General features: G+C 46.7%; 48 protein-coding genes and 2 other annotated features (1 of these 50 running past the window's edge). Of the genes, 40 read left to right on the forward strand and 8 right to left on the reverse strand.

Annotated features, from left to right (window positions below; all coding sequences use genetic code 11):
* Window positions 1-425, forward strand: a 425-nt coding sequence (locus AAA939_RS08985; protein WP_338225954.1) for a transposase, incomplete at its 5' end; no start/stop codon positions are given.
* A 146-nt stretch (window positions 426-571) separates the two neighbouring features.
* Here AAA939_RS08985 and AAA939_RS08990 read toward each other — a convergent pair.
* Window positions 572-1,054, reverse strand: a complete 483-nt coding sequence (locus AAA939_RS08990) for a universal stress protein (RefSeq protein WP_057707690.1) — start codon at window positions 1,052-1,054, stop codon at window positions 572-574.
* 66 nt (window positions 1,055-1,120) lie between these two features.
* A complete protein-coding gene (locus tag AAA939_RS08995) occupies window positions 1,121-1,405 on the reverse strand; it encodes a hypothetical protein (RefSeq protein ID WP_338230853.1) in 285 nt (94 codons plus the stop codon).
* Between the two features lie 159 nt (window positions 1,406-1,564).
* On the opposite strand from AAA939_RS08995, the gene AAA939_RS09000 reads away from it, so the two are divergent.
* Window positions 1,565-1,720, forward strand: a complete 156-nt coding sequence (locus AAA939_RS09000; protein WP_338209997.1) for a hypothetical protein — start codon at window positions 1,565-1,567, stop codon at window positions 1,718-1,720.
* 1,045 nt (window positions 1,721-2,765) lie between these two features.
* Here AAA939_RS09000 and AAA939_RS09005 read toward each other — a convergent pair.
* Entirely contained in the window at window positions 2,766-4,046 is a 1,281-nt protein-coding gene (locus tag AAA939_RS09005; protein ID WP_338209996.1) for a replication-associated recombination protein A, read from the reverse strand.
* Between the two features lie 122 nt (window positions 4,047-4,168).
* On the opposite strand from AAA939_RS09005, the gene gshAB reads away from it, so the two are divergent.
* The 3 genes from gshAB (at window position 4,169) to AAA939_RS09020 (ending at window position 7,479) form a co-directional block, all read left to right on the forward strand.
* On the forward strand, window positions 4,169-6,418 hold the full coding sequence (gene gshAB / locus AAA939_RS09010) for a bifunctional glutamate--cysteine ligase GshA/glutathione synthetase GshB (RefSeq protein ID WP_338209994.1): 2,250 nt from the start codon (window positions 4,169-4,171) through the stop codon (window positions 6,416-6,418).
* A gap of 162 nt (window positions 6,419-6,580) precedes the next feature.
* Complete coding sequence (locus tag AAA939_RS09015; RefSeq protein ID WP_338209992.1) at window positions 6,581-6,859, forward strand: autorepressor SdpR family transcription factor; 279 nt, start codon at window positions 6,581-6,583, stop codon at window positions 6,857-6,859.
* Window positions 6,856-7,479 carry a DUF1648 domain-containing protein gene (locus tag AAA939_RS09020; RefSeq protein WP_338209990.1) on the forward strand — a complete coding sequence of 208 codons (624 nt, stop codon included), beginning with the start codon at window positions 6,856-6,858 and terminating at the stop codon, window positions 7,477-7,479. Before AAA939_RS09015 ends, AAA939_RS09020 begins: the two co-directional genes overlap by 4 nt.
* A gap of 226 nt (window positions 7,480-7,705) precedes the next feature.
* Here AAA939_RS09020 and AAA939_RS09025 read toward each other — a convergent pair whose 3' ends face one another.
* Complete coding sequence (locus AAA939_RS09025; RefSeq protein ID WP_338209989.1) at window positions 7,706-8,164, reverse strand: YueI family protein; 459 nt, start codon at window positions 8,162-8,164, stop codon at window positions 7,706-7,708.
* A 150-nt stretch (window positions 8,165-8,314) separates the two neighbouring features.
* Here AAA939_RS09025 and AAA939_RS09030 point away from each other — a divergent pair, with 150 nt between their 5' ends.
* A complete protein-coding gene (locus tag AAA939_RS09030) occupies window positions 8,315-8,932 on the forward strand; it encodes a DUF1054 family protein (RefSeq protein ID WP_338209987.1) in 618 nt (205 codons plus the stop codon).
* A gap of 187 nt (window positions 8,933-9,119) precedes the next feature.
* Here the strand turns inward: AAA939_RS09030 and rpsD are convergent, their stop codons facing one another.
* Both rpsD and AAA939_RS09040 read right to left on the reverse strand, forming a co-directional pair.
* Window positions 9,120-9,728 carry a 30S ribosomal protein S4 gene (rpsD, locus tag AAA939_RS09035; protein ID WP_057707677.1) on the reverse strand — a complete coding sequence of 203 codons (609 nt, stop codon included), beginning with the start codon at window positions 9,726-9,728 and terminating at the stop codon, window positions 9,120-9,122.
* A 197-nt stretch (window positions 9,729-9,925) separates the two neighbouring features.
* Window positions 9,926-10,387, reverse strand: a complete 462-nt coding sequence (locus AAA939_RS09040; RefSeq protein WP_338209983.1) for a GAF domain-containing protein — start codon at window positions 10,385-10,387, stop codon at window positions 9,926-9,928.
* Window positions 10,388-10,557: 170 nt separating this feature from the next.
* Between AAA939_RS09040 and ezrA the strand changes: the two genes are divergently transcribed.
* The 15 genes from ezrA (at window position 10,558) to AAA939_RS09115 (ending at window position 28,885) form a co-directional block, all read left to right on the forward strand.
* Window positions 10,558-12,279, forward strand: a complete 1,722-nt coding sequence (ezrA, locus tag AAA939_RS09045; RefSeq protein WP_338209982.1) for a septation ring formation regulator EzrA — start codon at window positions 10,558-10,560, stop codon at window positions 12,277-12,279.
* Window positions 12,280-12,454: 175 nt separating this feature from the next.
* Entirely contained in the window at window positions 12,455-13,609 is a 1,155-nt protein-coding gene (locus AAA939_RS09050) for a cysteine desulfurase family protein (RefSeq protein WP_338209980.1), read from the forward strand.
* Between the two features lie 74 nt (window positions 13,610-13,683).
* Window positions 13,684-14,901: a tRNA uracil 4-sulfurtransferase ThiI gene (gene thiI, locus AAA939_RS09055; protein ID WP_338209978.1), complete on the forward strand. Its 1,218-nt coding sequence runs from the start codon at window positions 13,684-13,686 to the stop codon at window positions 14,899-14,901.
* Between the two features lie 1,126 nt (window positions 14,902-16,027).
* Entirely contained in the window at window positions 16,028-16,522 is a 495-nt protein-coding gene (locus AAA939_RS09060; protein WP_338209976.1) for a peroxiredoxin, read from the forward strand.
* A gap of 37 nt (window positions 16,523-16,559) precedes the next feature.
* Window positions 16,560-16,788, forward strand: a binding site (T-box leader).
* Between the two features lie 49 nt (window positions 16,789-16,837).
* Window positions 16,838-19,507 carry a valine--tRNA ligase gene (locus AAA939_RS09065; protein WP_338209974.1) on the forward strand — a complete coding sequence of 890 codons (2,670 nt, stop codon included), beginning with the start codon at window positions 16,838-16,840 and terminating at the stop codon, window positions 19,505-19,507.
* Window positions 19,508-19,612: 105 nt separating this feature from the next.
* On the forward strand, window positions 19,613-20,935 hold the full coding sequence (locus AAA939_RS09070) for a bifunctional folylpolyglutamate synthase/dihydrofolate synthase (RefSeq protein WP_338209972.1): 1,323 nt from the start codon (window positions 19,613-19,615) through the stop codon (window positions 20,933-20,935).
* A 554-nt stretch (window positions 20,936-21,489) separates the two neighbouring features.
* Entirely contained in the window at window positions 21,490-22,128 is a 639-nt protein-coding gene (locus AAA939_RS09075) for a JAB domain-containing protein (protein WP_338209970.1), read from the forward strand.
* 217 nt (window positions 22,129-22,345) lie between these two features.
* Window positions 22,346-23,350, forward strand: a complete 1,005-nt coding sequence (locus tag AAA939_RS09080; RefSeq protein WP_057707660.1) for a rod shape-determining protein — start codon at window positions 22,346-22,348, stop codon at window positions 23,348-23,350.
* Between the two features lie 70 nt (window positions 23,351-23,420).
* Window positions 23,421-24,266, forward strand: coding sequence for a rod shape-determining protein MreC (mreC, locus tag AAA939_RS09085; RefSeq protein ID WP_057707658.1), 846 nt, complete (start codon window positions 23,421-23,423; stop codon window positions 24,264-24,266).
* 13 nt (window positions 24,267-24,279) lie between these two features.
* Window positions 24,280-24,798 carry a rod shape-determining protein MreD gene (gene mreD, locus AAA939_RS09090; protein ID WP_057707656.1) on the forward strand — a complete coding sequence of 173 codons (519 nt, stop codon included), beginning with the start codon at window positions 24,280-24,282 and terminating at the stop codon, window positions 24,796-24,798.
* Between the two features lie 21 nt (window positions 24,799-24,819).
* The gene (locus AAA939_RS09095; RefSeq protein ID WP_338209967.1) at window positions 24,820-25,488 is read left to right on the forward strand and encodes a septum site-determining protein MinC; all 669 of its coding nucleotides are present in this window, start codon (window positions 24,820-24,822) and stop codon (window positions 25,486-25,488) included.
* On the forward strand, window positions 25,488-26,294 hold the full coding sequence (minD, locus tag AAA939_RS09100) for a septum site-determining protein MinD (RefSeq protein WP_338209965.1): 807 nt from the start codon (window positions 25,488-25,490) through the stop codon (window positions 26,292-26,294). The genes AAA939_RS09095 and minD overlap by 1 nt, the downstream gene beginning before the upstream one ends.
* 48 nt (window positions 26,295-26,342) lie before the next feature.
* Window positions 26,343-26,573: a binding site (T-box leader), on the forward strand.
* Between the two features lie 161 nt (window positions 26,574-26,734).
* Window positions 26,735-27,376 (forward strand): amino acid ABC transporter permease, encoded by a 642-nt coding sequence (locus AAA939_RS09105; RefSeq protein WP_338209964.1) that lies wholly within the window; start codon window positions 26,735-26,737, stop codon window positions 27,374-27,376.
* A gap of 12 nt (window positions 27,377-27,388) precedes the next feature.
* A complete protein-coding gene (locus tag AAA939_RS09110) occupies window positions 27,389-28,027 on the forward strand; it encodes an amino acid ABC transporter ATP-binding protein (protein ID WP_338209962.1) in 639 nt (212 codons plus the stop codon).
* A 57-nt stretch (window positions 28,028-28,084) separates the two neighbouring features.
* Window positions 28,085-28,885, forward strand: a complete 801-nt coding sequence (locus AAA939_RS09115) for an amino acid ABC transporter substrate-binding protein (RefSeq protein ID WP_338210003.1) — start codon at window positions 28,085-28,087, stop codon at window positions 28,883-28,885.
* A 640-nt stretch (window positions 28,886-29,525) separates the two neighbouring features.
* Here the strand turns inward: AAA939_RS09115 and AAA939_RS09120 are convergent.
* Window positions 29,526-30,881: an aspartate kinase gene (locus tag AAA939_RS09120; protein WP_338209960.1), complete on the reverse strand. Its 1,356-nt coding sequence runs from the start codon at window positions 30,879-30,881 to the stop codon at window positions 29,526-29,528.
* A gap of 203 nt (window positions 30,882-31,084) precedes the next feature.
* On the opposite strand from AAA939_RS09120, the gene yfmF reads away from it, so the two are divergent.
* The 12 genes from yfmF (at window position 31,085) to AAA939_RS09180 (ending at window position 50,643) form a co-directional block, all read left to right on the forward strand.
* A complete protein-coding gene (gene yfmF, locus AAA939_RS09125) occupies window positions 31,085-32,353 on the forward strand; it encodes an EF-P 5-aminopentanol modification-associated protein YfmF (protein ID WP_338209958.1) in 1,269 nt (422 codons plus the stop codon).
* Window positions 32,344-33,663 (forward strand): EF-P 5-aminopentanol modification-associated protein YfmH, encoded by a 1,320-nt coding sequence (yfmH, locus tag AAA939_RS09130; RefSeq protein ID WP_338209956.1) that lies wholly within the window; start codon window positions 32,344-32,346, stop codon window positions 33,661-33,663. Before yfmF ends, yfmH begins: the two co-directional genes overlap by 10 nt.
* Before the next feature lie 86 nt (window positions 33,664-33,749).
* Entirely contained in the window at window positions 33,750-34,634 is an 885-nt protein-coding gene (locus AAA939_RS09135) for a helix-turn-helix domain-containing protein (RefSeq protein ID WP_338209955.1), read from the forward strand.
* 22 nt (window positions 34,635-34,656) lie between these two features.
* Window positions 34,657-35,241: a CDP-diacylglycerol--glycerol-3-phosphate 3-phosphatidyltransferase gene (pgsA, locus tag AAA939_RS09140; RefSeq protein ID WP_338209953.1), complete on the forward strand. Its 585-nt coding sequence runs from the start codon at window positions 34,657-34,659 to the stop codon at window positions 35,239-35,241.
* Window positions 35,242-36,138: 897 nt separating this feature from the next.
* On the forward strand, window positions 36,139-37,395 hold the full coding sequence (locus tag AAA939_RS09145) for a competence/damage-inducible protein A (protein WP_338209951.1): 1,257 nt from the start codon (window positions 36,139-36,141) through the stop codon (window positions 37,393-37,395).
* 96 nt (window positions 37,396-37,491) lie between these two features.
* Window positions 37,492-38,565 (forward strand): recombinase RecA, encoded by a 1,074-nt coding sequence (gene recA, locus AAA939_RS09150; protein ID WP_338209949.1) that lies wholly within the window; start codon window positions 37,492-37,494, stop codon window positions 38,563-38,565.
* A 213-nt stretch (window positions 38,566-38,778) separates the two neighbouring features.
* Window positions 38,779-40,338 (forward strand): ribonuclease Y, encoded by a 1,560-nt coding sequence (gene rny, locus AAA939_RS09155; protein WP_338209947.1) that lies wholly within the window; start codon window positions 38,779-38,781, stop codon window positions 40,336-40,338.
* A gap of 226 nt (window positions 40,339-40,564) precedes the next feature.
* Window positions 40,565-41,167: a helix-turn-helix domain-containing protein gene (locus AAA939_RS09160; RefSeq protein WP_338209945.1), complete on the forward strand. Its 603-nt coding sequence runs from the start codon at window positions 40,565-40,567 to the stop codon at window positions 41,165-41,167.
* Window positions 41,168-41,323: 156 nt separating this feature from the next.
* A complete protein-coding gene (locus tag AAA939_RS09165; protein ID WP_057707635.1) occupies window positions 41,324-42,130 on the forward strand; it encodes a TIGR00282 family metallophosphoesterase in 807 nt (268 codons plus the stop codon).
* A gap of 28 nt (window positions 42,131-42,158) precedes the next feature.
* Window positions 42,159-44,819, forward strand: coding sequence for a DNA mismatch repair protein MutS (mutS, locus tag AAA939_RS09170; protein ID WP_338209943.1), 2,661 nt, complete (start codon window positions 42,159-42,161; stop codon window positions 44,817-44,819).
* Between the two features lie 24 nt (window positions 44,820-44,843).
* Complete coding sequence (gene mutL / locus AAA939_RS09175) at window positions 44,844-46,883, forward strand: DNA mismatch repair endonuclease MutL (protein ID WP_338209941.1); 2,040 nt, start codon at window positions 44,844-44,846, stop codon at window positions 46,881-46,883.
* 673 nt (window positions 46,884-47,556) lie between these two features.
* On the forward strand, window positions 47,557-50,643 hold the full coding sequence (locus AAA939_RS09180) for a YfhO family protein (RefSeq protein WP_338209939.1): 3,087 nt from the start codon (window positions 47,557-47,559) through the stop codon (window positions 50,641-50,643).
* 145 nt (window positions 50,644-50,788) lie between these two features.
* Here the strand turns inward: AAA939_RS09180 and AAA939_RS09185 are convergent, their stop codons facing one another.
* On the reverse strand, window positions 50,789-51,304 hold the full coding sequence (locus AAA939_RS09185; RefSeq protein ID WP_338209937.1) for a DUF1015 family protein: 516 nt from the start codon (window positions 51,302-51,304) through the stop codon (window positions 50,789-50,791).
* A 163-nt stretch (window positions 51,305-51,467) separates the two neighbouring features.
* On the opposite strand from AAA939_RS09185, the gene ruvA reads away from it, so the two are divergent.
* From ruvA to AAA939_RS09220, 7 genes are all read left to right on the forward strand, one after another.
* Complete coding sequence (ruvA, locus tag AAA939_RS09190) at window positions 51,468-52,076, forward strand: Holliday junction branch migration protein RuvA (protein ID WP_338209935.1); 609 nt, start codon at window positions 51,468-51,470, stop codon at window positions 52,074-52,076.
* Between the two features lie 15 nt (window positions 52,077-52,091).
* The gene (gene ruvB / locus AAA939_RS09195) at window positions 52,092-53,102 is read left to right on the forward strand and encodes a Holliday junction branch migration DNA helicase RuvB (protein WP_338209933.1); all 1,011 of its coding nucleotides are present in this window, start codon (window positions 52,092-52,094) and stop codon (window positions 53,100-53,102) included.
* Window positions 53,103-53,119: 17 nt separating this feature from the next.
* Window positions 53,120-54,154 carry a tRNA preQ1(34) S-adenosylmethionine ribosyltransferase-isomerase QueA gene (queA, locus tag AAA939_RS09200; RefSeq protein WP_338209931.1) on the forward strand — a complete coding sequence of 345 codons (1,035 nt, stop codon included), beginning with the start codon at window positions 53,120-53,122 and terminating at the stop codon, window positions 54,152-54,154.
* 145 nt (window positions 54,155-54,299) lie between these two features.
* Complete coding sequence (tgt, locus tag AAA939_RS09205) at window positions 54,300-55,442, forward strand: tRNA guanosine(34) transglycosylase Tgt (RefSeq protein WP_057707628.1); 1,143 nt, start codon at window positions 54,300-54,302, stop codon at window positions 55,440-55,442.
* A 75-nt stretch (window positions 55,443-55,517) separates the two neighbouring features.
* Window positions 55,518-55,913 (forward strand): preprotein translocase subunit YajC, encoded by a 396-nt coding sequence (gene yajC / locus AAA939_RS09210; RefSeq protein ID WP_338209928.1) that lies wholly within the window; start codon window positions 55,518-55,520, stop codon window positions 55,911-55,913.
* Window positions 55,914-56,181: 268 nt separating this feature from the next.
* Entirely contained in the window at window positions 56,182-57,315 is a 1,134-nt protein-coding gene (gene dinB / locus AAA939_RS09215) for a DNA polymerase IV (RefSeq protein WP_338230854.1), read from the forward strand.
* Window positions 57,316-57,405: 90 nt separating this feature from the next.
* A protein-coding gene (locus tag AAA939_RS09220; RefSeq protein ID WP_338209924.1) for a DHH family phosphoesterase crosses the window boundary here: on the forward strand, window positions 57,406-57,671 show its beginning. The gene runs 691 nt beyond the window's last position; the window shows 266 of its 957 coding nt (coding positions 1-266); the start codon lies at window positions 57,406-57,408; the stop codon falls past the right edge of the window.

Below are 57,671 nucleotides of genomic sequence, written 5' to 3' on the forward strand. Positions count from 1 at the left end.
ATTCAAATCTAGAAACACGTAAACCACAATGGTTTACGCATCTAAAAGACTGGTTTACTCAAGAACAGTTAATCTTAAAGGGCTTAGAACTGGATCCAATTTTTCAACATACTTACTTTACAGCGCACGCTTTAGTGGATGCGTTAAGAACCAGAGATTACCAACGTTTCATCGAAGCTTTAAGTAGAACTGACAAAGTCAGTTCACAGCTTGAAACAACCATTAAAACCTATCGTAAACATCTGTCTCTAATTAAAAACATGATGGCAAGTACCTACTCCAATGGCCCTTTAGAGGGCGTTAATCGCAAAATAAAGCAAATCAAACGGACGGCGTACGGGTACAAAAATTGGTCGCGTTTTTACACACGAATTCGGATTGAATTTACAATTCAGAACAAAAAAAGGAAACCAATTCGAAAATGAATTGGTTTCCTCATAAAGTTCCTCATCAACAGCCGTTGACAAAGAGCCTAAATTATCCGCTCCGTCGGGGAGCCCTGGTGTGCTGTGGGGGATGGTCCCAACCAAAAAAAGGCCACCATTATGGTGACCTTTTTTAGTGGGACTAATTATTTTTTCTTAGGTTTAGGTGCGGGCTTGTTTTCCAAATCTGTCCGGACAACGAGCACGTCGCATACCGCCATACGGGTGACGTATTCGGTTACGGATCCAATCAATAAGCGTTCTACCGCGTTAAGCCCGGTAGCACCAATCATGATTAAATCAATGTCCAAATCCTTAGGAACGTCGCGTGCGATGATTGTCTTGGGTGCGCCGTATTCGATCGAATAGTCGACGTTTTCCAAGCCATCCGCCTTGGCTTCGGCAACGTATTTATCCAAAGTCTTTTGGGCGGTATCCGTCACTTGTTCAACCATCGTGGTGTCAAAACTCGAAATGTTTTGGAATGCTCGGGTATCCACGACATGCACCATGTGCACGGACGCTTTAGGACCGTTACGCTTGGCTACAGCGACTGCTTTCTTAAATGCTAACTCCGCTTCATAAGAACCGTCAACGGGAACTAAAATGTGTTGGTATTGTTGTAACATGATTCTCACCCCTCAATACTTTATACCTATATTGTAAAGGTTTTCGTAATAAATAAAAAGCGTTTTCTACTGGAATTGCATAAAACTGACTAAAAGCAAGCCAACGGCCATCATGATCAAACAACCACTAGCGAGGACGATCGCAATCCAGACGGTACTTTGAAAGAAAACGGTGACGGCACTACCAACGGCGACCAGTAGCATTAAGCTACCGCCGTACCGCGCAACGTGCTTGACCGTTGGCGTTTGATTAGGATCAAATGTGAGAAAGGGGCGGGACTGGTGGCTGACAAGGTAGTAGCCAATCCAACCAGCAATCAGGGTGTAAATAATGAGCATTAGGGTGATCAAGGTGATATCGTCCTTTCGTAACTTATATTTTGATATTTAATTAACGCTTTTCAAATGGTAACACACTTGATGTGTGCGCAGGGTTTGATTTTATAATTAAAGTTCTGAAGGTTGAAAGTTCCATAATAGTTCCAATTGTTGTCATATCAACAGTTAACAATGACAAAGTATGATCATTCATCGCTTCGCCGGACAGCAGTCGTGGGCTGTGGGGGCGGCTACAGCCCAGAAGCGGTCTTTCGCCTCGCTTGGAAGCCTAAAACCCAAGTCTTCCAAGTCGCCCCGCCACGTAACCTGGCACAAAACGCCAGCTAACGTGGCCGTCACTGCCCACAACCGCTGTCCGGCTACACTAAGACTAGTTAAAAACAGCCTAAATCAATTTTTTAGATCCTTTTACTTAGCTGAAGGCCGACCATGATATACCTGCCATGGGGGTGGCAAATTTCCAGTTTACGCCACCGACGCCTTGCGAGACGCGGGCCAAGATGTTCCTTAGGCTTGGACCGGTCGCCATGGCCGATGTAATCATAGGTGGCTGGAAACGACAAGCTGAACTAATTTTGTTGCCATTAACGTTGTTATAGCACCATCTATTAAACTGCGCCTGCAGAAGCAGTGGGCCATGGGATTGGCTACAAAAGAACGGTTTTCCGCCTCGCCCGAAACGATTGAAAAAGTCGCAATTGTCCCGGACCGTCCGTGGTGTAAAGACCGGCAACAATCAATACCACCTTCACGACCGATATCATCGGTGACAACCTCCGATTATCCGATAGTAAGACTGTTTTTAGCGCAGTCGGGTAGCCTTGGTGTGCTGTGTCGGCAAGATTGGCGGGCGAATTTTACGCCAATCTTGCGGGGCGATTCAAAGACGTGGGTTATCGGCTTTGAATTGAGGGAGCAGACCGTACTTTGGCTGGGAGCGTCCCCCATAGCACACCGAGGCTACCCGACGGAGCGGATAATTTAGGAGTGACTATCGCTACTATTACGGTGTTAATATCGATTTTAGACATTTCAACCTTTAGCTTTTAGTTTTATAAAAGTAATTTTGAATTGCAACAAAAAAGGCCAGAACCGGAGTCCTGACCAACGGAAGTAAACTTCCGGAAAAACTAGTGGTGCCGTTAACCGCCCTTCAGTATTGACCCGCTTCAACGCAGGTGGGATGAGCTGACTAATCCTCTAACTACCAAAGGATAAGGCATGTTATGATAACTAGCTAACACTCTTCCCAAAGTTAAATTACTTGTTCGGCAACACTTTGTTTAGGGCAATGCGCACACCTTAGTAATTTCGACTTATAGTCTAGCATATAAAAATAAAAGTTGCAATGATTCGCAATAGGACAATGTTGTTAGCGGTTTCTAGCATTAGCCTTTAATAATTTTTGATATTGTTCGGCGAGGGCGGTTTCGTACCGACCGTTCGTCTTGGGTTGATAATATTCGGCCCGTTTAATGGCGTCTGGTAAATATTGTTGTGCGACCCAGTCACCGGGGTGATCATGTGGGAAGTCGTAACCGACGCCATGACCTAGTTTGGCGGCCCCTTGGTAATGTGCATCCTTTAGATCGGCGGGGATGTCCCCGTAATGGTCCTTTCTGACCGTAGTCAAAGCGGCGTCCATAGCGTTGATCCCCGAATTTGATTTGGGTGACAGGGCAAGTTCAATCACTGCGTCCGCTAACGGAATGCGGGCTTCAGGAAAACCAAGTTGGTCGGCCGCTTGCACCGCCATGACCGTGTGGGCGCAGGCGGGTGGATTCGCCATCCCGATGTCTTCGTACGCAATCACCATTAAGCGCCGCATAATGCTCTTCAGGTCACCGGCTTCGACTAAGCGGGCGAGGTAGTGCAACGCCGCGTTGACGTCGGAACCCCGAATTGATTTTTGAAACGCGGAGATGACGTCGTAGTGGGCGTCACCATCCTTATCAGCGGAAAGGGCCTTTTTTTGCAAACACTCTTCGATAATGGCTTGTGTGACGTGGATGATGCCTTGGTCGTCTGGTGTTGAAGACAAGACAGCTAGTTCCAGTCCGTTGAGTGCGCTACGTAAATCACCGTTCGTTGCGGTACACAGGTGGTGCATGGCACCGTCCGCTAAGTCAACGTCGTAGTCGCCAAGCCCGTTGGTTTTATCTTTTAAGGCCCGCTCAATGGCCGTTTGAATGTCAGTCGCCGTTAGTGGGAAGACTTGAAAGATTTGAGTCCGACTCCGAATCGCTGGATTAATACTAATATAGGGATTTTCAGTCGTGGCTCCAATCAAAATAATGCGGCCGCTCTCTAAGTGTGGTAATAAGAAATCTTGTTTGGTTTTATCCAAACGGTGGATTTCATCTAGCAAGAGAATGACGGTCCCGCTCATTTTGGCTTCTTCAGCGACGATTTGTAATTGTTTTTTACTATCAGTTGCGGCGTTCAGCATGCGAAAGGCGTACTTGGTTGAACCAGCGATTGCGCTGGCAATGCTAGTTTTACCAGTACCCGGGGGACCGTATAAAATCATTGAGGACAGGCGTTTAGCCGTGACCATTCGGGCAATGATCTTACCGGGACCGACGAGTTGTTGTTGACCAACGACGTCTTCGATGGTTTTAGGCCGCATCCGATAAGCTAATGGCTGTTGCATCCTTTAAAATCTCCCTTGCAAAAGTAGTCCTAATTATTATAGCATTTAGGAAGACGGACACCGAACGATTGGTTCAGGACCCAGTACGGTATAATAACTTAAAAATGATAGGATTGATTTAGATGGAATTAGATGCCATTGGTAAAGCAATCACGGAGTACCACTTGATTCCGCTCGTAAGCCATTCAAATATGGGCTTAGAAGTCACGATGCAGCGGGTGGACGGTAGCGGTAAATTATCAACGCAACCGATGCCCGATGCGTTAGCAAAGACGCGTCAGAATCATCAAATCCATAATGATTTTGCGCAGACGCAGTTGAAGTTGGTGACGCCAGCGACGGCTGATGTTGATGCGTTAATGGCTTACTTGTCCGGCTTAAATACCACGGCCCGGCGAGCGTTGGCGGAAGACGACTATCTATGGCCGTTATCGAGTAACCCCGTTTTACCAGAAAAGTTAACGGAGATTCCGCTAGCCGACAATGATACGGTTGGGTTTAAACGCCGCCAAGCGTTAGCTAAAAAATATGACGTGCGTCGCTTAATGACGACCGGGACGCACGTTAATTTAAGTTTTGATGAACAGTTATTTACGCGTTTATATTCGGAAACGTTTCATCAGCAGTTTGATAGCTACGTTGATTTTCGGAATGCGGTCTATCTGAAGGCAGCCCAAGGGTTTGTGCGCATGAACTGGCTAATTCAGTACCTCTTCGGGGCAACCCCAACGTTCGACGTCACTGATAAAGTCACTAAGCGGCAACGAAGCAGTGTGCATCACTCGGCGAACCGGTACAGTCAGGTCAAAGGTGATTACACGTCGATTGACCGGTACGTGGCTAAATTACAAGCTGACGTCCGTAAAAAAGAGCTGTTATCAGTCAGTGATTTTGACGGGCCCGTGCGTTTTCGGAGCACCGGCCAGTTAAGCACGCTAGCACGCCAAGGGGTCTATTACTTGGAATTTCGTGGCTTAGACCTCGATCCAACCAGTCCGATTGGTGTGGATCAAAATGCGGTTGAATTCTTACGGCTGTTGGCCAGCTACTTTGTCATGATGCCGGCGTTACCGACTGCCATGGTGGCTCAAGTGAATGAACAGGCGGATCAGTTGGTCGACCAAGTGACGGGTGAGAATCCGACAACGGCCAGTGCCCAAGCCGTACCGGCAACCCAAGTCTTAGATGCTTTGCGTCATTTTGTGACTAAGAACGGGTTACCTAATAGTGACGCCGTGTTATTAGATCACTTGAAGGAACGGGTCGCCAATCCTAAACTCACGCTAAGTGCCCAGGTTGCTGTTCAAAAAGATCCGTTAGCGTGGGCAAACCAGCGCGCACGGGATTATCAAGCAGCCGCAACCGACCGTCCGTTTGAACTCCCCGGATTTACGGACTTAGATCTGTCGAGTCAATTATTGACGGAACAGGCGTTAGCACGGGGCATCCAGGTCAGCGTGATCGATAAAAAAGCCAATATTTTACGGTTGACTCAGCAAGAACGCGCACAGTTAGTCGTGAGTGGGAGTGGAACGGATTTAAATCCTCAAGCACTAACGACGGTTTTGACGCATAAAGTGGCTGCTAAGCAGATTATGGCCGAGCACGGGGTGCAGGTACCGGCCTCGCAGACCTATCATTCAGCTAATCAGCTAATTGACGACTATGATCGGTTTGTGAGTGAAGGTGGCATTGTCCTGAAGGCCACGGATCAGGATCATAAGGTCGTTGCTTTTCGGATCATGCCCAAACGTGAGTTGTTTGAACAAGTAGTTCGGCAACTCTTTGAGCAAACCCAGACGGTGATGGCTGAAGAATTAGTTGTTGCGTCCAGCTACCGGTTCCTCGTCATTGGCGGTCAGGTCAAGGCCATTGTTGAGCGGATCCCCGCTAACATTGTGGGGGATGGGCGTTCAACCGTTCAGACCTTGCTAGACCGTAAAAATGCGCGACCGCTACGGGGTACGGCGTTTGCTTACCCACAGTCGGCCGTTAAGTTGGGGACGGTTGAACGGTACCGCTTAGATTCGTACCATCTCGATTTAGATTCAGTTGTCGGGCGGGGCACACAGATTCTGTTGCGAGAAGACGCCACTTTCGGGAACGGCTCTGACGTCTTGGATGCCACCACTGATATGCACGCCTCGTACGTTCAAGCGGTTGAAAAGTTGGTTGCCGACCTACACTTAAACGTCGCGGGCGTCGACGTGATGATTCCCAATTTGTATGCGGAACTGACGCCGGAACACCCTGAAATGGCCGTTTACTTAGGCATTCACGCGGCACCGTTTCTATATCCACACCTATTCCCAATGTTTGGGGATCGCCAGCCAGTTGCTGGTCAACTATTAGACGAACTATTTAAAGATTAAGATTAAAAACGCCAGTGCGACGGGATTTATTTTCCCGTCATGCCGGCGTTTTCTTATGGTTACAATCTATTTTGAATATTTTCTAAATAGATGTTGTGAATTGGCTGAAACTTGCTATAATCTATTTAGAGATATCTCTAAATAACTTTGAAGGTGAATGGCATGGCACTTAATCAGACGTTTAAAGCAATTGCAGATCCAGTTCGGCGGCAAATTTTAGAAGGGTTACGGGCCCACCGCCAATCAGCTGGTGAAATTGCGGCGGCGTTTAATCTCAGTCAGGCAACGGTTTCTTACCACTTGAAATTACTGCGTCAGGCCGGGTTAGTCAGTGTGACCAAAGAAAAGAATTTTATTTACTATGAACTGAACGCGAGTGTGTTTGAGGAAATGCTAACGTGGTTATACGGAATGCGTAAGGGCGAGGGGGAATCAAAATGAAAATCAAAGGACAAACGTGGCTAAGTTACTTGGTCATTATTTTACCAATCAGTTATGGCTTGCTGAATTATGGGGCGCTGCCGGCCACTATGGCGACACATTTTAGCGGCGCGAACGCGCGCCCGGATGGGTATATGTCCAAGCCGTGGATGGTCTTTGGCATGCCTTTATTGATGGTGGCGGTACAATTCTTTTGTTTGACTGTGACCCGGTTGAATAGTCAGCATAAGGGGGCTGCCCCACGCTTCGAACGGGTAGTGACGTGGATTATTCCGTTAGTGACGGTCGTGGCCTACGTCGCAACGATTGCGTACAACTTAGGGCATGCGGTTGATATTTGGCGCATTGCGATTAGTTTAGTGGCCGTGATTTTTATTGCGATGGGGAACTACCTGCCGACCATTAGCGCTAGCCAGTACCAACAAATGCACCGCGGGTTTAAGCCCCAGTCAGCTGCCTGGCAACGGTTAAAGTACTGGTATGGTTACTTGCTTGTGGGGAGTGGAATCTTGCTACTGCTGAGTTTGTTCACGGTTCCACTGGTTGCTGGTGTCATTATTGGGGTGACCGTGGTCACCATGTTAGTAATGTCGGTTTATGGGATGCGGCGGCGTGCGTAACGACAATTGATTTTTGAGCGGTATTAAAAAAGCAGCCGTCAATTAAAAATAGCGGTTCAGAAATCATTAAACAGATTTCTGAACCGCTATTTTTCTAGTTGAAACGTGGCACAAAAGGCAGCTTGTTCCGCTTAACCCGGAATTAAGGCCTATTCCAAACCCAGGAATAGACCTTGATTCCACGTTAATGCTCACAACCTGGTCGCCTTTTGTGCCACTCTTTGTTTTAGAATAGTCGTTTTAATTTTCCAAGTAGCCCGTGTGGTTCAGCCGTTTTGGTATCACACGCTGCGGGTTGGTAACGTTTTTGCACATCGATAACGTCCTGATTGATTGCCGTACTGGCAGTGAATACGAGGGCGTAATCATCGTCACCGGTACGGTAAATGTCATCAGTCTTGATCGTAAATTGAATATTGGCCTGACTGGCCGCCTTAATGTACGGTCCGATGAAGTCCTGGTCAAGGTTCCCGTTAATGTACAATTTATAATCAGGATGGGCAGTGAAAGCCTGCGTCATCTCATCAACGTAGTGGGCCCGTTTTAATTGGTAAACCGTCACGGCAACATCGACGCGTTCACGGAAAGTCCCGAGGTACTTACGCTGTTCGTCGGGATGCAGCTTTGGCGTCCCGTGCATAGCGGTCTGAATGCGATCAACCGGTTCTTTTTCTATATCAGCCATTGTCTAACATCCTTTCTTAGATTATCTATTAATTGTAGCATGTTCCCAAATGAATAGCGATGAATATCCGTGAACTCGGGTGGTGGTGGGCTTTTGCGGTCGTATGCAAAATAAGGTATGGTTAAGGCAACGTACAAGGAGGTCATATTAATGTTTACCCGCAAAGATTTTGAGATTTTTGACGACCCGACTCTAACTGGTCGAATGAACTTGATTAAAACAGTGATTGATCCTAAGTTTGAAGCGCTAGCGCCCGCAATCATGGCGGCGTTACCCGTACCGGCCGAGCAACCATTCTACGCCCACGTTGCAAAACACTTGCGCCGTTTTAAAAATCCACCGGTTGATACGTGGGTGGCGTTTAGCCAGAACAAGCGGAGCTATAAAGCGTTACCTCATTTTGAGTTAGGCTTATGGCCGGATTCCCTGTTTATTTACTTTGATGTTTTGGACGAGGGGAAGGCGCAGGTTCAAAAAAGTTTGAAGGCCAAAGAATTGGCCCAGATTTTTATGGACGTTCCCACGGATTTTGTCATCAGCAATAACCACGGGGCGGCGCCGACGCAACCAGCAACGGCGGAAAATGTGACTAAAATGTTAAATAAGTTTGCGCAATACAAGCACAGCGAACTAGTCGTGGGGCGTCAAATTCTAGTGGACGATCCGCTGTTTGATCAGCCTGAAGCATTGACGGCAACCATTATTGAAACGTTTAAGCAATTGATGGGGTATTACCAGCCAATTATGGCGGCGGTGACACGTTCATAATATTTTAAAGAGTGGACTAAACGGGATAAAGGGTCTTTTGTCCCACGTTTCGAGCCATAATAATAGGAAAAACCAGTCAGAAGTATTCGATACTTCTGACTGGTTTTTGAATTTTGTCCAAAACTAATTTTTGATGGTACAAAAAAAGCACCACCGTAGCAGTGCTTTCGCTTCCGTAAACCGGAAATTAAAGTTTGTTGTAGTATTCAACGATTAATGATTCGTCGATATCTGCTTCAAGTTCTTCACGTTCTGGTAAACGAGTTAATGAACCTTCAAGCTTGTCAGCGTCGAATTGTACGAAGTTAGGACGTGCAACAACGGCTTCAACAGCGCCGGTGATGACAGTTAACTTCTTAGACTTTTCGCGAACAGAAACCACTTGGCCAACACTTACTTCGTATGAAGGAATGTCAACGCGTTTGCCATCAACAGTGATGTGACCATGGTTTACTAATTGACGAGCTTGACGACGAGTCGTAGCCAAACCTAAACGGTAAACCATGTTATCCAAACGACGTTCGAGTAAGATCATGAAGTTAACACCATGCTTACCTTCGCGGATCTTGCCGGCTTTAAGGAATAAGTTAGAGAATTGACGTTCAGTTAAACCGTACATCATCCGTAACTTTTGCTTTTCACGTAATTGGGTACCGTATTCTGACATCTTACCGCGACGACCTTGGCCATGATCACCAGGTGCGTAAGGGCGACGTGCTAATTCTTTACCAGTACCTGAAAGGGACATTCCCAAACGACGGGAAATCTTCCAACTTGGACCTGTATAACGAGACATAAATTGTTTCCTCCAATAATTTTAGTTGGAGTAAAATAAGCCGATGTGAGTTCGATATTCGTTCAGACCGGACTGCAGGTTTCACCATTGCAGCCGCAGGTTACTAACTGACCATCAAGGCACCAGTCTGTTGACGAGCTTACCACTCACTGCTGCGTTATTTTACACAAAGAGTAGCATAGCATGTTTAACCCAAGTTAGTCAATGTGTTGCACTAGAATATTGACGAATTCGGTCAGTTCAGCTTCGTTTTCCGCGGTAAAACGGTCAAGCGATGGGGAATCAACATCTAAAACGCCGATTTGATGGCCATCCTTCGTAATTGGGACAACGATTTCCGAGTTGCTGGCGCTGTCACAAGCGATGTGGCCTGGGAATTCATGAACGTCTTTGATCCGTTGGTTCGTTTGGGTCTTAAAAGCGGTCCCGACGACACCGGCGCCAACTTTAATGTGCATGCAGGCGACTTTCCCTTGGAATGGGCCTAAATCGAGTTCACCCGTTGTTTGGTTGAATAAGTAAAAGCCGGCCCAGTTCAGATCATCGTAAGTACTATTTAGTAACGCGCTGGCATTTGCCAAGTTGGCCACCAAGTTCGTTTCTTGAAAAAGAAGTGCGTCTAACTGTTGATTCATAAGTGATGTTTCGGTGGTAGACATGTAAAAATCCCTCCTGAAAGTTCATAAATTCATACTGTTTGACAGTTATGACTATGTTATAATTTAAGGTAGATTTTAATTGGATTTTCAGAAAAAAGCAAGGTTACGGTTCAACAGGGTGAGGCGCAACTGCAATTAAAACGGAATAAATTTATGTGAGGGGTATTCATATGCAAGTAGCAATCGGCATTGTCGTTGTCGCGATTGTGATCTACGCTGCGGTCAAGGGCTTCCAAGTATACATAGATAAACAAGTCCAACAATTGACCGTTCGACAACGGGCGTTGGTCGAGCAAGCGCAGACAACGGATTTCGAAAAAATTGAGCAGTTAGGTTTGACGGGTGGCTCGTTAGCCAAACTGGAAGCATTGCAAAGTGAAGGTCAAAAAGTAGTCGATGACCAATTACCCGCCGTAAGCGAACAGTTGACAAAAATCACCGAACTCGCACGCAGTGTTAAGTTTTTAGAAGCAAAGCAGAGCATCAAAGCCGTGAATGAACAGCTTGATGCCATTGAAAAGCAAGGCTCTGAAATTCGCAAGGGGTTGCAAGCGCTCGATGACGCTGACGAGGCGCACCGCGAAGCTGTTGCTAGCCTTGAAAAGAAGTACCAGGGCTTACGCAAGACGTTATTGTCGCAAAACTTTTCGTTTGGGCCGAGCATTGACAAGTTAGAAGATCGCTTATCCAACTTGGAAGGCGACTTTGACCGGTTTTCCGAATTAGCAAAGTCCGGTGACCACGAAGCAGCGGAAAAGGTGTTAGACCAGTTGCGTCATGACACAAGTGCTTTGGAAATGGACATTGACCGGATTCCACCAATTTACAAAGATTTGGTAAGTGGCTTTCCTGATCAGTTAGCTGAACTTGCAACGGGTTACCACCAACTGGTCGATCAACACTTTCACTTTGAAGTGGCTACGATTGAACCAGAATTGAACTCGTTGAAACAAGCGATTGACGACAATACCGCGTTACTAGGCGACTTGAAAGTTTCTGATGCTGAAAACGGCAACCATGCCATCGAGAAACGTATTGATCACTTATACGATGTGATGCAGGTCGAAATTGATGCGAAGGAAGTTGTTGATAAGCAACAGGGTGAAATCAGCAAGTTCTTGACGCACGCAATGAATCAAAATCACCGGCTACAAATTGAGTTGGACCGACTCGCACAAAGTTATACCTTGAATAATCACGAAGTTGAACGGACCCGCGAACTGAACGAACAGCTCAAAGGGATTGAATCGATTTATCAAGCTGATATGACGGCGCTAACTAGTAAACAGGCGGTTTATAGCCAAATTGCTGCGCATTATGAAGAGCAAGATAAACAGCTGAAGGGGATCGAAGAAGAACAGGTTGCCATCAATGATGGGGTTGCCAATTTAACAGCTGAGGAATCTAAAGCGCACGAAACCTTACAACGCTTTGATTTTGAGATTCACGCGGTTAAGCGGCAAGTCGAAAACGTCAATCTTCCTGGCTTGCCAAAAGATTACCTCGACTACTTCCAAGTGGTTTCACAAGAAATTGAACGACTTGATCATGATATCAATAAGTTAGTCATTAATATGGATGACATTACGAAACAGTTAATCGTCATCCAAGCGGATATGGCAACTTTAAAGGAAAAGACGAGCGACTTAATGGACGCTGCCATGATGGCGGAACAATTATTACAGTACGCCAACCGTTATAAGACTAACCATGACGAAGTGCAGGCGGCTAGTGAAGAGTCACAACGCTTATTCAATGAAGAATACGACTACGCACGGAGCTTGGAAATCATTGCGACGGCGGTCGATAAAGTTGATCCGGGAGCTTACAAACGGATTGAAGACAGTTACTATGGTCAAAAACAGGCTGACCGGACCGAAACTGAAGGCTAGGTTGCGGCCAATCACGGCGATTCGAATCACGTTGATTCGAATCGTTTTTTAGTGGTTACGACTAGCTTGACGGACAAAAGGACTTGTTTCAACGCAATTATTTGGTATAATTGCAAAGAATTCTTATCGAAAGTAAGTGCGTGGCACTGCTTTATTAGAAAGTGAAGGCTCAAACATGATTTATTTTGATAATAGTGCGACGACTCAGGCGGCACCAGCCGTACTAGATACTTATACGAAGGTTTCCCAACAGATTTGGGGCAATCCTTCTAGTTTGCACCGGTTTGGCGAAAATGCATTCCACTTATTGGAACAATCACGGCAACAAATTGCCACGTTGATTGGGGCAAAGCCCAATGAAATTTTCTTCACGTCCGGTGGAACTGAAGGCGATAATTGGGTCGTTAAAGGAACAGCGATGGAGAAGCGGACGTTTGGTAAACACTTGATTACCACGGCGGTTGAACATCCAGCAATTCATAACTCGATGGAACAGTTGGAAGAATTAGGCTTTGACGTGACCTACCTGCCCGTTGATGCGGAAGGCCGAATTAGTGCAGCGGACTTAAAGGCTGCGATTCGCCCGGACACGATTTTAGTTTCGACGATGGCCGTGAACAACGAAATCGGGACGATTCAACCCTTATTAGAAGTGGCGGACGTCTTGAAAGCTTACCCCAAGATTCACTTCCACATTGATGCGGTGCAAGGCATTGGTAAGGGCATCCAGGACATGATCATGAATGACCGGGTAGACTTTGTGACGTTTTCTGGTCATAAATTCCACGCGCCACGGGGCATCGGTTTCATCTATGCGCGTCAAGGTCGGAAACTCGCGCCACTCATGACTGGTGGTGGGCAGGAAAGTAACTGGCGTTCAGGAACTGAAAACTTGCCCGCCATTGCCGGAATGGCTAAAGCGTTACGGCTATTATTGACCGATGAAGATGAAAAAGTGGCCCGTGAGCGTGCCATCAAGCAACGGATCTATGACCACATCAAGACGTTCCCTAAAGTGACGATCTTTAGTCAGCCAACTGATGGGTTTGCGCCGCACATCCTGTGCTTTACGATTAACGGGGTTCGTGGTGAAACCATCGTGCACGCGTTTGAAGATCAGGATATTTTTATTTCAACAACGAGTGCTTGCTCGTCCAAGAAGCACTTGGCATCCAGTACGTTGATGGCGATGCATGTTCAAGAAAATGTCGCTACGAGTGCCGTACGGATCAGCTTAGACGAAAACAACACGTTGGCTGAAGCGGATGAGTTTATCAAAGTCTTCGACAAGTTATATCAAAAGTTTTCTAAGATTAATGCGGATGCCTAAATCGTGTTAATCATGGTTGCCACTAACAAGGGTTAAACCTGTTATTACTCAAAGGAAAGAAGGACTCTTATTTCATGCAATACACTGAAATTATGGTGCGTTACGGAGAATTGTCGACCAAAGGCAAAAACCGCCGGAACTTTATTGACAGTTTAGGTCGTAACGTGCGCAAAGCTTTGCACGATTTTCCAGAGTTAAACGTGCACGCAAACCGTGATCGAATGCACATCATGTTAAATGGTGAAGATTCGACCAAGGTCATGGCGCGTTTAAAGCTGGTATTTGGTATTCAAAACTTCTCACCAAGTATTCGCGTTGAACAGGACATGGACGCCGTATATAAGACGGCCATTGAAATGATCAAAGCGCAATATCAACCTGGGATGACGTTTAAGATCAACACCCGTCGGTCTGATCATCAATTTGAATACGATACGAATGCAATTAATGATATGTTGGGTGGTCAGATTTTAGACCACGTTGACGGAATTCAAGTTAAAATGAAGCAACCAGACATCGTTTTACGAGTAGAAGTTCGTTTGAACGGAATCTTCTTGTCTTCAGAAACGATTCAAGGTGCCGGTGGTCTCCCCGTTGGGACTGCTGGTAAAGGGATGTTAATGCTGTCTGGTGGGATTGACTCACCAGTTGCCGGGTACCTTGGTATGAAGCGTGGCGTTAACATGGAAATGGTCCACTTCTTTAGTCCGCCATACACGAGTGAACAAGCGTTAGCGAAAGCAAAACAGTTAGCTTCGACGTTGGCCAGTTATTCTGGGAGCGTTAAGTTCATTCAAATTCCATTCACCGAGATTCAAGAAGAGATTAAGGAAAAGGTCCCAGAAGGCTATCTGATGACGGTTCAACGTCGACTGATGATGCGCTTAATGGATGCCATTACGCGTAAGCGGAACGGTAAGGCCATTTTCAACGGTGAGTCTTTAGGTCAGGTTGCTTCACAAACGATGGACAGTATGATTGCCATTAACGACGTGACAACGTTGCCAGTCTTACGGCCAGTGATTTCGATGGATAAGACCGAAATCATTAAGGTTGCTGAAGACATCGACACCTATAACTTGTCGATCATGCCATTTGAAGATTGCTGTACGATTTTTGCGCCACCAGCACCGAAGACCCATCCAAAGTTAGACCGTTCACGGTCTTATGAAGAACGGATCGACGTTGAAGGCTTGATGCAACGTGCACTTGATGGCATCGTTATCAGTGAAATCAAACCGGGCGAAAACTACATGAACGCGCAAGAAGACGTTTTTGCAGAGTTACTCTAAAGTAGAGTGAGGCAAAAGGCGAATAGCTTGTGAGCATTAACGTGGCATCGGAAGTTATTCCTGGGTTTGGAATAGGTCCCGATGCCGGGTTAAGCGGAGCAAGTTGCCTTTTGACGCACGTTTCGGTTAGAAAAATAAGAAAAAAGATTCGGAAATTATTTAATTTTCGAATCTTTTTTTGATAGGAATAAAGGCTGAAGTATCTATATGATCCGCTTCAGCGGTCAGCGTTGGTGTGCTGTGGGGGACGGTCCCAGCCATAGTGCGGTCTGGCACCTCAATTCAAAGCCGAAAAATCACGTCTTTGAATTGCCCCGCAATATTAGACGGCTAGGAAACACCGCCTAATATTGCCGACACAGCACACCAACGCTGACCGCCTGCGCTAAAATGAACTTGATTCAATCACTCATTGTATTATCGTTGATGGCACTAAGCGTATTTTTTACCAACCTTACATCACACGAAGTACTAATAAAATTATTACGCTTCTCACTTCCGGTCGCCCATGATTTCATCTGTCGTGGCGACCGGTTCATGCCAAGAAAGCGGTCATGAACCTCACTTGAGAGCCGAAAAAGCGCGTCTCTCAAGGTGTCGGTGGCGTAAAATCGGGAAATCACCGATTAACGCCACATTCACGGCAGATTCGTCATGGACGACCTCCAGCTATGTTGAGGGTACTATCAGGAACGACTAGTTTGGTTTAAAACAAACTTAGCGTAGCCGGCAGAATCAGTGGGCCATGTCGGCACTGTTAGCTGGCGTTGTTTGCCAGGTACAGTGCGGGGCGACTTGAAAGACTCGTCCTTTGAGGCTTTCAAGCGAGGCGGAAGACCGTTCTTTGTCTGAAGCCGACCCCACGGCCCACTGATTCTGCCGGCGAAGCGCCGAAAAATGCTGAGTTTCTAACGATAAGCAGTGCGGTGGCAATAGTTAAACTAGTTTTATCACTTTCAACTTTTAGTGGATTAAAAAATTAAAGACCGGTATTCAGCTATTTACCCACGAAACCCGTAAAACTTTAAGGCTAACATTTGCGAGTTAGGTCAGTTTGCGGTAAGTTTAAAGCATACTAGTTTGAATAGTTTGTTTGCGACATTAAGATTTCGAAGGGGTGTTTGCTGTGCAAGTATTATTTCATGATCAAAAGTTAGATTTAGTTGGGGAACCGCTTAAAGATGGCGACGAGTTACCCAAGTTCAAAGTTTTTACAACGCATGATGAAAAACTAAAGACCAAGGACTTACTAGGTAAGCCCGTTCTGATCAGTGTAATGCCCGATATTGACACCCGGGTCTGCTCAATTCAAACCCGCAAGTTTAACCAACAAGCGGATCAGTATCCACACGTTCAGTTTTTGGCCGTTTCTAACAACTCGATTGCGGATCAAGCTGGCTGGTGTGCTAAGGAAGGCGTCAAGAACTTGACGGTCGTTTCCGATGAAGAACTGTCCTTTGGCTACGCGACGAACTTGTACTTGCCAAATAACGGGACGTTAACGCGTGCCATTTACGTGGCCGATGCAGCTGGTAAGATTGTTTATCATGAAATTGTACCGGATGTTGGTCATGAGCCAAATTACGTGGCAGCGTTAGACGCCTTGAAACAATTCGAATAAAGATTGACGTACTTGCATAAATTCATTACAATAGTGTCATTCAGCAATGAGCAAGAGAGTAGCTTAGATCACTGTCTACAGGAAGAAAACGGGACTGGAAGTTTTCGGCAGGTTTAGGTGAAGGTAGCTTGCGAGCTGTTGCCCTGAAAGTAGTAAGGGCAACCGGACGGGATACACCGTTCGTTAACAATTATGTTTAAGTTGTAAAGCCGGTTTTAACCGTGCTTTAAAATTAGGTGGTACCGCGAAATCCATTCGTCCTAGTCTATAGGATGAATGGATTTTTTTAGTGCCAAGGGAAAGGATGTGCCCCATATGTCAGAAGAACCAACGACTGATATGCCAACCAAATATGATCCGACCGCTGTTGAAGAAGGCCGGTACCAAACTTGGTTAGACGAAGATTTATTTAAGCCTTCGGGCGACCAAAAAGCTAAACCGTATTCCATCGTGATTCCACCGCCTAACGTTACGGGTAAGTTACACTTAGGTCACGCTTGGGACACCACGTTACAAGATATTATTATCCGTCAGAAGCGGATGCAGGGGTTTGATACACTCTGGTTACCAGGGATGGACCATGCCGGAATTGCAACGCAGGCGAAAGTTGAAGCCAAGTTACGTGAACAAGGCATTAGCCGTTACGACTTGGGACGCGAAAAGTTCATTCAACAAGTTTGGGATTGGAAAGACGAGTATGCGGCCATTATCAAGCAACAATGGGCCAAAATGGGCTTGTCATTAGACTACTCCCGTGAACGCTTTACGATGGATGAAGGGTTATCCGACGCCGTTAAAAAGGTGTTTGTCGACCTATACAACAAGGGCCTCATTTACCGTGGCGAATACATTATCAACTGGGATCCCCAAGCCCGGACCGCGTTATCCGATATTGAAGTGATTCATAAGGATGACAAGGGTGCGTTCTACCACGTGAAGTACCCATTCGCAGATAAAAACTACACCTTTAATGGTAAAAATTACATTGAAATTGCAACGACGCGTCCAGAAACGATGATGGGTGATACGGCCGTTGCCGTTAACCCGAGTGACGAACGTTACAAGGAATTAGTTGGTCAAAAGGTGATCTTACCATTGGCTGACCGTGAGATTCCAATTATCGCGGACCAATACGTTGACCCTGAATTTGGAACTGGGATGGTAAAAATTACGCCAGCCCATGACCCTAATGACTTCCAAGTTGGTAACCGTCATAACTTGAAACGGATCAACACGATGAATGATGATGCCTCCATGAATGCCAACGCTGGCAAGTATGAAGGTATGGATCGCTTTGTCGCTCGGAAAGCCATGGTCAAGGATTTACAAGACCAAGGTTTAATGATTAAGATTGACCCAATCGTCCACAGTGTTGGGCATTCTGAACGGACCGACGTTCAAGTCGAAGCCCGGCTATCAACCCAGTGGTTCGTTAAGATGAAGCCGTTAGCTGAACAAGCTTTGAAGAATCAAGAAGGCGATGACGCCGTTAACTTTGTGCCTAAGCGGTTCGAAGATGCCTTCAAGCAATGGATGGAAAACATTCATGACTGGGTTATTTCACGGCAACTTTGGTGGGGACACCGGATTCCAGCTTGGTATAACAAGACGACTGGTGAAACTTACGTTGGTGTTGATGCGCCTAAGGACCCTGAAAACTGGGAACAAGATCCCGATGTTTTGGATACTTGGTTCTCAAGTGCGCTATGGCCATTTTCAACGATGGGTTGGCCTGATGAAAATGCCGCTGATTTCAAACGGTATTTCCCAACTAACACGTTAGTTACTGGTTATGATATCTTGCCGTTCTGGGTTTCACGGATGATTTTCCAAAGCTTAGAATTTACTGGACGGCGACCATTTAAGAACGTCTTATTACACGGCCTGATTCGTGACGAACACGGTGTCAAGATGAGTAAATCACTTGGTAACGGGATCGATCCAATGGACGTGATTAAGAAGTACGGGGCTGACGCATTGCGGTGGTTCTTGTCAAACGGTTCAACGGCTGGTCAAGATGTTCGTTTCAGTTACACGAAGATGGACGCGGCCTGGAACTTTATCAACAAGATTTGGAACGCTAGCCGTTACGTCATCATGAACTTAGGTGACATGACCGAACCAACTTTACCAGCAAAATCCGAATGGACGTTGGCTGATAAGTGGATTCTTAGTCGATTGAACGAAACGGTTAAACAAGTGACGACGACCTTTGATAAGTTTGACTTTGGTGAAGCTGGTCGGGCACTCTATAACTTTATCTGGAACGACTTCTGTGACTGGTACATTGAAATGAGTAAGGAAGTCTTAACCGGCGACGACGCCCACGCCAAGGAAAACACGCAAAACGTGTTAGCCTATGTCTTGGACCAAATCTTGCGGTTATTACACCCAATCATGCCATTCGTTACGGAAAAAATTTGGTTATCAATGCCGCACGTTGGCAAATCCTTAGTGGTTGCTGCTTACCCAGTTGACCATCCTGAATTTGATGATGCGTCCGCTGAAGATGATATGGCATCCTTGATCGAATTGATCACGGCGGTCCGGAGTATTCGTGCCGAAGCCAATGCCAAGATGTCTTCAGCCGTTGACCTGTTGATCAAGACGGACAACCAACGCTTGCAGACGGTCTTCAAAACTAACGAAGACTACATTCAACGCTTTGCACATCCAAAGACCTTATCCATTGGGGCCGACGTGGTTGCGCCGAAGTTGTCAATGACGCAAGTGATCAGTGATGCGGAAATTTATATTCCATTAGCTGAACTGGTTGACTTAAACGAAGAAATTCAGAAGTTAGAAAAGGAACAAGCTAAATTCGAAAGTGAAGTTACCCGGGCAACTAAGAAACTCGGTAACGAACGATTCGTATCTAACGCGCCGGAAGACGTTGTTAACAGCGAAAAAGAAAAATTAGCCGATAATGAAAATAAGTTGGCTGCAACCAAGCAGCGACTAGCTGACATTAAGGCACAAGCTTAATTAAGCTGACTCAAAAGGTGCTTCAGAAATTTCTGAAGCACCTTTTGTGAATGATAGTGCTCGTTTGAGGTCGATAACGATTAAGCGTGTAAGGAGGACAAAAAAGTGATTGCTAATTATGAAGAAGCGCTCGCCTTTATTCATGGCCGTACCAAATTCAAAAAAATTCCCACGTTGAAACGAATGCGCCGGTTTTTAAGTGAACTTGGTGATCCACAAGAGCGGGTCCAAGGCATCCACGTTGCGGGAACGAACGGTAAGGGGTCGACGGTAGCTAACTTACGGGACTTGTTTATGGCTGATGGGCTGACGGTGGGGACGTTTACGTCACCATTCATTGTGCGCTTCAACGAACGAATCAGTGTCGATGGAGAACCGATTAGTGACGCAGATTTGTTAGACCTTGTTCAACGGATTCAACCAGTCGTGGCAAAGCTAGATGATGAGTTGCCCGAAGGCGGTCCCACTGAGTTTGAAATCATCACAGCCATGATGTTCGTGTATTTTGCGGAACAGCCAATTGACTTGGCGATTGTCGAAGTCGGCTTGGGTGGGTTGTACGACTCCACGAATGTCTGGACGCCACGGGTCAGTGTCATCACGACCATTGGTTACGACCACATGCAGATTTTAGGCGATACGTTAACTGCGATTGCCGGTCAAAAGGCTGGGATTATTAAGACGAATGTCCCGGTCATCGTTGGAAAGCTGCCTGAAGAGGCTCAGACGGTGATGGTTCAAACGGCGGCCGACCACGACGCACCGTTACAAACGTTAGGAACCGACTTTACGACGACGTTACTAACACCGCGGGGCTGGCAAGAACGGTTTAATTTTACTGGCGGTGGTCAGTACTTCAAAGATTTGACGACGCCGCTCTTAGGCGATTACCAAGTTGATAACGCTGCGGTGGCATTGGCCGCTTACTTGGACTACCATCGCCAGACCAATGTTCCGGTACAAGTTCGGGATGTTAAAACGGCGTTGGCCCATGTCCAGTGGCCGGGCCGCTTTGAACGGTTGAACGATATGCCCCTAATCATGATTGACGGCGCGCATAATGAACCGGCGGTGACGGAATTAGCCGCAACCATCAAAGAGCGGTTTGGGCGGCAAAACGTGTACGTGATTTTTGCGGTACTCGCTGACAAACAGCACGCGCAAATGATTCAGACTTTGGGGCAATTAAACAACGTGCACCTATTGTTAACGCAATTTGCGGGACCTAACCCGAAACGGCACGCAACGACGCCGAGTGAACTCGAATCTGAGCTCCCAGATGGTCGGTCCGCAGAAGTGTTCGATAATTGGCAAGCGGCGTTATTACAAGCGACCCAAGAAATGTCGAGCGAAGACGTCTTACTTCTGACGGGTTCGCTGTACTTCATTTCCGATGTGCGGGCTTACTTTAAACAGAGCGAAGACTAGTAATTAATCCGGTTGGCGCTGATGGTATGCGGTCGTGGGACCGGGCCTAGCCTGAGGAGCGGTCTAGCCCCTCGCCCAGAACACTTGCAAAAGGCGCAATTGTTCTGGACCGTCCGTGGTGTAGGGACCGAAAAAAACGCCGGTCCTAACACCACCATCACGACCGATGCCATCAGCGCCAGCCTCCGATTATTCGACAATAGTGAGGTTGATCTTAGCGGAGTCGGGTAGCCTTGGGTGCTGTGTCGGCAAGATTAGCAGATGATTTTTAGCTGCTAATCTTGCGGGGCGATTCAAAGACGTGGGTTGTCGGCTTTGAATCGAGGTCGCAGACCGCCCCATGGCTGCGGCCATCCCCCATAGCACTCAAGGCTACCCGATGGAGCGACGAGGTGTAGAACTTTCACGCTTTAACTGAAATTGAATTATCCTTGTGACTAGCGTGTATGCAACGTTAGCCACAAGGATTTTTGTGGTTAGGGGCCTTAATTTTAAGGAATCCGTAAATGAGATGCCCCGGACTTGGCGTAACTACTAAGTGAAGGGGTGGTTGAATGACGAGTCTAGGTGAGCAGAATTTGCCGTTGACGCAAATTCATGAGCTAATTGAGCAATACTTTGCGACTTTTTTGGCGGCAAGCACGGTGGACAAGGCGACCCAAGCGTTTGAACAAACGTTTCCGCCGGGGAGCGCCGTGACGTGGCTCAATCAATCGTCACAGGACCCCTTATGGAACGGCCTATTAATCGCATTACGGTGTGGACAGTTACTTCCGCACCCGCATCAGGTGGTCTTGGGCCAAGTATATGGTAGCCAACAGATGGGGGCGCAGTTGGCCCACGATTTCGCTAATTGGGATCAGGAAAGATTATTATTATTGTGTTTAGATACGAAAAATCAAATTGTTAAACGGCAGGTTATTTTTCAAGGAACGCTCAATAGTTGTCCAGCCCATCCACGTGAAATTATGCAGACGGCGCTGACCGTGGCCACCGCAAGAATTGTGATCGCACATAATCATCCAAGCGGAGATGTGAATCCCAGCAAAAAGGACGTTGAGTTTACAAAACGGCTCCAATTGGCCGGCGAAATCATGGGATTACCTTTGTTAGATAGTTTTGTTATCGGTGTAAACGATTACTTTAGCTTTGCGGAACAAGGGTTGGTAAATTGTAATACGGATTCTCATTAGAATGTGGTAAAATAACGGGGTTAGGGCGGATGTTTATCCGGCTTGACCACGTTTTTTGTTAAATTTTATCTAAGTTAAATAGTGGGACTGTATTTTTTAACAAATTACGGTATGCTATGATTCAGGCAGGATTTTTAATGCCGTGCGATTATGCTATAATACTTACTATTATGACTAATAAAAAATTAAATTTGTAATTAATGAAGGGATGAATGTAGTGTTCGGATTTGGGACAAAGAATATCGGGATCGATCTCGGTACGGCCAACACGATAGTTTACGTTGATGGCAAGGGCATCGTATTACGAGAACCATCCGTAGTTGCGAAGAACACGAAGACTGGTGAAATCGTATCCGTTGGGTCAGAAGCTCGGGATATGATTGGACGTACACCAGCAAGTATTGTGGCGATTCGGCCAATGAAGGATGGGGTTATTGCCGACTACGACACCACTGTTGCTATGATGAAGTACTTTATTCAAAAGACTTTGGGCCGTTCAAATGGTAAACCATACGTCATGGTTTGTGTACCAAGCGGTGTAACTGAAGTTGAAAAGCGGGCCGTGATCGATGCGACGCGGGTTGCGGGTGCACGTGACGCTTACGTCATTGAAGAACCATTTGCTGCAGCCATTGGTGCCGGTTTACCAGTTATGGATCCAACCGGTAGCATGGTTGTTGACATTGGTGGTGGGACGACGGACGTTGCGACGATTTCATTAGGTGGGATCGTCTCAAGTCGTTCGATTCGAATGGCTGGCGACAAGATCGATGATTCGATCATTTATCACGTTCGTCAAAAATTCAATCTCTTGATTGGTGAACGGACTGCTGAACAGTTGAAGATCGATGTTGGTTCTGCTTCACTTGAAGCGGCTGAAGATATCGAAGGCTCAACGATTCGGGGCCGGGACCTCTTATCAGGATTGCCAAAAACAGTTGAAATTTCAGCGGTTGATGTCGCTGAAGCGATTCAAGAAATTGTCTCAGAAATCATTTCAGCAATTAAGGAAACGCTTGAAGAAACTTCGCCAGAAATTGCCTCTGACGTCATTGACCACGGGATTGTTTTAACCGGTGGTGGCGCGTTATTGAAGAATCTTTCCGAAGTGATTGCGGATGAAACAAAAGTTCCAGTTTTCATCGCTAACGAACCCCTTGATTGTGTGGCCGTTGGGACAGGCGAATCACTTAAGAGCATCGATGTTATGAAAAAGCGATAACAGGTGAGCGGGAAGACATCTTCCCGCTTATTTATTGTTAAATATTTGAATTTTCGACCGGGGGTTCATTATGCAAAAGTTTTTCTCTAACCGTAAACTAGTTATCGCCATTATTGTGTTGATTATTAGTTTCGGTTTGATGAGTGTGTCGGTAGCCATTCGTGATCGGAAGTCTACGCCACCGTTGATCCAGCAATTTGGGAACGACGTGGCGGGGGCGGTTGACCGGGTCGTTGCGTTACCCGTTAACGGGTTACAAGGCGCGACTAATTCGGTTTCGGATCTCTTGAATACTTACCAAGAAAATCAAAAGTTAAAGAAACAAGTGGATCAGCTTGCGCAAGCTAAAGTTAATGCGCAAACAACTAGTGCAGAAAACAAGCAACTGCGTAAGGAACTCAAGTTAAATAATTCGTTATCAGACTATACGAGTGTCACGGCGAACGTTTTGACCCGGACACCTTCTTCTTGGATGAACCAGTTGGTCATTTCAAAAGGGGCCACTGCTGGAATCAAAAAGAACATGCCCGTCATGTCGCAGTCTGGCTTGATTGGTCGGGTTGCTGAAGTTAACCAGACCAATGCTAAGGTTGAACTGGTTTCTAATACGAGTTCAACGGCTAACAAATTTGCTGTTCAGATTACTAATAAATCTGGCAAGTCAGTTAACGGGATTATTTCAGGTTATGACAAGAGTAACGATTTACTTGAAATGGGTTCTGTGACGTCGAACGTTAAAATCAAGAAGGGCGACAAAGTCGTCACTTCTGGGTTAGGCGGCACGACACCAAAGGGCTTGTATGTTGGGACCGTCGCAAGTGTTAAGCAGGACGATTACGGCTTGGCTTCTGAAGTTGAAATTACACCTGCGGCTGACTTGAGCGATTTAACCGTCGTGACGGTTGCCGAACAGTAAGGGAGGCACAACGTTGCGATACTCACGTTTAAAAATCATTTTTCCAATTGGGCTATTTATTGCCCTGTTTTTGGATGGCTCGCTGTCCAATGTATTTGCGGGTCACTTATTTTCGTATCCCTACACGAGCGTCTTGCACCTCGTCTTACTGTGGTTGATTTTTGCGATCTTTTTAGACGACCGTGACGATTTGGCCATTGGAATTTGGTCGACGTTTGTGGGGTTAGTCTTTGACTGGTACTATACCGGTATCATTGGCGTCTACATGATTGCATTGCCATTAGTGGTTTACCTCTGTCGGCAAATTAAACCATGGTTGGATCTGAACTTTCTGACGCTTCTAATGGTTTACATTATTAATTTGACAATTGTTGAGGCCTTCGCGTACATTTGGTATAGCATGGGTCACGTGATTAATAGTAATTTAGCTGACTTTGCGGTCTTCACTTTAGGACCGACGATTGCGGTCAACCTGGCCATTTTCGTCATTGCGTATTACCCGATGCGTCGGTTGTACCTTAGCGTAAATTAGTCGGCAGAAAGGAATTCTAACATGCAGCAAAGTGTGGTTTTAAAAGCTAGTAATGACGGTTACGAGTTGATTTTTCGACAAGCAGCCAGTTTTGATACCATCATGATCGATCTCAAAACTTTGCTTGACCGGTTACAGGTGGATAATACGACTGATGAGCGGATTTCGTTTGATATGGGCACGGAAGGCCGACTGTTGACTGCTGAGCAAAATCAGCAAGTCACCCAATTGGTCCAGCGTTACCCATTGTTCAGTATCCATAAGCTGACGGCGGACGTGATTTTAACGGCCGACGCTTTGGCGATGGTTGAACGCAACACGGTTCACTTAGTCAACCAGATTATTCGTAATGGTCAGGTGGTTTCGATTACCGGGGATGTGTTATTCTTCGGTAAAATTCACGAAGGCGGCGTTTTGCGCGCAACTGGCAGTATCTTTGTGATGGGGGAAGTTTCCGGAATTATGGAAGCTGGTTATCCTGATCATAATGATGCCGTTATTGTTAGTGCGTTGACCACGGTTCCCCGTGTACGGGTCGGTGAATTGTTAGAACTCGTGGATCCCGATAAAATAGTCGCCGGTACGAACGTTGTTTATATTAATGACATTCAGGCTTTAGATTACCAGCCGTTAGATCAATTGAAACGGGTACGACCGAAGTTATTTACTCGGAATGGAGGACATATTTGATGGGAAAAGCTATTGTCATTACTTCTGGCAAGGGTGGTGTTGGTAAAACAACGACCACGGCCAATTTGGGGACGGCCTTAGCCTTGATGGGCAAAAAGGTTTGTCTCGTAGACTTAGATATTGGTTTGCGTAACTTAGATGTCATCTTAGGATTGGATAATCGGATTCTCTACGATATCGTTGATGTTGCTAGTGGCCGGGCGCAATTGCGGCAAGCCCTAGTTAAAGATAAGCGTTTCGATGATTTATTATTCCTATTACCCGCAGCACAAAATGCGGATAAAGATGCGTTGAATCCTGACCAAGTGCGTTCAATCGTTGATGAATTGAAGCCGGACTTTGACTATGTTTTACTTGATTGTCCAGCCGGAATTGAACAAGGGTTTATGAATGCGATTGCGGGTGCCGACGCAGCGATTATTGTGTCAACACCAGAAATCTCAGCGATTCGCGATGCTGACCGGGTCGTTGGGCTTTTGGAACAATACCCATTAGCAGAAGCACCCCGTTTAGTCATTAACCGGATTCGCCGGCGGATGATGCAGGATGGCGAAACGATGGATATCGACGAAATTACGCACCATTTATCAATCGATCTTTTAGGGATCGTTTTTGATGATGATGCGGTTATTCGGACTTCTAATAACGGTGAACCCATCGTCTTAGATCCAAAGAATTCGGCTTCACAAGGTTACCGAAATATTGCCCGGCGTTTGGAAGGCGAGACGGTACCGTTGATGAACATTGAGGTGCAAAAACCTGGCATGTGGTCACGGATTACGGGGATTTTTCACCGTAACAAGTAAAAAAGACTTGACGGCTGTCATTAATTCGATTATTATGAGAGCAACATTAAAAAAGCAAAGAACAGAAGAGTAGTTGACGTTGAGATGTCCAGCGAGTCGTCGGTGGTGGAAAGACGATCCTTAACGTAAACGAAACACATCTGCGAGTTGGGTAGCTGAAGTTAGTAAGTTACCCCGGGTGGCCTCGTTAGCGGCGGAGTTTAGTGATAAACTCGTTGAGTTCAGTGGTGTGAGCCACTGATGAACATGAGGTGGAACCGCGATAAAATCGTCCTCTTAGGCTGTTGGCCTAAGGACGATTTTTTTATTATCACTAAACTCCCTGAGGCAGTGACTGTGAAGTTGCTGCGAAGTGAGGTGGAACCGCGCGTAGACGTCCTCTTAAGATCATTGGATCTTGAGGGGACTTTTTTGTTGCTTAAAATTAGGAGGGAAAGCATATGCACTATATTTTAGAGATTTTGCCATCATTAGTATCTGGCGCCGGCATGACGCTAAAGATTTTCATTTGGACGTTGATTGGATCACTACCGTTAGGACTGGTCGTTGGGCTAGGATTGATTTCAAACATTAAGCCGCTTCAGTGGCTATTACATTTCTACGTTTGGTTGATGCGTGGGACCCCGTTATTACTTCAATTGATCTTCGTCTTCTACGGCCTACCATTAATTGGCATTGTTTTTCCCCGTTACTACGCCGCGTTGTTTGCGTTTATCTTAAACTACGCTGCTTACTTCGCCGAAATCTTCCGGGGCGGCCTTCAATCGATTGATAGTGGTCAGTATGAAAGTGCTCGGGTCTTGCGGTTAAGCTACGGTCAAACGATTCGAAAGATCGTGATTCCTCAAGTGATCAAGATCGTGTTACCTTCAGTTGGGAACGAAGTTATTAATCTGGTCAAAGATTCCTCGTTAGTTTACGTGATTGGGTTGGGCGACTTGCTTCGTGCCGGAAACGTCGCAACGGCGCGTGACGTCACGTTAGTCCCATTGGTCTTAGTTGGGGTCATCTACTTATTACTAACGGCCGTGACCACGTTTGTGCTTGGCCGAATCGAAAAACACTACAGTTACTGGAAATAGGGAGGTCGCAATATGTTAGAACTTAAAAATATTACCAAGCGTTTTGGCAACAAGACGATTATTGATCAGCTGAATTTAAAAGTTAAAGATGGCGAAGTTCTGAGTATCGTGGGGCCTTCCGGGGCTGGTAAAACAACGCTACTACGTTGTATTACCGGTTTGGAAAAGGTCAACGCGGGCGAATTCTTCGTTGACGGACAACCCTTTGATCCGTACACGAACCGGACAAATGAGAGTGTCATTGGGGTCGTTTTCCAAAACTTTGAATTATTCCCTAACTTGACGGTGATGCAAAACATTACGTTAGCGCCAACCATGGTTTTAAAGCAGTCCGCAGACGAAGCTCAAAAGCAGGCCATGGCGTTACTAACCCGGTTGAACTTGGCGGATCACGCTGACCAATATCCATACGAACTATCAGGTGGTCAAAAACAACGGGTTGCCATTGCACGGGCCCTTGCCATGAAACCAAACGTCTTGTGTTATGACGAACCGACGTCCGCGTTGGACCCGAACCTCCGTCAAGAAGTTGAAAAGTTGATTATGGGCTTAAAGGCGGATGGCATGACGCAGATCGTCGTGACCCATGATTTGACGTTTGCCGAAAATATTGCGGATGAAATGTTCCACGTTGAACCAAACAAAGCGTAGGGGGTGCGGCGATTGAAATTAAAGAAACGACTTATTTCACTTAGTTTACTTTTAGTGATGTTAATTGGGGTGGCCGGCACCCTCAGTGGTTGTGGCGAAAGTGTCACGAAGCGGGCCGACACGCAGGACACTTGGTCAAGCATTAAGAAGCGCGGCACGGTTGTCGTTGGCTTAGATGACAGCTTTGTTCCGATGGGCTTCCGTGAAAAATCCGGAAAACTTGAAGGTTACGATATTGACCTTGCCCGGGCAGTTTTCAAGTTATACGGCATTAAAATCAGTTTTCAAACGATTGACTGGTCAATGAATGCGACGGAATTACGGAATGGGACGATCGACTTGATCTGGAACGGGTACACCAAGAACCCGCAACGTGAAAAGGTGGTTGCCTTTAGTAATACGTACTTGAAGAATAAACAGATTCTAGTGTCGTTAAAGAAGAATAAGATCAATTCTTTCAATGACATGACGGGTAAGACGTTAGGCGCGCAATCAGGTTCTTCAGGTTACGAGTCGCTCGAAAATAACCCTAAAGTGTTGAAAGATAAGATTGCGAAGAAGACACCAATTCAATACGATACGTTCACCAACGCATTTTTGGATTTAAACGCGGGTCGGATTCAAGGCTTATTAATCGATAGTGTCTATGCCAACTACTACATCAAGCACGAAGCCAACTCGGCCGATTACAACGAGACGCCGGGGACTTTCCAAACGGAAGACTTCGCGGTTGGAATGCGTAAGGGTGATAAGACCATGAAACGTAAGATCAACGACGGTTTGAAGACGTTAAAAGCTAACGGAACGTTGGATAAGATTAACCGTAAGTGGTTTGGTAATCAAAAGGTTGAAAACTAGGTCAGTAGTTTTAACTAATACAATTAGTTACTCATAAGCTATTCCGGCACTGTCATATCAAAGGTTAATAATAAAAAAATAGGATCCTTCATCGCTCCGCCGGACAGAATCAGTGGGCTGTGGGGTCGGCTACAGCCAAAGTACGGGCTTCCGCCTCGCTTGAAAGCCTAAAGCCCAAGTCTTTCAAGACGCCCCGCCATGTCGCCTGGCACACAACGCCAGGCAACATGGCCGACACTGCCCACTGGTTCTGCCGGCTGCGCTAGGATTGGTTAAAATAAGCTAAATCAATTTTCATAGGAAAATTACCTTAGCTGGAGGTCGACCATGATGAATCTGCCGCGAAAGTGGCGTTGACCGGTGTACTTCCGGTTTACGGCACCGACGTCTTGCGAGACGTGGGGTTGCGGCTTGCAAGCGAGGACTAAGACCGTTTCTCAGGCTTAGTCCGATCGCCGCGGCAGATGAAATCATGGGCGGCCGGAAGCGACAAGTTTACCGACTTTGTTAGTATTAACGTTGGTATATTGCTGGTATTAGGTTTTATGACTTTCCAACCTTTAGACCTAAACAAAAAAGATGAGCTTCAAGAAATCATTCATTTCTTGAAGCTCATCTTTTTTAATTGGATTTAAATTATTTATTTTTTGAAGAATTCATTGTACAAGGCAATCACAGCTTGATCAGCATCGCGGTCGTGAATCCCAAACATGATTGAAATTTCACTGGCTCCTTGGTTGACCATGATCAACTTGATGTTGTGGTCGGCTAAAGCGGAAGCGGCCCGTGACATGATGCCGACCCGGTTACGCATACTTTCACCGACTAACATTAGGATTGAATAGTCGTGTGTAAAGTAAATTTCATCGGGATTAATGGCGGCTGAAATTTCAGCAACCAACGTTTTTTCAAGTTCTGGGGTCAGTTGATGTTCATCGAAGATAATCGTTAAGTCATCGATCCCAGAAGGCATGTGTTCATAACTAATGTGATGCGTTTCTAAGATGGTTAAGATCTTACGACCTAACCCGACTTCCTTGTTCAACAAGTACTTTCGTAAGTATAATGAACAGAAACTGGATGAACTGGCAATCCCAGTCACGGGGTAGTGTGAGCTCGGTTCGCGCGTCGACTTGATCAGCGTGCCAGGTGCCGTTGGGTGGTTCGTGTTTTTGACGTTTACGGTGATGTTCCCTTGGATCGCAGGAATCAGCGCTTCGTCGTGGAAGACGGAGAAACCAGCGTAGGATAATTCACGCATTTCACGGAACGTCATTTCGGAAATGGCGGCCGGTTGGTCAACTAATGACGGGTTCACTGAGTAGATGGCGTCAACGTCGGTAAAGTTTTCGTAGAGGTCGGCGTGGACACCGCGAGCGATAATGGCCCCGGTGATGTCTGAACCACCGCGTGAGAACGTACAGATTTGCCCGTTGCGATTATAGGCGAAGAAGCCTGGAATCACGAGAATCTGTTTGCTATCTGCCCATTGGGCTAACTGGGTGTAACTACTATCAATGATTTGGGCATCGTCGGGAACGTCGGTAACGACCATCCCCGCGTCTTTAGGATCTAAGTAGCGCGCGTTTAAGCCGGATTGTTTGAAAACGGCCGCCACGAGTTGGGCGTTAAGGCGTTCCCCGTGGGCTTTAAACGTCGCCATTAAATACGTGTTATCCGCGTAGGTTTGGTTTGGTAAGTTACGGATAGTATCAAAAATTGGCGTCAACTGGTCTTCAGGGACGTTAAAACCGTGGCCGATTTCTGCGTAGCGTTCAATAATGGCCTGAACGGTTGCCGTCGTATCTTGACGGTGAATCGTCTGGCGAGCATACTGGATAAGCAAATCAGTGACTTTGGTATCGCCATCGAAACGTTTACCGGGTGCCGAGACAATCACATATCTGCGTTGGTCATCAGCTTCGACGATCGACAGGACTTTTTGCAGTTGGGTACTGCTGGCTAATGAACTGCCACCAAATTTAATTACTTTCACATTAAATCGCTCCTAAATTTATCAATACTGAAAAGAATAGCAGACAACCCGCGAGTTTGCAACGTTAACCGCACCTCACCGGAATCTAATTTTTATTTTCAAAATCGCTTAAATTATTAAATTTTCTAATTGCTAGGACGGAAAGTTGCGTCAAATCGGGCTTTCGCTTATTATTTATTACATATGCAAGGAGGATTTTTTTATTGCAAACTCAGTTAGCAAAAGGGGTTCAATTGACGACCGTTGTTAGTCATCAATTTAAAACCAATCAAATTATCGTGAATTTTCGGGCACCGTTACGCCGAGACATTATCACGAAGCGTGCGTTATTGTCCAACTTATTAGAAACTAGTTCCGCCGACTATCCTGATCAGCGGGCACTAGCCAATGCCCTAGCAAAAATGTATGGTGCGGCTTATGGTGCGGGAGTTGGTCGCAAGGGACCAACTCATAACCTACGTTTGGCTTTAACGGTCGCAAATGAACAATATTTAGCGACGGATCAGCCATTAACGCGTGAAGCTACGCAGTTTTTACAAAACGTTTTATTCAAACCGTTAGTTGCTAATCAACAGTTTGACCAAGCGACTTTTGATCGCCAGGTTACGAACTTGAAAGCGGCCATTCAGTCGGTTGCGGATGATAAACAATACTACGCGGCGCAACAGTTAAACGCGGCGTTGTTTAAAGACGATCCCGCTCAGCAAGTGCCGAGTTACGGGATGGTTGCTGACTTGGAAACGATTACGTCAAAATATTTGTTTACCTATTATGAGTCACTTCTAAGAGACGACCAAATTGACATCATCGTTGTTGGGGATGTTGACGAAGCAGACGTGTTAGCACAGTGGCAGGCGGTTCATTTTACTGACCGGCCAACGTCACGGCCTAAGCCGTTTTACCGTCACCGCAATACGCGGCACTACGTTGAGACTAGCGAGACTCAAGCCTTGAGTCAGGCTAAGTTGAACCTCGGTTACGACTTGCCCGTCTTTTATCGTGGTGAACATTACTATGCGGCTCTCGTGTTCAATGAATTATTCGGTGGCTCACCATTATCCAAGCTGTTCATGAACGTGCGTGAAAAGGCTAGTCTCGCGTACTACGCAAGTAGCTCGCTAGATACCTTTAGGGGCGTTATGAAAGTTCAAGCTGGGATCGATGGCGCCAAACACGACCAAGTTCTAGCGATTATTGCTGAGCAATTGACGGCAATTCAGAATGGTGATTTCACGGATGAACTGGTTGAACAATTAAAACTCGGATTAATCAATGATTTTGAGTCCAGTTTGGATAGTCAGCGAACGTTTGCTATTCAAGCGTTGATCGATGATTTAACGCAACAGAATGTGACGGACGCCGACTGGTTGCAACGCATCCAAGCCGTAACGCGAGAACAGATTATTGAAGTATCAAAGATGGTGACCCTAAATGACGGGTTCTTCTTGAGTGGGGCGCAAACATGCAAGTAAAAAAATATGAGCAATTTAACGAGACCTGCTATCAAACTAAGCTCCCAAACGGTTTGACGGTGACGATGTTACCCAAAGCCGGGTTTCATAAAACGTACGCAACGTTTACCACCAACTACGGCTCGATCGACAACACGTTTGTGCCAGCCGGTAGCGATGAGATGCACCGTTTCCCAGATGGTATTGCCCACTTTCTTGAACATAAAATGTTTGAGAAGGCGGACCACGATGCCTTCCAAACGTTTGGTGAGTATGGGGCCAGCGCAAACGCGTTTACGAGTTTTACGAAGACGAGTTACTTGTTCTCCGCAACGCGTAATTTGAAAGAGAACTTAGAGACCTTACTCGACTTTGTCCAGGACCCGTATTTTACGGCGCAGACCGTGGACAAGGAAAAGGGAATCATTGGCCAGGAAATCGAAATGTACGACGACGATCCTAGCTGGCGGCTATACTTTGGGATGATTGGGAACCTTTACCCTAACCACCCGTTGCAATACGACATTGCGGGAACGACCCAGTCGATTGCTAAGATTACCGCAGAGGACCTTTACGCGGCGTATAAGACGTTCTACCACCCAGAGAACATGACTTTATTTGTGGTTGGTAAACTGGACCCAGATGAAGTTTTAAGCTGGATTGAAGCTAACCAGGCCAACAAGACATTTGCCAGTTTTAAACCGATTGAACGGAAGATTCCGGCAACGGCGGAAGATGGGCATGATATTATTCCTTACCGGGTCATTGATATGCCAGTGAACCGGGCCAAATCCATCATCGGGGTCAAGGGACTAACGCCGATTGAATCGGGGATGCCCGCTTTGAAGTACCGTGCGGCCGTAAACGTCTTACTCGAAATGTTGTTTGGCGATACGTCGAAAAATTATTTGCGGCTTTATGACGAAGGCGTCATCGACGATACTTTCGGTTACGATTTTGAATTGCAAAATGGCTTTAATTTCCTAACCTTCAGTGGGGAAAGCGATGACCCAGCCAAATTTGACGCGGCAATTATTGAAGTGCTTGAGCACTGGCAAGACGCCGTGGACGACCAGTCTGAATTATTGGCTTTAGTCAAGAAAGAAATGATTGGGCGGATCGTCTTCATGGCGAACTCACTTGAAGCGATTGCCAACCGTTATGACCAACAGTTATTTGGTTCGGTAACTTTATTTGACGAACCAGAGGTCATTAACCAGTTAACCTTGGCAGACGTACAAGCCGTTGCGGGACAGCTACTCAAGTCACAAGCGATTAGTGAGTATCAGATTCGTCCTCAACCAGAAGAGTTAAAGAAATCTGAAAATTAGTAATGGGGTTGCAGTTTAGGAAAGTTGCTGTGATATACTAAGATTCGTAAGATTATGAAAATAGACTTAGGGTGGAGAAAAGGTCAATGAGTGAAAATAGTGAAGAAAAAAGCACGATTGGGGCACGGCTAAAAGCTGCCCGGATCGCCAAAGGGTTAACAATCGACGATTTGCAACAAATTACGAAGATTCAGAAACGGTATTTGATTGCAATTGAAGACGAACAGTTTGATAAATTACCGGGAGACTTTTACGTTCGGGCGTTTGTTAAGCAGTACGCTGATACCGTTGATTTGGATGGCAATGAATTACTAGAAGAATACAGTGATGAATTACCAGCAACGCACGCGGAAACTTACGTCCAAAATGTAGACGAAGTTCAACCAACACGCAGTGCAAGTCGTGAAGCGCCGACCACTCCAGCCGGCCGGGTGCGCAACTATTTACCAACGATTATTGTAACGGGCGTCGTGGTATTGATCCTGTTGTTTATCTGGTTCATGGCAGTTCGGACCCACACGAGTTCAAGCTCGTCGTCGGCTACTTCAAGTTCATCAGTTGAGGTTTCAAGTTCGAAGAAGTCTAGCAGCAAAGCTAGTTCTAAGACTAGCAGCAGTTCTGCTAAGAAGACGACTAAGAAAAAAGCGGATAGCACTAAGCAAGCAATTAAAGCTGATGGCGACAGTGATACGGCCTATACGATGACTAACGGCGCCAAGAAGAACAAAGTGGTCGTTAAGTCGACTAAGGCCGCCTGGACGTCAATCACGACTAACGGTAGTCAAACTTGGCAAGGAACGTTAACCGCCAATGGGTCACACGACGTGACGTTGCCAAGCAACGCGTCAACGGTCAAGTTCCAATTTGGTAACGCCGTTGCAACGTCCGTAACGATCAATGGTAAGAAGTTTGACTTCAATCCGAAGAACAGCACGTCTCAAGTGCGGACGATTACCTTGACCATTAAATAGTCTGTGACGGAGGAGTATCATTGTGAATTTACCTAATAAGCTAACTGTTTTTCGTATTATCTTGATTCCTGTTTTCTTACTAATCATGGTTCTGCCACTGAGCTGGGGCCAGGTTGTCTGGGCAGGAACGACGATCCCCGTAACGCAGGTCATTGCAACCATCATCTTTGCCGTCGCTTCTTTGACGGACTTAGCAGATGGTAAGATTGCCCGTTCACAGCACTTAGTCACTAACTTCGGTAAATTTGCCGATCCGTTGGCGGACAAGATGTTAGTAATGACGGCCTTTATCATATTGGTGCGGATGAACGTTGCACCGGACTGGGTCGTTGCAATCATTATGTGCCGGGAATTAGCAGTCACCGGGTTACGGTTATTGATTGTTGAAAATAATGGAAAAGTTATGGCAGCGGCAATGCCTGGTAAAATCAAGACAACAACGCAGATGATTGCGATTATCTTCTTATTACTAAACAATGTCTTTTTTGCAGCCATCCACGTGCCATTCGCAGCGATTATGCTGTACGTCTGCCTCTTCTTCGTGATTTACTCTGGCATTGATTACTTTGTTCAGAATCGCGACGTTTTCTCAGATGGATTTAAATAAATCAAATCATAAAAGTTCGAGACATTGTGTCTCGGACTTTTTTTGACGGGGAAGAAATGAAGGGTGTCGTGCAGTTAAAATAGGGTTTTAATCTTTGGTTTACTTTGCAGTTAACTAAAGATTGAAAGTCCCAAAATGGCTGTCAACGTTGCCATAGCAATAATTATTATTTCTAAAATTAGCCGCTCCATCGGATAGCCTCGAGTGCTATGGGGGACGGTTCCAGCCAAAGGACGGTCTGGAACCTCACTTCAAAGCCGCCAGCCCACGTCTTTGAAGTGCCCCGCAAGATTAGTCGGATAAACCACCGGCTAATTTTGCCGACACAGCACTCGAGGCTACCCGACTGCGCTGAAAACTATCTTCCTTTTGTTTTTACTGTCGGATAATCAGTGGCAACCTCCGAGCAGCCGATTAGCGGCACATTTATCATAGGCAATTTCCAGCTATGTTGAGGTTACTGACAAATTTAACCGGTTTGTTTTAAAGCAATCTTAGCGTAGCCGGCAGAACCAGCGGGCCGTGTCGGCACTGTTTGCTGGCGTTTTTTGGCAGGTTACAGTGCGGGGCGACTTGAAAGACTCGTCCTTTGAGGCTTTCAAGCGAGGCGGAAGACCGTTCTTTGTCTGTAGCCGACCCCATGGCCCACTGATTCCGCCGGCGAAGCGCCGAAAAAACATTAATTTTCTAATGATAAGTAGTGTTATGGCAAAGATTGAACTAGTTTTAGCAATTTCAATCTTTAGCAGTTAGGCTCAAACGTAGAAAATCCCTGCAACCTTTTAAATGTGCACGTCGTTTTTTTCGTATATACTGAGTGTGGGCATTGATTGCTGATTAAGCGACTAATACCGATACTGAACATAGTCTGACGAGGACTATCAGGAGGTTCTTTAGATGCAAGCTGAAATAATTGCGGTCGGAACTGAGATTTTACTCGGCCAAATTACAAATACCAATAGTACACACATCGCTCAGGGGTTAGCAGAACTGGGCATTGATAGTTATTACCAAACGGTCGTGGGCGATAATCCGAAACGGTTAGCGGCCGTTCTTGAAATTGCGGCTCAACGCAACGACTTAGTCATCCTTTCTGGGGGCTTAGGTCCCACTAAGGATGATCTGACCAAGCAAACGTTAGCTAAGTACTTGAACGTGCCGTTAGTGGAAGATGCTGCGGCCATGCAAGTGATTACGGACCGGTTTGAACAAACGGGTAAGGTCATGACCGAAAATAATCGGTTGCAGGCGTTATATCCTCAGGGTGCGACGCCGTTGACCAATCATAACGGGTTAGCCGTGGGGGCGTTTTACCAGTCACCAGATTCCGCAGACTTCTTACTACTACCCGGACCACCACGCGAAATGACCAAGATGTTTGATACCGAAGCCAAGCCCAAATTACAGGCGGCGTATGGTCAGCAAGCGCGGATCTATTCGCGGGTGCTTCGATTCTTCGGTATTGGTGAATCGCGGCTGGTGACCGAATTACAAGACATGATTGAAACGCAAAATGACGTGACGATTGCGCCTTACGCGAAGACCAATGAGGTCACGCTTAGGCTCAGTGCACAGGCTGATACGCAACAAGTGGCTGATCGTGCGTTAGATACGGTTGAGCAACAAATCAAAGCTAAGGTTGGCGACTATTTTTACGGCTATGGGGATGACAACTCCTTAGCTCAGGTCGTTGTTCAAGCGATGATTAAAGCTAACCTAAGTATCACGGCAGCGGAGAGTTTAACGGCTGGTGAATTCCAAAGTACGATTGGTGGGGTCGCCGGTGTTTCCGCTATTTTCCCAGGTGGCTTTGTGACTTACGCTAACGCGGCTAAGCACCAGCTAGTTAACGTCCCACAAGCGGTCATTGACCAAGATGGGGTCGTTTCAGAAGCAACTGCGATCGCCATGGCTGACGGTGCACGGGCTCAGTTAGGCACGGATACCGCGCTCAGCTTTACGGGAGTTGCGGGTCCTGACAGTTTGGAGGGGCAACCCGCTGGGAATGTTTGGATTGGTTTAGCCTACCGTGACCAGCCAACCGTTGGGAAGTTATACCACTTTGTTGGAGATCGCCAAAAGATCCGGCAACGCAGTGTCATGGTTGGTCTGGACCTGTTGCGGCGCGCTTTGGTTGCTGATCAGCAGCTTTAAAAATAATACGAACTTTTGTTCGCTTTTTGCTTGCATTTCTGTTTTTTAACCGTTATGATATTAAGAGTGAAAACGAGCACCAAAGGAGGAAATAATTTGGCTGATGCACGGCAAGCAGCATTAGATGCTGCCTTAAAAAAGATTGAAAAGAACTTCGGTAAAGGTTCCATTATGCGGATGGGCGATGCGGCGAATACCCAGATCTCGACCGTTTCTAGTGGATCATTAGCCTTAGACGATGCATTAGGTGTGGGTGGTTATCCACGTGGACGAATCGTTGAAATCTACGGCCCTGAAAGTTCTGGTAAAACGACCGTGGCGCTACATGCCGTTGCGGAAGTTCAAAAGCAGGGCGGAACGGCGGCGTACATTGATGCTGAAAACGCATTGGATCCGGTTTATGCGGAACATTTAGGCGTTAACATTGATGATCTCCTATTGTCACAACCTGATACTGGTGAACAAGGTCTTGAAATTGCGGACGCTTTAGTTTCCAGTGGCGCGGTTGATATCTTGGTTATTGACTCGGTGGCTGCATTAGTGCCACGAGCTGAAATCGAAGGTGAAATGGGTGACGCCCATGTTGGGCTACAAGCCCGGTTGATGTCACAAGCGTTACGGAAGTTATCCGGGACGTTAAATAAGACTAAGACGATTGCGTTATTTATTAACCAAATTCGTGAAAAAGTCGGTGTGATGTTCGGTAACCCTGAAACGACTCCTGGTGGTCGGGCCCTTAAGTTCTACGCGACGGTTCGTCTCGAAGTACGGCGGGCAGAACAAATTAAGGACGGAACCGATATTATCGGGAACCGTGTCCGGATCAAAGTTGTCAAGAACAAGGTTGCGCCGCCATTTAAGCGTGCCGAAGTTGATATCATGTACGGCTATGGGATTTCACAAACGGGTGAAATTGTCGACATGGCAGCTGACAAGGACATCGTTAAGAAGAGTGGTTCATGGTATTCTTACGGCGAAGACCGGATTGGTCAAGGTCGTGAAAATGCGAAGAAGTACTTGGCGGAACATCCTGACGTGATGGCTGAAATTCGTCAAAAAGTCCGGGATGCTTACGGCATGGACGCGTCTCCTGAAGATGAGGAAGAAGCAGCTGATCAGAAGACTGCTTCAACCGAATTAGACCTCGGTGACGATCAAACTGATAAATAAATTTAGAAACGTCTGAAGCGGTGGCTTTAGGCGTTTTTTTGTTGGAAAAGTAGCGCCATAAGCCGAACGCTTTGCCGTTCACATAGGACTTTAAGTTGACACTACCCCCTGCAAACATTAGAATAACAAGTGTGTAAATAATCAAAATATAACATCTGAAAATTTGTAGTTGATTTTATGTTAACTGGATTTTGGTGATGCGGAGGTGGAAACATGAATGTTTTCGGTATAATCCTCGCAGTCATCGCAATTGTTGTCGGTTATGGGATTGGTTACTATGTTCGTAAGAATGTTCACGAAAAAGAGTTGAACGTAGCCAAGAACACCGCCGAAGGTATTATTTCTGAGGCCAAACGGTCAGCGGAGACTCAAAAGAAAGAAAAAGTCCTCGAAGCAAAAGAGGAGAGTCACCGTTACCGGACTGAAGTTGAAAATGAATTGAAGCAACGACGCAATGAAGTACAAAAGCAAGAAGATCGCTTGCTTCAACGCGAAGAGACTTTGGATCATAAAGAAAATACTTTTGAAAAACGCGAGGATGCGCTAGGCAAAAAGGAAGATAAAATTGCCAACGAACAGAAACGCGTTGAACAACAGCAACAAAGTGCAGCTTCACTAATCACGCAACGTCAAGCTGAGTTAGAAAAGGTCGCAGCATTGTCGCAAGACCAAGCACGTGACCAGATCTTAACCCAAACGCGGGAACAATTAACGCATGAACGGGCCGTAATGATCAAAGAAAATACGGACGAAGTGAAAGCGCAGTCTGAAAAAGAAGCCAAAAACTTAATTGTCCAGGCGATTCAACAGAGTGCGGCCGATATGGTCTCAGAAACCACTGTTTCAGTGGTTTCGTTACCAAATGACGATATGAAAGGCCGGATTATTGGACGTGAAGGTCGAAACATCAGAACGTTAGAAACGTTGACGGGGATTGATTTAATTATTGATGATACTCCTGAAGCAGTTGTTCTCAGTGGTTTTGATCCGATTCGTCGTGAAATCGCAAAGATCGCGCTTGAAAAACTTATTCAAGACGGGCGGATTCATCCAGCTCGGATTGAAGAAATGGTTGAAAAAGCACGTAAAGAAATGGACGAGAAAATCCGTGAGACCGGTGAACAAACTGTCTTTGATTTAGGATTGCACGGGATGCATCCTGACTTGATCAAGTTAGTCGGTCGGTTGAACTATCGGACCAGTTATGGTCAAAATGTTTTAAATCACTCAATTGAAGTTGCGAAGTTGGCGGGCGTTTTGGCCGCTGAACTTGGTGAAGATGCTACACTCGCGAAACGCGCAGGATTATTACACGATATTGGTAAGGCCGTCGATCATGAGGTCGAGGGATCACACGTTGAAATTGGCGTGGAATTGACAACGAAGTACAAAGAAAATCCAGTTGTAATCAATACGATCGCGTCCCATCATGGGGATGTCGAGGCAAAATCGATTATTGCTGTTCTGGTTGCTACGGCTGATTCGATTTCAGCTGCCCGGCCAGGAGCTCGGAGCGAATCGTTGGAGAATTATATCCACCGACTTGAAAAACTTGAAGCGATTGCGAATGATGAAACGGGTGTCAAGAAGAGCTACGCCATCCAAGCGGGTCGTGAAATTCGGGTTATCGTTAAACCAAACGAGATTACTGATTTACAAGCAACCGTTTTGGCACACGATATCAAAAAGCAAATTGAAAATGAACTTGAATATCCCGGACACATTAAAGTTACCGTTATTCGGGAAGTTCGAGCAGTTGACTACGCTAAATAAACAGAAAATAAGTCTGAGACCTGGGTCTCGGGCTTTTTTTGCGGTCATAAATTTGAAACTTGATTGGCCATGGCCACCGAATTGCTGATAATTTAGTGGAATGATGACTAACGAACCGACGTGATCAGTGCCATGAAATGCCGCTAAATCAACGTGCCAAGATTCTAAGCTAGGCTCAGGTGAGGCACTATCTTATAATCAGGGTATTAAAGAGAGGGTGATAGCGATGCGGTTCGGTGAGCGATTAAAACAGGCGCGATTGACGAAACATTTGACGCAAAAAGCCGTCGCGGAACAACTACACGTTTCCCGCCAAACGATTTCTAGTTGGGAAACCGAGAATAGTTACCCGGATATCGATAGCTTGTTACGGTTGAGCGATTTTTACGGATTGTCGTTAGATACGCTATTACGAGAAGACAGTGGGATGACTGATTACTTAAGACGCCAGGATGTCCGGCAGCAAATTCGGCCCGTCCAGTTAGCACTACGGGTGATGGCGGTGGGTTACATTGGATTAGTCGCGGTTAACTTCTTAGTGCCAAAGTTACATTTAATGAATCCGGTGGTCAGCCTCCTTTTTCTGGTCGGGTTATTGGCGCTCAATTACTTAATCAAATTTAATCGCTACTTTGGGTTGGATAACCGGCCGCTTTTTCGTGAACGGCACCGCTGGTTTAATTTGTACGGGGCGTTATTATTTGGGCTTATCCTCGGAATCGGGTTAGTTAGCGCTTTAAAACCAGTTTTTAGGTGGGCTACCGGTCCACTAATTGTCGTTGGGGTGGCGGGATTAACGGTGTGGGGAATTACCCGGACTGAAAAATGATGAGAAGCTAAATAAAATGCTGCTGAGTGACGATGGTCAATCCGGACAGCATTTTTTATTCAACGTGATTAAAGTGATTGTTGGAAAATGTCGCCCCACTTTTCTAACCGATTAATGCTAAAATGGTGAATATAACGTTAAAACAAGGGAGAACTTATGCGAATTTTATTTGTCGGCGATGTCATGGGTCAAGTTGGGCAGGACGCGATTGCCACGTACTTACCAAAGTTAAAGCGGCGCTACAAACCGCAAGTGACGATTGTGAATGGTGAAAATGCCACCCGTGGTCGCGGAATCAGTCAACAAGTCTATAAAGATTTTTTGAGTGCCGGAGCGGATGTGATTACGATGGGAAACCATACTTGGGATAACAATGAGATTTTTGATTTCATTGGGGATGCCAAGAAGCTGGTGCGTCCACTAAACTTTCCAATCGCGACGACGCCGGGGAAGGGCTACACGATCGTTAACGTCAATACGGCGAAATTAGCTGTGATTAACTTGCAAGGTAACGTCTTTATGGGCCAAAACTTAGCGGATCCGTTCACGACGGTTCAACCGCTCGTTGAAGAACTGCGGGAGACGACCCCGAACATCTTTGTTGATTTCCATGCTGAAACGACTAGTGAAAAAGAAGCCATGGCGTGGTACTTAGATGGCCAAGTTAGTGCGGTGATTGGGACGCATACCCACGTTCAAACTAGTGACGAACGGGTCTTACCAGAAGGAACGGCCTTTTTAAGTGACGTCGGCTTTACGGGCCCTTATAATGGCATCTTGGGGATGACACGTGAAAATGTTATCCAACGGTTCTTGGAACAAATGCCGACCCGGTTTAACGTTCAAGAAGACAGTCCGGCCGTTTTATCCGGTTGTGTGATTGACCTGGACGAAAAGAACGGTCACGCAAAGAAAATTCAACGGGTCTTGATCAATCCGGATCACCCGTATTTTGATGATTAAAGTTAGAAATAGAAAGTAGGAACGATTCGTGCCACAGAAAACTAATGATACCCCAATGATGCGTCAATATTTTGCCGTGAAAAATCAATACCCCGATGCGTTTTTGTTTTATCGACTCGGTGACTTTTACGAGATGTTTTTTGATGACGCCATTAAAGGGGCTCAGCTACTTGAGTTGACCTTAACGACGCGGAACCATTCGGCGGCCAATCCAATTCCAATGTGTGGTGTGCCACACCGTGCCGTTCAAAATTATATCGATATTTTAGTTGATAAGGGCTATAAAGTCGCCATCTGTGAGCAAATGGAAGATCCTAAGCTCGCTAAGGGTATGGTCAAACGGGAAGTTATCCAATTGGTAACGCCCGGGACCACGTTAGAACGCGGCGCTGAACAAGCAAAATCGAATAACTATTTGACGGCCTTGATTCAGGTGGACCAGCAGATGGGCTTTGCGTACGCCGACCTATCGACCGGTGAACTGAAAACGAGTTTACTGACGACTGACGATGCGCTAATTAACGAACTGACCAGCTTACAAACGAAGGAAATCGTTGTGGATGATTCGGTATCCAGTGACTTGCGCAAGCAGATCAAGACGCTTGGCATCTTGATTTCCGAACAAAACCAAGTGACACCACAATCGGCGCTGAGTTATTTGACGCAGGACTTGACGGTTGACCTTGAAAAGCAGGTCGTCGAGCACCTATTGATGTACATCACGGTGACGCAGAAGCGGAGTCTAGCCCATTTACAAAAAGCGGTCGCTTATGAACCGTCGTACTTTTTGAAGTTGGATCACAACTCTAAATATAACTTGGAATTAATGAAGTCGATTCGGACGGGTAAGAAACAGGGCACGTTACTGTGGTTACTCGACGAAACTAAGACGGCAATGGGGGGCCGACTACTTAAACAGTGGTTGGACCGTCCACTCATTGTGAAGAAGGACATTGAAATACGTCAAAACAAAGTGGCCGCACTGTTAGACCACTATTTTGAACGCAATAATTTGCAGGAAGAATTAGTGAAGGTTTACGACTTGGAACGCCTCGCAGGCCGCGTTGCTTTCGGGAGTGTGAACGGTCGGGACTTGATCCAATTAAAAACGTCGTTACGACAAGTACCGAAGATTCGCTATATCTTATCAGAGTTGGATGCAAAAGTTTTTGATGCGGAAGTGAGTCAACTTGATCCCGTCGAAGACGTTGCCGACCTGATCGACCAAGCCATTGTGGAAGAAGCACCGTTGTCTGTTACGGATGGTGGGGTCATCAAGGATGGTTACAATCTGCAGTTGGATAAGTATCGCGATGCCATGAACAACGGGAAAAAGTGGATTGCGGAATTAGAAGCTAAGGAACGCCAAGTGACTGGAATCAAGAACTTAAAAATCGGGTTTAACCGCGTTTTTGGGTATTACATCGAAGTCACCAAAACGAACTTGGCACAGCTCCCAAGTGACCGTTATGAACGGAAACAAACGTTGACCAACGCGGAACGGTTCAGTACCCCTGAATTGAAGGAACACGAAGCCTTGATATTAGAGGCTGAGAGCCATTCTACTCAGTTGGAGTACCAACTCTTCACGAAGGTGCGCGAAACCGTTAAGGGTGCCATTAAGCGGCTTCAAACGTTAGCTAAGGCGGTCGCGGCAATCGACGTCTTACAAAGTTTCGCCGTTGTTAGTGAAGATTATCATTTTGTCCGGCCAACCTTAACCAAGTCGCATGACTTAAAGATTGAAGAAGGTCGTCACCCAGTCGTTGAAAAGGTGATGGGTAATCAGAGTTACGTCCCTAACGACGTTAAGATGACCCCGGATGAGACGGTGTTGCTGATTACGGGACCGAACATGTCCGGGAAGAGTACTTACATGCGGCAGTTGGCTTTAACGGTCATCATGGCGCAGATTGGTTGTTTCGTCCCAGCTAAAGCAGCACAACTGCCAATTTTTGACCAAATCTTTACACGCATTGGTGCGACGGATGATTTAATCTCGGGCCAAAGTACGTTCATGGTCGAAATGCAGGAAGCCAACAACGCCTTGCAACACGCCACGGCTAACAGCTTGGTACTCTTTGATGAAATTGGTCGGGGAACCGCGACTTACGATGGGATGGCGTTGGCACAAGCAATTATTGAATTTGTGCATAACAATATCCATGCCAAGACCTTGTTTTCGACCCACTACCATGAACTAACGGTTTTGGATCAAGAATTAAAAGGCCTCCGCAACGTCCACGTTGGGGCGACTGAACAAAACGGGGAGTTAGTCTTTTTACACAAAGTTGAACCAGGGGCTGCCGATAAGTCGTACGGGGTCCACGTGGCTAAGTTAGCCGGGATGCCGGATGCTTTATTGAAGCGGGCAAATACGATTTTAACGAGTCTGGAAAGTCAGACGAGCGCGGTGTCTACGACGGCCGATTCATTGGCCGCTAGTGCGGCACCCGTACCGGATACGCCGGTCACCCCCGTGGCACCGGAAGTTAGTGCGAGCGCTGAAGCCCAGCCAGAAGAAGTGGCTGAAGCGGATGAGCAGCTCTCGTTATTCAGTGAACCGACTGTCACGAACGCCAAGGACGAAAAGGTTTTGCAACAATTGAAAAACTTGAACCTGATGGCGATGACGCCGATGGATGTAATGAATCAGCTCTATAAGTGGCAACAGAAGTTAAGTAAATAAATTTAGATAGAAAGGCCGATGGTTATGGGAAAAATTCATGAATTGGATACCGTGTTAGCGGATCAAATCGCTGCGGGTGAAGTTGTGGAACGGCCCGCCTCGGTCGTAAAAGAATTAGTTGAAAACGCGGTGGATGCGCACGCTAGCCAAGTTGACGTGCTTATTTTGGCATCCGGGGTCCAGTCCATTCGGGTGATTGACGATGGTGACGGGATTGCGGACGAAGACGTTCTGACAGCCTTTAAACGGCACGCCACGAGTAAAATCACCTCGCGAAAAGACTTGTTTCAGGTGCGTTCGCTAGGTTTTCGTGGCGAAGCGCTACCCAGTATCGCGTCAGTTGCTGACGTCGTTATGGCGACCAGCACCGGCACGAGTGGCACGAGTATTCACTATCGGGGTGGCAAATTATTACACCAAGCGCCGGCACCATTGCGGCAGGGGACGGACATCACCGTCACCGATTTATTCTTCAATACACCCGCACGTTTAAAATATTTGAAATCACCCCAGACGGAACTGGCCAACATTGTTGACGTGGTCAACCGCTTGGCGTTGAGCTACCCTGAAGTAGCGTTTCGGCTCGTTCATAATTCCAAGGAATTATTGAAGACGGCGGGACGCGGTGATTTACAACGGGTGATTGCCGGTATTTACGGGGTAGCAAATGCCCGAAAAATGGTGGCGATTGCGGGGCACGACGATGATTTTCAACTGAAAGGGTACGTGGCACTACCCGCCTTAACCCGTTCCAGTCGGCAATACATTACGATTTTAATCAACGGGCGGGCCATCAAAAATCAGCAACTGACTAAAGCGGTCATTCAAGGTTACGGGTCTAAGCTGATGGTGGGACGTTACCCGATTGCTGTTATTGACTTGCAAATGGACCCCTTGTTGGTGGACGTTAACGTTCATCCCACTAAGCAGGAAGTTCGCTTAAGTAAGGAACCCGCCCTAGCTAAGTTAATCAGTACAACGATTACGGCCCGGTTGGCGGACGTGAACTTGATTCCATCGGCCCTTACTAACTTAGGGAGCCACCGGCGGGAACGGTTGAGCACGGATCAGTTGGCGATGAATCTAAACGCCGCGTCGTCACAGTATCACGTTGCCAGCATGAGTCCGCAAGCGGCGGAAAGTTTTGCAGCGTCGTTAGCAGCGGTCGCTGAACCAGCGACTAGTCCGGCAAGTGACACCGCCAAGCCTGCTACTAGTAGCGCGCCTGCAAGTCAGGTAACGGCGGCAGATTCGGTTGCTGAACCCGTTAGCAGTGAGGCGCCGGAGCCAATTATGATCAATGACCGACACGAGTTACAAACGAGTGCCGTAACGAATTTTGATCAAAAGTATCAAAGTGAAGCGCCGGCGTTGCCATTTGGACAGCCAGCTTCGGCCGTGTCGGAAGTCGCTGACCCAGCTAGAACGGCAACGAGTGAAGCGCCCGACGCTGAGCGCTTTCCACAGTTACGTTACTTGGGACAGATGCACGGCACGTATTTATTGGCCGAGTCTGATGATGGCATGTACATCTTGGATCAACACGCCGCGCAGGAGCGGATTAACTATGAATATTACCGGCAAGCTATTGGTGAGGTTAGCGCTGACCAACAGAACTTGCTAGTGCCAATTATTTTAGATTATCCGACGAGTGACGTGTTAAAGATTAAGGAAAAACTACCGTTATTGGCGGAACTAGGACTTTACCTCGAACCGTTTGGCGGTAATAGCTTTATCGTCCATTCGCACCCGACCTGGTTTAAAGCGGGCCAGGAAGAGGATACAATTAAGGAAATGGTCGATTGGTGTTTGCAAGATGGCCATTTGACCGTCGCCCAATTCCGTGAAAAGTCAGCCATTATGATGTCGTGCAAGCGGGCCATCAAGGCTAATCACCATTTGGATGACCAGCAGGCGCGGGCGTTACTGAAAAAACTCCCAACTTGCGAGAATCCGTTTAACTGTCCCCATGGGCGGCCGGTAACGGTTCATTTCACCAACTCCGACATGGAGCGGATGTTCAAGCGGATTCAAGATAGTCATGAATCACCACTTCATGGCTAGTAACGGTGGTAATTGTTATTGCTAAATTATCCGCTCCGGCGGGTAGAATTGGGTGCTATGGGGGACGGTCCCAGCCATGGTGCGGTCTGGGGCCTCGATTCAGAGCCGATAGACCACGTCTCTGAATCGCCCCGCAAGATAAGCGTAAGAATCACTCGCTAATCTTGCTGACACAGCACGTCAACTCTACCCGACTCCGCTAAAAATAGTCTTACTATTGGTATTTCGATTGGATATTCGGAGGTTGGCACTGATAACATCGGTCGTGAAGGTGGTGTTTGGCCGCTGTTTTTTGGCCAAACACCACGGACGGTCCGGGACAGTTGCGTTTCTTGCAAGTGTTCCGGGCGAGGGACTAGACCGCTTTTCAGGCTAGGCCCGGTCCCACGACCGCATGTTATCAGTGCCAACCGGACTAGGTTGTAGATGGCAAATTTAAATTTTACCTTTTGATATTGTTAAAAAAGGTTTCCTACATGGAATTTTGGATGTAGGGAACCTTTTTTGTAGTTTGGTTGAACGGTTTGTGTCCTAAGTTGTTAATTCATTAAGATTTTGGTGAAGCGGACGGACTTTTTAGCGATTAATGGTAAAATGAGACCATTGTTTTAGGTTAGGTCTTATATGGGGCTACATAGTTAGCATTAATTTAGGAAAAAAGGGGAATGAATCTTTGATTAAAGGACGTAAAATACCGTTAGCGGTCTGGTATAGTTTGATGTTTGTCCTCATTGCGGCAATCAGCTATAGCGGACTGTTTTTGGCGGGACGCACGCTCATTTGGGAAGTCGATGGGATTGCACAACACTTTCCAATCCTGTTGACCTTCCAAGAAATATTGCGCGGTGGGGGTCAGGGCCTATTTAGCTGGTCTTGGAACCTCGGCTTAGGTGCGGACCAGTTAACGACGTTTGCCTACTACGTGGTAGGGGATCCGTTTAACTACTTAGTTGCCTTCATTCCGCGTGCACACTTGGAGTGGGGTTATCAGGCGTTGATTTTACTGCGCCTTTATTTTGTAGGCTTGGCATTTTTGGCCTTTAGCCACCAGTTTAAATTTGGCCGGTTTAGCCAGTTGATTGGGAGCCTGACCTATACGTTTACGGCGTATACGTTTTACGTTGGGATGCACCACCCGTTCTTTTTGTTACCGATGATTTGGTTTCCACTACTCTGCTGGGCGATCGAACGGGTCCTCCGCGGACACAGCTGGTTGCCACTGAGTGTGATTACGGCAGTTGTCATTATGAGTAACTTTTACTTTGCTTACTTGCTGGCCCTAGGGAGCTTGATTTATGCATTTGTCCGGTTTTGGGCACGGAAACGTGAGCACGCCGAGATGCGGCCATTTGTGCAACTCCTTTGGCGCTTAGCGGTTGCGGCGTTGCTTGGTGTCGGCATGGCTGGAATTATCCTAGTGCCAACCTTACTGGCCATGCTACACGCCACCCGGGCAAGCTTTAATTTTGCCAATGGACTGCTCACTTATCCAATCAACTACTATGTAAACTTGCCCAACCGCTTGTTGACCAACGGTGGTAGCGTGCAGTATTGGATCACGCTTGGTCTGAGTGGGATTAGCTTTATTGGTATGATTTATACGTTACGGCACTTTAAGCGGTACTGGGTCTTAAACTGGGTTTTGATTGCCATGATGATTGGCATCTTAGTGCCGAGTTTTGCCGCCGTCTTCAACGTCTTTTCGACACCGTCAAATCGGTGGTTATTGATGGCAACCTTAGTATTTGCTTACGCCACGATGGTACTAGTTGATCATTTAGCCGAATTAACGGCGGGTGATTTGAAGTGGATCGCGGGTGTTAGTTTTGGTTGGCTCATTTTAATTTGGCTCATCAACGGATTCTATCTCAATATTCGTAAGCACGACATTGCGACTTACTTAATTTTACTGGCACTAGTCGGACTGCTGTTGGCAAAACGTAGCTTGAATCTGACTTCCCGCCAGTTTAACGTGTTACTGCTCGGAGTGGTCACGCTGAACTTGGCGAACAACGGACTTGGCTGGTTAAGCACGAATACCAATTCCAACAGTACGGAACAGATTCGCCGGGGGACCGCAATGAAGTGGGTCAAGGGTTACGTCGATGGGGCGCAGACCGGATTGCCAAAAAATGGGCAGTTTTACCGGACGGCCCTCGTACCGAACTACTACACGATGCGCTCCGCTGAAAGCGACGTGCCGATGGTCTTAGGCACCCACACCGTTGGGTCGTATTTTTCCGTGCAAAATTCCTACGTTGGCCAGTTAAGTCAGACGTTAGGCAACTCGGAATACGCCATGAATTCGCCCCTTGGGACCTTGAACGGGCGGACGACTTTCAATAACTTACTCGGAGTCCAGTACATGTTTGCCAGAGAAGACCAGTTGAAGGGGCAATCGTTACCGGCGGGATATCAAGTCGTGAAAACGAAGGCCGGGGATCCTAAAATATATCCCGACCAGTTTATTTACGGGTTGAGTAACCATACCGGGACGGTACTGCTAAAGTCGGCTAACGCGTTACCACTGGCTTACACACAAACGCAACGGTTGAACACGACGAAGTTTAACCAGCTGAGTGCGGTCGATAAGGAGCAAGCCTTATTACAAGGCGCCGTCACGTCTGATTCTGCAAGCGGCGTTAAAACGGTCGCGCCTAAAAAGACCGGGCAAGAAGTGGCCTATACGGTGCAGGCCGATGACACGACGGTGTTGGATAGTACGGATAAAGTAATCATTTATCGGAATCAACACAGTACTGGAACGTCCAATAATCTCTTGAGTAAGTTACCGGACAAAACGGTCACGTTGACGGATAAACAGCGGGTTAGTTTGACACCCGCAACCGGGATGACAGATCCTAGTCAACGACTGTTGAAGTTGATTCAAGAAAACCAACAGTGGTTAGCGAAAAACGCGCAGACTAACGCCAACGGTTTAAAGTCGATGATTAGTGATGTGCAGGGGCACCAGGTTCCTTATCAGCTCACCATTAAGCACCCAAAACGGTACCGGAATACTGAAATGTACCTGGTCTTAGATGGCATCACCTATGACCGATCCTCCATTAAAAATGAGTTGAAGACTAGTCAAAATACCAACGTCTTTACGGACCGACCGTATACGAAGGTCGACTATTTGGACGATATTCGCGACGGGTTGAAGGGCAACCTGAGTGCCAGCGGTTATTCGTTGAACGCCCAAACGGTGGATAACCTGGTCAGCTTTAACCAGCTTGGAACGACCAACATGTCGGATTACGAACCGCGGACTAAGGCTGTGATTAATCTTGGCAATAGTCATTCGGCACGGAAAACGATCGTGTTGAACTTTACGAGTATTCGCGGCATGCACTTTAAGTCCGCCAAGTTAGTTGCGGTGCCATTTGGTAAGGCGTACACGCAGCAGACGCACCGACTGCAACAACAAGGGTTGCAAGGCCTGAAGGTGACGAATAACCAAGTAACGGGGACGACGCGGACAACGAAGGCCAGCGTTTTAACAACGTCGATTCCGTATTCCACTGGTTGGCAGTTACAAGTTGACGACCAACCCGTAAAGACACAGGTTGTCAACTTAGCCTTCGTAGGGGCGCGGTTAAGTGCAGGCCACCACACAATCAAGTTAATCTATCAGACGCCAGGATTGACACTGGGGCGTTGGTTGACCGTGATTTGCGGGCTCATCATATTAGGGCTTGCGAGTTGGCAAGGCTGGCGATGGTACCGTGGAATAAAGCGCGTCCGTCATGACGGTTGATTCCGATCGACTACGGATCGCACTTTAGTTTCCAATAAGCTGCTGATAATGCGACACATTTGAACGATAAAAAAATCCCCATACTTAGCTTCTAAATAGAATGTTGCGACATTCTAGGCATGAAAGCTAAGTATGGGGATTTAAATTATACTGTGATTTTTTGAATCAAATGTTCCGGTACCCGGGGTTGCGTCTTGAATTTAGTCCATTCACTGTCAGCCACGAGCATGACAAGTGGCGTACTGGTCGTGGTTAGCCAGGTTTTACGTGGCGTGACTTCTGCCATGGTTTCAGTAATGTCAGCGTTGACTTCCGCTTCGGTAATTTGCCATAAGCGGTGCGTGACGTGATCCTCATCCGTAAATTCATACGCTTTTGGAAAGTGGCCGACCCAGTCGTCAATTAGCATTTCAATGATGGGGTGCTTAGGGTAGAGGACCGTATTGATCCCACCAGGAAGCATGGTAGTGACACTGACTTGTTCGGGCCAGCTGGCGATGAGTCGCCACTGATGAATTCCGTTTTGAGTCAGTTCGTACCAGTAATAGCTCGTTCCGGGTTGAACGTGGGTATCTGCGGACGTCCAGTTTGAATTGTTAGTCGTTAATTTTGTTAGTCCCGCGTCGGTTGGTAAGACGGCGGTAAAGGGCTTAATTTCCATATCTCGATGCCTCCTGAACACTGAGCATAGCACGTTTCAGACGCGCCCGGCAAGGATTTACGTGAAAAAAGGATTTTCTGGAGGCGGTGGGCCAAAGCGGCTCGGGAAATGTGGTACAATTTAGCAAGCAAACATACGTTTTTATTAAAGGAGTTTTTTAGTCGTGTATGAATACTTTCTCGGCCAAATTACCGATGTTACGCCTAGCTTCGTGGTGATTGAAGTGAGCGGTATCGGTTATAAAGTCTTAACGGCCAATCCGTATCGTTACCAAGTTGGTGACGCGCAAGTCAAGATGTACATTCACCAAGCCGTTAGTGATAACGGGATGAGCTTGTTTGGCTTTTACGACGCCGATGAAAAGGCGTTATTTGAAAAGCTGCTCAACGTTTCTGGAATCGGGCCGAAGTCCGCGCTAGCAATTTTAGCCAATAACGACCATTCTGGGTTGATTCAAGCGATTAATCAGGAAAACGCGACGTATTTGACCAGCTTCCCAGGAGTTGGTAAGAAGACGGCACAACAGATTGTTTTAGATTTGAAGGGTAAATTAAACGACTTAAACGTTGACGTCACTGGTCAAACAGAGTTAGACGTCACGACGCCAGAAGTCGAGGGTGCGTTAGCGGATGCGTTGGCAGCTTTAGCCGCGCTAGGCTACTCGCAACGTGAAGTTAAAAAAGTGACTAAGTCATTAGAAACTTATAGCCAGAGTAAGCAAGTTGATACGAACGACTTACTCAGTGAAGGCCTACGGTTATTGACCAAGTAAAGGGGGGAATCATTGATGGACGAAGACAAGATTTTATCTGGCGATAAGACTGACGATGCCGAAGGGTCGCTTGAAAAGTCGTTGCGTCCGCAAACGTTAGCCCAATATATCGGTCAAGATCAGGTCAAACACGAATTAAGTGTTTACATTGAAGCCGCACGCAAGCGTCAAGAATCACTGGACCACGTGCTGTTATTCGGCCCGCCCGGGTTAGGGAAAACGACGCTGGCGATGGTGATTGCTAATGAGATGCAGGTGCACATTCGAACGACGAGTGGTCCGGCCATCGAAAAACCGGGGGATTTAGTCGCACTCTTGAATGAATTGGAACCTGGTGATATCTTATTTATTGATGAAATTCATCGGCTACCAAAGATCGTTGAAGAAATGCTCTATTCTGCGATGGAAGACTTTTACGTCGACATCGTGGTCGGACAGGGGCCAACTGCCCATCCAGTCCACTTCCCGTTACCGCCGTTTACCCTGATTGGGGCGACGACGCGAGCCGGCATGCTATCGGCACCGTTGCGGGATCGGTTTGGAATCGTTGAACACATGGAATACTACGCGATTCCCGACTTGGAAGACATCGTGAAGCGGACGGCGGATATTTTTCAAACGAGTATCAAGCCGTCGGGGGCCCATGAAATTGGGCGCCGTTCACGGGGGACGCCACGGATTGCGAACCGGTTATTCAAGCGCATCCGGGATTTTGCGGAAGTTGCGGACCAGGACGCCATCGATGAGACCATTGTCAGTCGTTCGTTGACCTATTTACGGGTTGACCAGGACGGGTTAAACGAAACGGATAACAAGTTATTACGAACGATGATCGAATATTACGATGGTGGTCCGGTCGGGCTAGCCACAATTGCGGCGAATATTGGTGAAGAAACGGATACGATCGCGGAAGTGGTCGAGCCGTACCTGTTACAGATTGGCTTTTTGAAACGAACACAGCGGGGCCGGGTCGTCACGATCAAAGGCTACCAACACTTAGGGTTACCATACCCAACCAACGATTAAAGATAAGGGGTTGCAACATGAGCTTAACACTTGAAGATTTTGACTATGATTTACCACACGAATTGATTGCCCAGACACCCATCAAGCAACGTGACACGTCACGTTTACTTGAACTTGACCGTAAAACGGGCGTCATGCAAGACAAGCATTTCTATGACATTATTGACCAACTAAATCCCGGTGACGCGGTTGTCATGAACAATTCACGGGTGATGCCGGCCCGGTTATACGGGGTCAAACCTGAAACCGGTGGTCACGCTGAAGTCTTATTACTGCATAATACCGAGGGCGACGAGTGGGAAACACTGATGAAACCTGCAAAGCGTGCGCACGTTGGAACCGTGATTTCTTTTGGTGACGGTAAGTTGACCGCAACTGTGACTGCTGAAAAAGAAGATGGGATTCGAATGATTGAGTTCCATTACGACGGGATTTTTATGGAGATTCTGGAAAGCTTAGGCGAAACGCCGTTACCACCATACATTAAAGAAAAACTCGATGACCCGGACCGTTACCAAACCGTTTACGCTAAGGAAAACGGCTCGGCGGCGGCTCCAACGGCGGGGTTACATTGGACGAAGGACCTATTGCAAAAAGTGCAAGATAAAGGGGTCAAGTTGGTTTACTTGACGTTGCACGTGGGCTTAGGAACTTTTAGACCAGTTGAAGAAGATAACATTGAAGACCATAAGATGCACAGTGAATTTTACCGGTTGGATGAAGACGCTGCTAAGACGTTGAACGAAGTCCGCCAAAACGGTGGTCGCATTATCGCCACTGGGACGACGTCAATTCGGACGTTGGAAACGGTTGGGACGAAGTTTGATGGTGAAATCAAACCGGATTCTGGTTGGACGGACATCTTCATTAAGCCCGGCTACCAGTGGAAAGTGGTTGACGCGTTCATCACGAACTTCCATTTACCAAAATCAACGCTGGTGATGCTAGTCGCCGCCTTTACCGGTCGGGACATGATTTTAAATGCGTACCAACACGCGATTGATGAACGGTACCGTTTCTTCAGTTTTGGGGATGCAATGTTCATTCATTAGTCACGAAGTAGTGAAAGTGAAGGGCCTGAGACGGTAATTGCGTCTCGGGCTCTTGGCGTTTTCAAGTCATGGCCGCGCTGGTTAGCGTTAGCGTTTCGTGCTATGATATTCAAAGTTTAGCAACGTTTTTAACGGAGGAAAATATATGGAACCGGCAATTAAATACCGATTAATTAAAAAAGAAAAGCATACTGGCGCGCGGTTGGGTGAATTGATCACCCCACACGGCACGTTTCCGACCCCAATGTTCATGCCCGTGGGGACCCAAGCAAGTGTGAAATCCTTAGCACCTGAAGAATTGGATGCGATGGGCGCTGGCGTGATCCTTTCCAACACGTATCACTTGTGGCTACGCCCAGGTGAACAAATCGTGAAGGAAGCTGGGGGCCTGCACAAGTTTATGAACTGGAACAAGGGGATCTTAACCGATTCCGGTGGCTTCCAGGTGTTCTCATTGGCCAAAAATCGAGACATTACCGAAGAAGGGGTTCACTTTAAGAACCACTTGAACGGGTCTAAGATGTTCTTGTCACCAGAAAAGGCCATTCAGATTGAAAATGATCTCGGACCAGATATCATGATGAGTTTGGACGAATGCCCACCGTTTTTTGAAAGCTACGATTACGTTAGCAAATCAGTGGCGCGGACGAGTCGTTGGGCGGAACGGGGCTTAAAGGTCCACCAACACCCAGACTACCAAGGCTTGTTCGGAATTGTGCAGGGTGCTGGCTTTAAAGATCTACGGGAACAAAGTGCCAAGGACCTCGTTAGTTTGGACTTCCCAGGCTACTCGATTGGTGGGTTGTCAGTTGGGGAATCTAAGGCGGAAATGAATCACGTCTTGGACTTCACGACGCCATTACTCCCTGAAAACAAGCCCCGCTACTTGATGGGCGTTGGTTCAGCGGACGCGTTAATCGACGGTGCCATCCGTGGTGTTGACATGTTCGACTGTGTCTTACCAACCCGGATTGCCCGTAACGGGACTTGTATGACGTCGCACGGGCGCTTAGTCGTGAAAAATGCGGCCTATGCCCACGATTTCTCCCCACTGGATGACAACTGTGATTGTTACACGTGTCGGAACTTCAGTCGGGCTTACATCCGGCACTTGATCAAGGCTGACGAAACTTTTGGGCTACGGTTAACTAGTTATCATAACTTATACTTCTTACTGAACGTGATGAAGCAAGTACGGCAGGCGATTCTAGATGATAACTTGCTAGAGTTCCGGCAAGACTTTTTCGAAATGTACGGCTTTAACGAGAAAAATCCCAAAAACTTCTAGGTATACTAGTAATTTAAGGTGTAATTTGTTAAAGTTAAAGATAGTCAAACAAATAGATTAGGAGCGATTTTTAAAATGGGAAATGCTGGTTCATTAACATCAATTCTGTTCATCGTGGTCATGTTCGCATTCTTATACTTCTTCATGATTCGTCCACAGAGAAAACAACAACAACAACATCAAAGTATGCTAAGCAAGATCAAACGTGGTGACAAGGTCACTACCATTGGCCGTTTACACGGTGTCGTTGATGAAGTCAACGAAGCCGACAAGACGGTTACCCTTGATTGTGATGGGATTTTTCTTGTTTTTGATTTAAGCGCCATTGCTAAGATTGCAGCCGCTGATGAAGGGACTTCACACATCGCAGCCAAATCAGATGCAACTTCAGCTGAAAGTAGTGCGGCTAGCAGTGAAAGCACCGTTGCCGAAAGTGCTGACAGCCAAGCTGACGATCCTGAATCAAAATAGGTATTAGGTAATTTAGATAAAACAAACGTTAAAGGTGAGACTTGAGTTAATGCTTAAGTCTCACTTTTTTTGTGTCTGAATGAAAACGGCCGGTAATGAGCGTCGCTTAGATTGGGAATAACTAGTTAAGTCCGGTTACCGCTGATGGCATGCGGTCGTGGAACCGTCCGTGGCTTAAGACCGGAAAACAACTGGTAAGTTAAGAGCTTTTTTTCACCAAAAGAAACGTATGTTCGTGTATAATGAATGGTACCAAGGAGGGGATTATGTGGCCCAATCGATTATTGAAGCACCGATTCGGATTGATGCGAGTCGTAAAATTGTGCACGTCGATATGGATGCGTTCTATGCGTCCATTGAAGAGCGTGAGCACCCGGCGTACAAGACCCAACCGCTCGTTATTGCCCATGATCCCCGCCAAACCGGTGGCCGGGGCGTTGTCACGACGGCCAATTACGTGGCGCGGCAGTACGGGGTTCATTCGGCCATGCCGGCTGCAAAGGCCCTTGAACTTTGCCCTAAGGCCGTCTTTAAGACGCCTAATTTTCCGTTGTATCGCGAAGTGTCTGCCCAGATTCACCGGATCTTTCATGAATACACTGATATGATTGAACCGATTGCTTTTGATGAAGCCTACCTCGACGTGACCCATAATAAGAAGCACATTCACAGTGCGGTTCAGTTGGCCCACGAACTTCAGCAAGAAATTTGGAAAAAGACGAATTTAACTTGTTCGACCGGGATTTCCTATAACAAATTTATTGCTAAGTTAGCGTCCGACTACCGGAAACCGGCCGGAGTGACGATTGTGTTACCTCAGGATGCGGAACCATTTTTACTGCGGGAACCCATTGAAAAATTTCGCGGCGTCGGCAAGAAGACGGTCCCGAAGATGCATGATTTAGGCATTAAAACGGGTCAGGACCTATTTAATCAGTCGGAGTTGGACCTCATTAAAAATTTTGGTAAGCTGGGCTACATTCTTTACCGCCGGGTGCGGGGGAGCGATGACCGTCCCGTTGAGTACCAGCGTGAGCGAAAGTCAATCGGCAAGGAACGGACTTTTGGCCCGTTCTTAACGACACAGGTCGAGGTCAACGAACACCTCAAAGAATTGGCCAAAATGGTCTCCGAAACGATGGCGTCACACCAACGACACGGTAAGACGCTCGTCTTGAAGTTGCGTTACGGCGATTTTGTGACGATTACCAAGCGTCGCACGTTTGGGGAGTTTCTTCCCAATGATTCGGTCGTCTTTGACCGTTACGCTGAGGAAATCTTTGACGAGGTCGTTGACGACCATTTTGATACGGGGATTCGCTTACTGGGAATCACCCTGACTGGTCTTGCGCCGCTTGCATTTGAAAACTTAACCTTGCCGCTTTATCCGAATGAAAACTAATTCATTTGGCGAAAATGGTATTGTTCGGTATACTGGAGTACTGTGACAGCTTTTCAGCCACCAGTAAATTCAGAAATGGGAAGGATCATTATGACCGTCCAGACAGAAATTTTAACTTTAATTAAACAAGCAAAAACAATTATTATTCACCGTCACCAACGCCCGGACCCGGATGCAATCGGGAGTCAGCTTGGATTGGCGGACATTATTAAAACGAGTTTTCCTGATAAGAAAGTTTTAACGCCCGGCAAGCAGTACCATGGATTTGACTGGCTTGGTCAAATGGATACTGTCACGGAAGAAGATTACAAAGACGCCCTAGTTATGGTTTTGGATACGGCCAATCAGCCCCGAGT

The sequence above is a fragment of the Lactiplantibacillus paraxiangfangensis genome (genome assembly GCF_036246185.1).
Taxonomy (GTDB): Bacteria; Bacillota; Bacilli; order Lactobacillales; family Lactobacillaceae; genus Lactiplantibacillus; species Lactiplantibacillus paraxiangfangensis.

Coding starts and splice junctions, on each gene's coding strand:
- AAA939_RS09020 (WP_338209990.1), top strand. CDS start 6,856: ATGAAAATCAAAGGACAAACGTGGCTAAGTTACTTGGTCATTATTTTA.
- AAA939_RS09025 (WP_338209989.1), bottom strand. CDS start 8,164: ATGGCTGATATAGAAAAAGAACCGGTTGATCGCATTCAGACCGCTATG.
- AAA939_RS09065 (WP_338209974.1), top strand. CDS start 16,838: ATGTCAGAAGAACCAACGACTGATATGCCAACCAAATATGATCCGACC.
- thiI (WP_338209978.1), top strand. CDS start 13,684: ATGCAATACACTGAAATTATGGTGCGTTACGGAGAATTGTCGACCAAA.
- AAA939_RS09000 (WP_338209997.1), top strand. CDS start 1,565: ATGACAAAGTATGATCATTCATCGCTTCGCCGGACAGCAGTCGTGGGC.
- AAA939_RS09165 (WP_057707635.1), top strand. CDS start 41,324: ATGCGAATTTTATTTGTCGGCGATGTCATGGGTCAAGTTGGGCAGGAC.
- AAA939_RS09075 (WP_338209970.1), top strand. CDS start 21,490: ATGACGAGTCTAGGTGAGCAGAATTTGCCGTTGACGCAAATTCATGAG.
- AAA939_RS09105 (WP_338209964.1), top strand. CDS start 26,735: ATGCACTATATTTTAGAGATTTTGCCATCATTAGTATCTGGCGCCGGC.
- AAA939_RS09110 (WP_338209962.1), top strand. CDS start 27,389: ATGTTAGAACTTAAAAATATTACCAAGCGTTTTGGCAACAAGACGATT.
- gshAB (WP_338209994.1), top strand. CDS start 4,169: ATGGAATTAGATGCCATTGGTAAAGCAATCACGGAGTACCACTTGATT.
- AAA939_RS09040 (WP_338209983.1), bottom strand. CDS start 10,387: ATGTCTACCACCGAAACATCACTTATGAATCAACAGTTAGACGCACTT.
- AAA939_RS09145 (WP_338209951.1), top strand. CDS start 36,139: ATGCAAGCTGAAATAATTGCGGTCGGAACTGAGATTTTACTCGGCCAA.
- AAA939_RS09135 (WP_338209955.1), top strand. CDS start 33,750: ATGAGTGAAAATAGTGAAGAAAAAAGCACGATTGGGGCACGGCTAAAA.
- tgt (WP_057707628.1), top strand. CDS start 54,300: ATGGAACCGGCAATTAAATACCGATTAATTAAAAAAGAAAAGCATACT.
- AAA939_RS09115 (WP_338210003.1), top strand. CDS start 28,085: ATGTTAATTGGGGTGGCCGGCACCCTCAGTGGTTGTGGCGAAAGTGTC.
- rny (WP_338209947.1), top strand. CDS start 38,779: ATGAATGTTTTCGGTATAATCCTCGCAGTCATCGCAATTGTTGTCGGT.
- minD (WP_338209965.1), top strand. CDS start 25,488: ATGGGAAAAGCTATTGTCATTACTTCTGGCAAGGGTGGTGTTGGTAAA.
- AAA939_RS09030 (WP_338209987.1), top strand. CDS start 8,315: ATGTTTACCCGCAAAGATTTTGAGATTTTTGACGACCCGACTCTAACT.
- ruvB (WP_338209933.1), top strand. CDS start 52,092: ATGGACGAAGACAAGATTTTATCTGGCGATAAGACTGACGATGCCGAA.
- rpsD (WP_057707677.1), bottom strand. CDS start 9,728: ATGTCTCGTTATACAGGTCCAAGTTGGAAGATTTCCCGTCGTTTGGGA.
- AAA939_RS09160 (WP_338209945.1), top strand. CDS start 40,565: ATGCGGTTCGGTGAGCGATTAAAACAGGCGCGATTGACGAAACATTTG.
- ezrA (WP_338209982.1), top strand. CDS start 10,558: ATGCAAGTAGCAATCGGCATTGTCGTTGTCGCGATTGTGATCTACGCT.
- AAA939_RS09015 (WP_338209992.1), top strand. CDS start 6,581: ATGGCACTTAATCAGACGTTTAAAGCAATTGCAGATCCAGTTCGGCGG.
- AAA939_RS09185 (WP_338209937.1), bottom strand. CDS start 51,304: ATGGAAATTAAGCCCTTTACCGCCGTCTTACCAACCGACGCGGGACTA.
- queA (WP_338209931.1), top strand. CDS start 53,120: ATGAGCTTAACACTTGAAGATTTTGACTATGATTTACCACACGAATTG.
- mutL (WP_338209941.1), top strand. CDS start 44,844: ATGGGAAAAATTCATGAATTGGATACCGTGTTAGCGGATCAAATCGCT.
- yfmH (WP_338209956.1), top strand. CDS start 32,344: ATGCAAGTAAAAAAATATGAGCAATTTAACGAGACCTGCTATCAAACT.
- mreC (WP_057707658.1), top strand. CDS start 23,421: ATGCAAAAGTTTTTCTCTAACCGTAAACTAGTTATCGCCATTATTGTG.
- AAA939_RS09005 (WP_338209996.1), bottom strand. CDS start 4,046: ATGCAACAGCCATTAGCTTATCGGATGCGGCCTAAAACCATCGAAGAC.
- AAA939_RS09050 (WP_338209980.1), top strand. CDS start 12,455: ATGATTTATTTTGATAATAGTGCGACGACTCAGGCGGCACCAGCCGTA.
- AAA939_RS09095 (WP_338209967.1), top strand. CDS start 24,820: ATGCAGCAAAGTGTGGTTTTAAAAGCTAGTAATGACGGTTACGAGTTG.
- AAA939_RS08990 (WP_057707690.1), bottom strand. CDS start 1,054: ATGTTACAACAATACCAACACATTTTAGTTCCCGTTGACGGTTCTTAT.
- yajC (WP_338209928.1), top strand. CDS start 55,518: ATGGGAAATGCTGGTTCATTAACATCAATTCTGTTCATCGTGGTCATG.